Origin of the sequence: Phenylobacterium sp., assembly GCF_022402485.1 — a bacterium.
Taxonomy (GTDB): Bacteria; Pseudomonadota; Alphaproteobacteria; order Caulobacterales; family Caulobacteraceae; genus Phenylobacterium.
In genome coordinates, this window is the sequence record NZ_JAKRSA010000020.1 from 54,997 (window position 1) to 108,918 (window position 53,922).

Consider the following 53,922-nt stretch of genomic DNA (forward strand, 5'->3'; position numbering starts at 1 on the left):
GGACTGTGCCGCAACTACCCCTGACGAACCTGATTTTGCGGCCTAGACTGGACCGAAATTCTGCGGGCTCCGCCTGGGGTGCCCTGCAATCTGAGAGACGGACGCACGAATGAGATACCTGCACACCATGGTTCGCGTACGCGATCTCGAGGCATCCCTGGATTTCTATTGCAGCAAGCTCGGCCTGGTGGAGGCCTCGCGTTTCGAAAACGCAGCGGGCCGGTTCACCCTGGTTTTCCTGTGCGCTCCGGGGGACGAGGCAGACGCCCGCGCGCGGCGGGCCCCCATGGTCGAGCTGACCCATAACTGGGACCCTGAAGACTATCAGGGTGGCCGCAACTTTGGTCATCTGGCCTATGCGGTGGACGACATCTATGCCGCCTGCCAGCGGCTCATGGATGGCGGCGTGGTGATCAATCGCCCCCCCCGGGACGGGCATATGGCCTTTGTACGCTCTCCCGACGGCATTTCGATCGAGTTGCTGCAGGCCGGCGCGGCTCTCCCCCCGGCGGAGCCGTGGGTGTCCATGGCCAATCAAGGCCAATGGTAGAACCAGGGTGAGTTGATTGGGATGGGGCGGCCATCGACACTTGGGTCGGCGGCGAAAGAACGGTGGCTCCCCGAGCAGGACTCGAACCTGCGACAAGTCGGTTAACAGCCGACTGCTCTACCAACTGAGCTATCGGGGATCAGCACCGTAGGGCGGCGGCTATACGCTGGGCTGGCCGGTGGTGCAAGTCTCTGGCGCGCGCCTATCCACAGCGCAGATCAAAAAAAAGCCCGGCCAAAGCCGGGCTTGAGAAGGTTGGTGATGGTGGGGTGTCTTCAAAGAAGACCTGACCAACCTGTCCAATTATGGTTAAGGCGAGATTAACGATGCGGGCGGCGTGAGAGTCGCCACGGGTCTGTCAGGCGGCAGATTGAGGAGCCTCCGGTCGGGCCCCGCGAACAAGAGTGCGCCCCCTTTCGAGAAGCTGAGGACATACAGAACCGCATGCAGATCATTCTGGAGAGTCGAAACCTCGCCTAGGGGCTAGCGTTCCTGAAAGTCAGCCCGATTGCCCTCCGGGACAGGGTGTCCAGGTGCGTCGGGCCTTTCCCACTTTGCGACCGCTCACCCAACAAGTTTGGCGACCATTGGCCCCTCGCCGCAGGCGGGTGTCACTGCGGCTTCACGTGCAGATGCGAAACCTCCGGCTTGGCGTCGGACTTCATGTGGCGCCGCGACATGACAGCGTAGAGGTTCCCCCATGCGGCGGCGATCAGGTGCGATCCTGGCGGCGATCGGCCTTGGACTTGCAGGCTGTAGCGGCGAGACGAAGGTATCCGACGGAACGTGGCAAAGTGAGATGCGCGAAGTCAGGATGGCGGTGCGGGGGTCCGAGGACGATCCCATGATCACCCGGCGTCTGACCGCCTATAAAGACTATCTCAGCCGCGCCACCGGTTTGCCGGTCAAGCTCTACGAGTCCTCGGACTACAACGGGACCATCCAGGCGCTGTCCAGCGGCCAGGTGGACATCGCCACCATCGCAGGCGGCGGCTACGCCAATGTGGACGCTCAGATCGGTGACCTGGCCGAGCCCATCCTCACCATTCGCCAGGCCGAGGGTGACATCGGCTACTATTCCGGCCTGCTGGTGATGGCCAGCAGTCCCTACAAGTCGATCCAGGACCTCAAGGGCAAGACCCTGGGCTACGTCGATTTCAACTCCACCTCCGGCTACCTCTATCCCCGCGCCGTCATGCGAAGCCAAGGCATCGAGCCGGAAACCTTCTTTGGGCGCTCCAGCTTTGCAGGGGGGCACACCCAAGCGGTGATGGCCCTCGACAATGGCCAGTTCGACGCCACCATCATCAATATGGGCGGCGGCGACCCCGTGAACGGGTTCACCACCGGTGCTCACTTCACCATGGCGCGGCGCGGGGTGGTGGATCTGGACGACTTCCGGATCATCTGGACCGCAGGGCCCATGCCCAACAGTGCTGTGGTGGTTCGCACCGACAGACCCCAACCGTTCATCGACGTGGTGCGCGGCGCCATGGCGGCTCTGCCCTATGACGATCCCGAGGTCTGGGGCGATATCGGGCAGCCGGACGGGGCGGCGTTTACGTCGGTGACCCGCAACCATTACGCCGAAATCATCAAACTGCGGGCTGACGACATCGCCGCGCGCCGCAGCGGAGAACGTCAATGAGGCGCTTGCTTCTTGCCTGTGGCGCCGTTCTGCTCAGTGCTGCCCAGGCGCAGACGCCCACCCTGCCCATTCGGATCGCCGATATCAGCGGCCAGGCTGGCCCGTGTGCGCCGCCACCTTCCGACGCGCCGGCGGCCCAAAAGGCCTATCTGCAGCTTCTGGCTGAACGGATGAGGACCGAGGTCCTCAATTGCCCCATGCCAGATGCCGCCGCCGCAGCCAAAGCCCTCGCGGCTGGCGAGATTGATATGGCGCGCCTTGACGGAGCGGCCTTCGCGCCGGTGTCCGATCAGGTGCGCAGCATACTGACCACCCGTGCGGTGGGCGACCTTAGCCGGCTGCCCATCGTGGTCGCCACCCTGGGCAGCTCAAAAGCTCAGAACCTGGCCGACCTTGCGGGCGCGACCCTGGTGTTTGGCGGGCCGATGAAGGCCAGCCTGCAGGTTCCCCGGCAGGCGCTGGGCGACTATGGGGCTGATGAGGCCTTCTTCGGGGCCCAGACTGTGGCCCGCGACTATGAAGAGGCCGCTGCCCTGCTGCGGAGCGGTCAGGTCCAGGCGATGGCGCTCCATGCTGGTGCCTGGCAAAAGCTCTGCAGGAGCGACGAGTCAGACGCAGATGTCTGCAGTGACCTGCGGATTATCTGGCGACAACGCCCTGTCGCCGATCAGGCCTGGGCCATGCGGCTTGATACGACGGACGACCGCCGCTTCCGTATCGTGGGCATCCACGTGGCGCTCCATAACCAAGCCCCGGACATCTTCGCGTGGCTGGCCGGTCCAGGCGCCGAGGAAATCGAGCCCACCGAGCCCAAGGCCTTGCTTCATCAGGGACCGACGGTCGGATCATGAGTTTGACCCACCCCACTGTCGCAGCGTTTGAACAGGAACGTCGGCGGATGTTGATCCGCCAGCGAGCTCAAGCCGCCGTCGGTCTGGCGATTTTCACCGTGCTGCTGGTCGTGTCCTTTCAGCGGAGCCAGTTCTTTGGCTCCGAGATCGGCGGCGACCCGCTGGGGCGGCTCCTCGACTTTCTCCAGCGCATGAACCCGCATCTGAGGCCTGAGGTGCTGCTTGAGGACCGTCAGACCCGGGGCTCGCTGCACTCCTGGTTCTACGCCCTGCCCATCTGGTTGAAGGCGGCCTGGCAAACGGTGCAGATGGCGATCCTGGCGACCGCCCTCGGGACGGTCCTGGCCCTGGGTGCCTCTTTTCTCACCGCCCAGAACATCATGCCGTTCGCCCCGGTCCGCTTTGTGGTGCGACGCATTCTGGAAGCGATCCGCACCCTCCCGGATCTGATCATGGCCTTGATCCTGGTGGCGGCCTTTGGGGTCGGTCCCCTGGCTGGCGTCTTGACCCTGACCATTTCCACCCTCGGGGGCCTGGGCAAGCTGTTTGCCGAGATCAACGAGGAGATCGATCCCCGTCAGCTGGAGGCGCTGCAGGCCAGCGGCGCAGGTCCCCTGAAGAAGATCCGCTATGGGGTCATGCCGCAGGTGCTGCCGAACTATGCCTCCTATGCGCTGATCCGGCTGGAAGGGAACCTGGCGGGGGCTGCGGCCCTGGGCATTGTCGGGGCTGGCGGCATCGGTATCGAGCTGCAGAGGGCCATCACCTACACCGAGTTCGACACCTATCTGGCGATCCTGCTGATCATCATCGCCATGATCTTCCTGATCGACCTGTTCTCCGAGGCGGTGCGCCATCGCCTCATCGGTCTGGAGAAGGCCTGATGTCGAAAGACACCTATGATCAGGCTCTGGCCATTGCGCCGAACGCCCTGCGCGCGCCCTGGACCCGCCGGGTACGGGACGGGGTCCTGTTGCTGCTGGCCCTGGCTGCCCTGGTGGGCATGGCCATTGATCTTGGGCTGGCACCTGGTGCCCTGATGACCGGCTTTGGCAAACTTGGCCGGTTCCTGGGCGAGATGTTCCCGCCGTCCTCCGGCGGTCAGTCGGTGCGGATTATCAGGGCCCTGGGTGAGACCTTCGCCATGGCCTTCGCCGGCACCGTGATCGCCGCTGTGGTGGCGCTGCCGCTCGGGGTCATCGGGGCCAAGACGGTGGTCTCCCATCCGCTGCTTCATTTCGGTTTCCGTCGGTTCCTGGATATCTTCCGCGGAATTCCGGCCCTGGTCTGGGCCCTGATCCTGGTGTCAGTCTTTGGTCTGGGTCCCTTCGCCGGGGTTGTGGCTCTGGCCCTGGCCGACATTCCCAACCTCGCCAAGCTGTTCTCCGAGACCCTGGAGAACACCGATCCCAAGCCGATTGAAGGCGTCCGCTCGGCCGGCGCGCCGCCCCTGGCGGTGATGCGGTATGGCCTGGCCCCGCAGTTCGCGCCTGTGGCCACAAGCCAGACCCTGTTCTTCCTGGAGGGCAATTTCCGCAATGCCGGCGTCCTGGGGATCGTCGGTGCCGGGGGCATCGGCTTTGAGCTGGATGAGCGGATCCGCATCTTCGCCTTTGACGAAGTGGCCTTCATCATCCTGTTGTTCATGATCTGCGTGGCCGCTCTCGACACCCTGTCGAGAGCCCTGCGTAACCGCCTGGCCTAGGCCTGATACGGTCGGTAGAGACCTGGCCCCGCGTCCACAGGGGCAGAACTGCTCAGTCCCACGGTGACAGCGCCCCAGGCGCAGGCCTGGATCAGCGCTGGCTCCATGTCGGCCCCGGCGCTTAGGGCCTCCAACAGGCCAGCCGCAAACACGTCGCCTGCGCCTGTGGCGTCGACCACCTTTGCGGCCGGTGGGCGTACGGTGACCGGCGCGCTGTGGCTATAGGCGCTGGCACCGGCTGCCCCATGGGTCACGACAATCGCCCTCAGGGCCGCGCCAAACACCGCCTGGGCGGCGGCAAAGGGCGCTTCCAGGGTGGCGGGGTCCAGGTCATCGGCGGAACAGACCACCACATCGGCCCGGCCGCGATAATGGGGTGCAGGCCAGTGGACCACCACGGGGCCCCGGCTGACAGCGGCCCAGGCCTCAGCCCCGGGGAAGGCGGCCCGCAGATAGAGCCCGCCAGGCCGCACCTCGGGGTGATCTTCGGGGGCGGGCAGGGGGGGCAGGACCAGGCGGCCTCGATCGAGATCAAGTCCCATCACCACCCGTTCTCCGTCGGGCTCAATCAGGATCAGGGTTGTGCGGCTCTCCCCAGGCCTTCGCCCGACCAGCGCCACGTTCAGGCCGGCGGCTGCAGCCATGGCGATGGCTTCATCCCCGCCGGCGTCCCCGGCCACCAGGCTCGCCAGGCGGACATGGTGTCCCGCCTTATGCAGCGCCACGCCGGCATTGGCCCCGCCGCCCCCCAGGCGGGGTGCCAGCCGCGCCTCAAGGCTTCGCCCGGTGACACGGCCGCCCTTTTCGAGGTGCCCCTCCAGCCAGACCGGCCGGTCCAGGGCCAGCGCGCCGATCACCAGGAAATCTGCCATGCCATCGCCTCCGCAGACTTCCCCCTAGGCCAGCCCGGTGACGGGGGCGAGACACCCCGCATGGGCCAAGCCGACAAATTGTCACTTGGTAGGCGCAAGGCGCCCGAGGGCCGTCACGCCGGGGTCACTGGTGGTGCCTAAGCTGACACCCTTCAAGAGCTTGTCGCCGTACCCTGGAGCCAGGATGCTAGAGCTGCGCAACGTGACCAAGCGGTTCGGGGAGGTCAGCGCCGTCGACGGCGTTTCCTTCACCTGTAATCGTGGGGAGTTCATCGGGATCATCGGGCGCTCAGGCGCTGGAAAGTCCACCCTGTTGCGCATGATCAACCGCCTGGCCGAGCCGACGTCTGGTGAAGTGATCTGGGACGGCGAAGATGTCGGCAAGCTGAAAGGCAAGCCCCTGCGCCGCTGGCGTCGCCGCTGCGCCATGATCTTCCAGCAGTTCAACCTCTGCCCGCGCCTGGATGTGATCACCAATGTCCTGGTGGGTGTCTTGGCCGAGCGCCCCACCGCCACCTCACTCCTGAAGATTTTTCCGGCCGAAGACCGGGCTCGCGCCATCCTGGAGCTGGACCGCCTCGACATGGCCCAGGCCGCCCTGCAACGGGCCGCCACACTCTCGGGCGGGCAGCAGCAGCGTGTGGCCATCGCCCGGGCCATGTTGCAGGAGCCTGACATGCTGCTGGCCGACGAGCCGGTGGCCTCCCTCGACCCCATCAACGCCGAGGTGGTGATGGAAGCGCTGCAGGATGTCTGCCGTGACCGCGGCATTCCTGTGATCGTCAACCTGCACAGCCTCGACATTGCCCGTCGCTACTGCACGCGGGTCATCGGCATGTCCAAGGGCAAGATCATCTTTGATGGCCCACCGTCCGCCCTGACCCCCGAGGTGGTCGACAAGATCTATGGCGTGCGGACCGGCCGGGCGGGATTGGCCTTCGCAGGCCCAGCCGTCGTGGCCGCCTGATGGGACTGAAGCTCGCAGACCGGCCCCTGTCGCCGGGCTATCGCTATTTCGAGCGCTTCGTCCCGCCGCCGGAGACCGCTGAGCGTCCAAAGGGCGCTGAGCCGGCCATCAACGCCCAGGCCCAGGTGCATGACAGCATCCTTGGCCCCTGGTGCCGGGTGGGCGCGCGGACCAGTCTGTCGGAAACTGCGATGGGGGCGTTCAGCTACATCGTCAACGATTCCAGCTCGGCCTATGCCGAGATCGGCAAGTTCTGCTCCATCGCCCGGGACGTGCGGATCAATCCTGGCAATCACCCCACCTGGAAGGCCGCGCAGCATCACTTCAGCTACCGTGCCATCTCCTATGAGCTGGGGGACGAGGACGACCACGACTTCTTCGAGTGGCGGCGGTCTCATACCGTGACGCTCGGCCACGATGTGTGGCTCGGCCATGGCGTAACGATCCTCCCTGGCGTCACTGTGGGCACCGGCGCAGTTGTCGGGGCCGGCGCAGTGGTGTCCAAGGATGTCGCCCCCTTCACCATCGTGGGCGGGGTACCGTCCAAGCCGATCCGTGAGCGCTTCCCCAAGGCGGTGCAGGACGGCCTTCTCGCGATCGCCTGGTGGGACTGGGACCATGAACGCCTCGCCGACGCCCTCGACGACTTCCGCGCCCTCGACGCTGACGCCTTCGTTGAAAAATACGCCTGAGCGCGGTTGGCTGGTTCTGGTGGTCGGCCCCTCGGGGGTCGGCAAGGATACCTTGATCGATGGGGCCCGCGCGGCCCTGGCCGATAACCCCCAGGTGGTTTTTCTCCGCCGGGAGATTACGCGCCCGGCCGAGGCCGGCGGAGAGGACCACCAGCCGATCAGCGAGACGGAATTCCAAAGTCGCCAGGCGGCCGGCGCATATCTGCTGTCCTGGACCGCGCACGGGCTTTGCTACGGCGCGCCAGCCTCAGCCTTGAAGGATCTGACCCAGGGCCGCACGGTGGTGGTCAATGTCTCCCGCGGCGTGATCGATGAAGCGCGGCGGCTCTATCATCCTGTCCGCGTGATTGCGGTGAGCGCAGATCCCGATCAGCTCGCCGAGCGGCTTCGTCAGCGGGGCCGGGAATCGGCGGCGGAAGTCGTTGATCGCATCGCCCAAGCCCAGGCCTACGACGTGACCGGGGATGACGTGGTCGCATTAAAAAACGACGGCTCACGAGAAGCCGGCGTCATGGCTATGATAAGAGCCATAATGATTGAGCCTTGAGTCTGGAGCCGTCCCGCCAGCCTGCTAAGAGGGCGGCCCCTGTGTCCGCGTTAGGAGCCGCCCGTGGTCGACTCACTGCAAATGGCCCTGACCAATCTGCTGACCCCGGCCATTCTGTTTTTCCTGCTGGGGTTTGGGGCGGGCTGGTTCAAGTCCGACCTGTCGATCCCCGAGAGCACGGCCAAGACCCTGGCCCTGGTGCTGATGCTGTCCATTGGGTTCAAGGGCGGGGTTGAGGCGGCCCGGGCGGGGATGAGCCCGGACTTTCTCAAGGCCGCTGGCGTCGGCCTGATCCTCAGCTTCGGCATTCCAGTTATCGCCTTCGCCATACTGAGGGTCATCAGCCGGCTGGACCGCACCACCTCGGCGGCGACTGCGGCGCATTATGGCTCGGTCTCCATCGTCACCTTCGTGGCCGGCACCGAGTTCCTGCGGGTCAGCGGGGTGCCGTTCGGCGGGTACATGGTCGCGGTGGTGGCCCTGATGGAAACCCCGGCCATTCTCTCGGCCTTGATCCTGGCCGGCGGGGGCGCAGCCGGCCGCCAGGGCCTGCGCGGTGAGCTGTTCCGCGAGGTGGCCCTGAACGGCTCGGTCGTCCTGCTGATCGGCGCCTTCCTGGTCGGACTGCTCAGCGGCGACGCCGGCATGTCCAAGTTGGAGGTGTTTGTCGGCCCCGTCTTCCAGGGGGTGCTGGTGCTGTTCCTGCTCGACATGGGGCTGGTAGCGGCCAGGCGTCTCAGCGCGGCCAGGTCCCTGACCTTACCCTTGATCGCCTTTGCGATCTTCATGCCGCTTTTGTCGTCGGTGCTGTCCCTGGCTCTATCCCTGGCCCTAGGCCTGTCGGTAGGTAATGCTGCGGTCCTGGCCATTCTGGCGGCCAGCGCGTCTTACATCGCGGTGCCTGCCGCCATGCGGATCGCCCTGCCGGACGCCGATCCCGGCGTCTATCTGACCTTGTCCCTGGCTGTGACATTCCCCTTCAATCTGGTCTTCGGTATTCCCCTCTATACGGCGGCCACCGCCGCCCTCCTCGGGTGAGATCCATGCAACTGTCGAAGCGCAAGAAGCTGGAAATCATTGTCGAGGCCCCGGTGCTGAGGCGCGTCGAGGGCTTTCTGGCCGAGGCGGGCGTGCGCGGCTGGACCGTGCTGCCGAGCCTGGCGGGCAGCGGTGACAGCGGGGGCTGGCGCAGCGGCGACTTCACGCCGGGCCAGGAAAAGCGGCTGATCTTCGCCCTGGTCACCGCCGAGGTGGCTGAGCGCGTCCTCGAACGCCTGGCGGATTTCTTCGCCGACTATCCCGGCGTCGCCGCCGTTTCCGACGTGGAAGTCATGCGCGGCGACAAGTTCTAGGGTCAGGCCGGCGCGGGTTCCGGGGCGAAACCGAACCGTTCGACCACTTCGAAGGGGGCCTCGCGGTCAGCCTGCCGATAGATGGCCACGCTGTTGAAGCGGTGGGGGCCGCTCACATAGGCAAACAGCTGGCTCAGGGTCTCCAGCACCCGGGTGCGCACGGCGTCATCGGCGATGCCGCTGGTCAGGGTCATATGGAACCTGAAGTCGTCGAAGATATAGGGATAGCCCCATTCCAGCATCCGCGCGTCCTGGGCCGGCGACAGCTGCGCCCTCCGGCGCCGGGCGATGTCGGCCTCCGACAGGGGCGCGCGGAACGGGTCGAAATCCCGCACGCAGGCCTCCGCCAGGGCGTCCATGGCCTCGCAGGGATCGTTCAGCCGAAACGCCAGGAAACGGCCCAGGGCCTGGGGCGAGATCGAAGCCTCAAAGGGCGCGCGTCGTCCCGCAAACCCCTCGGCAAAGTCCAGCAGGTCGCGTTCGCCCGCCCCATGGGCGAGCTCGAACGGTGCCTTCAAGGTGGCGTGAAAGCCGTAGCCCCTTGGGCTCGCGGTCAAGGCGTCCAGGTCGAGGTCGGCCAGGGCCGGGGTGGCCGGCCGGACGCAATCGACCTTGCGGTGCGGATCGCGGCCGAGCCAGGCGCAGGCCAGGTCCCAGAGGTCCCCTTGCGGATCAGGGGCGTAGTAGACGGCGTAGCGGGGGCTCATGCCACCCGTGCGCCCTGACGCCAGACCTCGACCGGAACCGGCCAGCCCTGGCTGCGACGGGAGACCCGCACCAGGTCAGCCCGCTGGCCCACGGCGATCTCGCCGCGATCAGTCAGGCCAAGGCTGCGGGCCGGGGCCGCGCTCACCGTGGCCATGGCGGCCTGCGGCGACCAGCCCATGTCGTCGATCAGCATGAAGGCGGAGCGGAGCATGGAGAGGGGCACATAGTCCGAGGCGAGGATGTCGAGCACGCCAGCCTGGGCGCTCTCACGGGCCGACAGATTGCCCGAATGCGAGCCGCCGCGCACGAAGTTCGGCGCGCCCATGGCCACGAACATGCCCAACTCCCGCGCCTTCTGGGCAGCGGTGAGGGTCACGGGAAACTCGGCGATGATGCAGCCGTCGTCGTGGGCTTCTTCCACGTGCTCCAGGGTCTCGTCATCATGGGCGGCGAGTGGCAGTCCATATTCCCTGGCAAACGCCACCACCTTACGGCGATTGTCGAAGGCGACGCCGGGGTCGCGGCCGGAATGACGGCGCGCCATCATTTCCTCGATCTCGTCGGCGCTGCGGCCAGCCGCCACCATGCGAGCCTGGAGCCGGTCTACATTGGCGGTCTGCCGCTGGCCCGGCGTGTGGTCCATGATCGACAGGAGCTTCAGCCGCAGGCTGTCGGCGTGCGGCTCCAGCAGGTTCAGGAGCTCAGGATTGGTCACTTCGCAGCGCAGGTGCAGCAGGTGATCGGCGCGCAGGGCACCGTCGGCCTGGGCCTGATCCATACCGGCGATCATCGGACCCAGGGCCTCACGCCGCTCCAGACCATCCTTGCGCCCATGCAGGCTCAGTGAGTCCAGCACGGTGGTGATGCCCGCCGTGACGCATTGGCCGTCGTGGGCCAGCGCCGCCCCATAGGCGTCCCAGAGGGCGCCTGGACGGGGCTGATAGTGCTTCTCGAGGTTGTCGGTGTGGATGTCCACCAGACCCGCCACCAGCACATCGCCGGTCCAGTCGATGACGCCTGCGGGGCAGGCGGCCTTGGCCTCCACGGCGGCGATGACGCCGTCGCGGAGCACCAGTTCGGCGGCGACCATGCCGCTTGGCGTGATCACCTGGTCAGAGAAGATGCGTGTCTCGGTCATGGTCAGGCCGCCGCTTTGAACTGCGCCACTTCGAACAGTCGGCTGGCCACGGCGTCGCGCACGTCGAGATCGTGGAAAATGCCGATCATGGCCGCGCCTTCGGCCAGGGCTTCCTGGATCAGCCGCACGACGATGGCCCGGTTCTCCGCGTCCAGGGAGGCTGTGGGTTCGTCGAGCAGCAGGACCGGGTACTTGCGGATGAAGCTGCGGGCGATGTTCACCCGCTGCTGCTCGCCGCCAGAAAAGGTGGCGGGTGGCAGGTCCCAGTGGGCCTGGGGCAGCCGAAGGGCCGACAGCAGCTCGCTGGCCCGTTCCTTGGACTCTTCGAACGACACGCCGTTCTCCAGCAGCGGCTCCATGACCAGCTGCAGGGTCGGCACCCGGGGAATGACCCGCAGGAACTGTGAGACATAGCCCAGCGTCCGGCGGCGGACCTCCAGCACCTCGTGGGGGCTGGCCTGGGTAATGTCCACATAGGTGCCATCGTGCCAGACCTTCACCGAACCCACGGTTGGCAGATAGTTTCCGAAGATGGAGCGCATCAGGGTGGACTTGCCGACGCCGGACTCTCCGGCCAGCACCACGCATTCGCCGGCGGCGACCTGAAGGGTCAGGTCCTGGAAGACCGGGATGGTGGCCTGCTCCGCATTGTGCAGCACGAAGGTTTTGGCCAGGTCTTCGACGATGATCAGGGGTTTGTCGGTCATGGCTCTAGATCTGCAGGACGGAGGAGACGAGGAGCTGGGTGTAGGGATGCTGGGGATCGTCCAGCACCTGGTCGGTCAGGCCGGTTTCCACCACCTCGCCGCCCTTCATGACCATTAGGCGGTCAGCCATCAGCCGGGCCACGGCCATGTCGTGGGTGACGATGATCACCGCCAGGCCCAGGTCCCGGACCAGTTCGCGCAGCAGGTCGAGCAGGCGCGCCTGCACCGATACGTCCAGGCCACCGGTAGGCTCATCCATGAACACCAGGCGCGGGCCATGGATCAGGTTGCGGGCCACCTGGATGCGCTGTTGCATGCCGCCGGAGAAGTTGCGCGGCTTGTCATCGATCCGGCGGGTGTCCAGCTCGACCCGGTCCAGCCAGTCGATGGTCGACTGGCGCATCTGCCCATAGTGGCGCGCCCCCAGGTTCATCAGCGGCTCGGCCACATTGGCCCCACCAGAGACCCGCATGCGCAGGCCATCACGTGGGTTCTGGTGGACGAAGCCCCATTCTTCGCGCTGCATCCGGCGCCGGTCCGGCTCTGACAGGCCGTAGATGTCGGTCAGGCCGAACCGGCGGGTGTCAAAGCGGACCTCGCCAGCGGTCGGCGTCAGCTTGCCGGAGATGCAGTTGAGCAAGGTGGTCTTGCCCGACCCGCTTTCACCAACAATGCCCAAAACCTCGCCGGGCCGCAGGTCAAAGGCCACGTCGCGGCAGCCCAGGACATGGCCGTACCACTTGGTCAGGCCCTCGACGCTGAGCAGCGGGGCGGGCGCAATTCTGCCAGGGATGGCGTTCATTCGGCGGGCTCCTTCAGGGCGGCGTCCTGATCGAGGGCGTGGCCGGCCATGGGGCCCACATGGCCCGCAGCCCGGCGTTCGGCGCAGTGGTGGCTGTCGGAGCAGACGAACATCTTGTCGCCGGCGTCATCGAGGATGACCTCGTCCAGATAGGAGTCCTCGGCCCCGCACAGGGCGCAGGTCTCCTCCCAGGTCTGGGTCTCGAAAGGATAGTCCTCGAAATCCAGGCTGCGGACGCGGGTGAACGGCGGCACCGCATAGATGCGCTTTTCCCGGCCAGCGCCGAACAGCATGACGGCTTCGTTCTGGGCCATCTTCGGATTGTCGAACTTGGGGATCGGCGAGGGCGACATCAGGTAGCGCTCCTCCACCATCACCGGATAGCCGGCGGTGGCGGCGATGCGCCCATAGGCTGAGATGTTTTCGTAGAGCGAGACGTACTGCAGACCGTATTCCTCATAGGCGTGCATGGCGCGGGTCTCGGTCTCCCGAGCCTCCAGACCGCGCAGGGGTTCGGGTTGCGGCACCTGATAGACCAGGACCTGGCCTTGCTTCAGGGGCTTTTCCGGGATCCGGTGACGGGTCTGGATGATGGTCGCCTCGCCCGTATCCTCGGTGGTGGCCACGTCAGCCACATTGGCGAAGAACCGGCGGATGGAGACGGCGTTGGTGGTGTCGTCGGCACCCTGGTCGATGCACTTATAGACATCATCAGGCCCGATGATCGCCGCGGTCAGCTGGATGCCGCCAGTGCCCCAGCCATAGGGCACGGGCATTTCCCGCGAGCCAAAGGGCACCTGGTATCCGGGGATGGCCAGGGCCTTGAGGATCGAACGGCGGATCATCCGCTTGGTCTGCTCATCGAGGTAGGCGTAGTTGTAATAGCGCTCGGGCGCATTGGCGAGAGCCGGGACAGGCGTACTCATTCTGCGGCTTCCTTCAGGGCGGCGCGGCGCTCGAAGTGCTCCTTGCGGAGCCGGCGGATCAGTTGCAGGTCGGCCTGGAAGTCCACGTAGTGGGGCAGCTTCAGGTGCTGCACGAAGCCCGAGGCCTCCACATTGTCCGAGTGATAGAGGACGAACTCCTCGTCCTGCACGGGGGCGTCGGCCTGTTCGCCCACTTCCCGGTGACGCAGGGCGCGGTCGACAATGGCCATGCTCATGGCCTTGCGCTCGCAGTGGCCAAAGGTCAGACCGTAGCCCCGGGTGTACTGCGGCGGACGTTCAGCCGAGCCGGCAAAGCCTGACAGCATGGTGCATTCGGTAAGGGTGACTTCGCCGATCTCGATGGCAAAGCCCAACTCGTCTGGCACATACTCCACGGCCACTTCGCCCATGCGGATCTCGCCGCACAGTGGGTGGGTCGAGCCCCAGCCGCGCTGCGAGGAATAGGCCAGGCTGAGCAGGAAGCCCTCGTCGCCCCGGGCCAGGGCCTGCAGGCGCTGGTCCCGGTCGGCGGGGAACTTCATCGGCTGGCGGGTCAGGTCGTAGGGCTCGGGCGCCTCGTCGGTGCGCACGTCATGCTCCAGCAGGTCCTCATGCCGGAACACCGAGGCGATGTTGGGCATGGGATAGGCCTGGGGCTCTTCGGCCTGGGGCGCGGGCTCGGGCGGCGCGCCGCCTTCAGCGGCCAGGGCGAAGTCCAGCAGACGATGGGTGTAGTCGAAGGTCGGGCCAAGCACCTGACCGCCGGGAATGTCCTTGAAGGCGGCCGAGACGCGGCGGCGGACCGCCATGGCTTCGGTCTCCACCGGCAGGGACGCACCGAAGCGGGGCAGGGTGGTGCGATAGGCCCGCAGCAGGAAGATCGCCTCGGGCAGGTCGCCCCGGGCCTGCTTCACCGCCAGCGCGGCCAGGTCGCGGTCGTAGCAGGAGCCTTCGCTCATCACCCGGTCGACGGCCAGGGACAGCTGCTCACGCACCTGCGCCACTTCCAGCTCGTGGACGCCAGGATCACCCCGGCGATCTTCGGCGAGCCACTGGTGGGCGTGGGTGATCGCCTTCTCGCCGCCTTTGACGGAAACATAGGCCATGTCAGCCTCCCTTGATCTGAGCGGTTGTGGTGCGGGGCAGGGCCAGCAGCCGGTCATCGGCCACCAGCAGAACGTCGACGCCGAACTGGAACTGCGCCTGATTGGTCTCGAGCTGGCTCCAGAAGTCCTGGGGCAGGCCCTGGGGCGCGATGTCGGTAGTGGTCTGGATGCCGGGCCCGCTGAGGGTCACGGTCGGACCGCCCTCCAGGGCCGCGATCTGCAAGATCACCGTGGTGGAGCGGTCGGGGTATTTGGCGTCGCCCTGGTTGAAGGCCGCCAGGGCCGGGGCCTTGGCGATGTCGGTGACCAAGGCGAATGCGGCGTCCTGCGACTTGAGGGTCAGCGGGCAACCGCAGTGGAAGCGAAGCCAGGCCTCGGCTTCTGACTCGGCCAGGGCCGGGTCCAGCCAGACCAGGGTCTCAAAGTCGAACAGGGTCAGGGCCACAGCACCGGCGGCCTTGGCCACACCGGCTGGTGCCTTTGGCGCGCGGTCGAAGCGGGTGATGCGGCCTGGACGGGCCATGCACTCCATCACCTCACGGAACACCGCCTGGCTCTCCCGGACGGGATCAACAAAGGCCGGGGCGATGCGGCTGAGATCGAGGGTTGCGAGGCTCATTGGGGGCCTCGGGTGCGGACCATGGTGAAGAAGTCGACCTTGGTGGCCGCAGCCTTGCGGGCGGCGGTGTCCCGGCGCTCGGCCTGGGCTCGGGCCAGCTTGGCCACCACCGCGCCTTCCACCGCTGGACGCAGGGCCGGCGCCTGCATCATGGCGTCGACCGCGGCGGCCAGTTCGGCATGGCGGCGATCACGGCCGGCGACGTAGCCGATCCCGGTCTCGCCGCTCTCCAGCCGGACCGCAGCCCGGGTGACGGTCATCTCGCCCATGTTGAAGGCGTCGCCCGCCCCACCCATGCGACCGCGCACCAGCACCAGGCCGGTCTCCGGGGCCCGCAGGGCCGAATAGGACGGCCGCTCGGACAGGGCATCCCACGCCGCGCTGACCTCGCCAGGCTGAGCCTTGGCCAGGATCGACAACCACTGGCGGCGCTCATCGCCCGCCGCCTTGTTGACCGGATCGACCGGCATGCGTCACCTCGACAAGTAAGTAAAATGTTGTATTCGTCTTATGCATTGGGTATTCGAAAGCCGAAATGGCGACAACAAACCAAGTATGAAACTTATTTTACAGTAGTAAAACTTGTCTAGGACATCCGACTTAGACTGATCACGAGGTGGTGGAATGTCAGGTGGAATGCCGTTGTGGCGCGAGATCGCCCAGTCCCTGGAACAGCAGATCCGGTCGCGTGAACTGACGCCCGGCGACAAACTTCCCACCGAACACGAGCTGTCGCGGCAGTTCATGGTCAATCGCCACACAGTGCGCCGGGCCCTCTCGGATCTGCAGGAAAAGGGAATCGTGGAGTCGACCCAGGGCCGCGGCAGCTTTGTTCGCCGTCCCTCCCGTCCAGCCCGCCTGCAGCGCCGGCCGCGCTTCACCGAAGCCGTGCTGAAGAATGGCGGGGAGCCCACCACCCAGGTTCTGAAGCTGGAGGTGCGTCCCGCCACCGGCCCCGTCGCCGAGGCCCTGGGCCTGAAGATTGGCGCGCCGGTGATCTTCATGGAGCGGCGACGCTTTGTGGACGGCGAGCCCACCGGCCATGGCCTGCACCACTTCAGCTTCGAGCGCTTCCCGACCTTCATCGAGATGTACAAGGTGCGCGGCACCATCACCCAGACCCTGCTCGACAGCGGGGTGCCCGACTATACCCGCCGCAAAACCTCCATCTCGGCGCGCCTGCCGACTCCGCAGGAGGCTGAGCTGCTGCACGTGCCCCGGCATGTGCCCCTGCTGATCCGCAGGTACGTCAATGTGGATGGCCTGGGCCGGCCGCTGGAATTCGGCGAGTCCCGCTCCACCAGCGAGATCGAAATCATCTTCCAGGACCCCGAGCGGGACTGATTTGTCTTAAGTAATTCCAGGAGAACAGCGTGGAACTGGCGTTTCGAAACGCCCGTGTGGTCACGGGCGACGACGACTTCATCGGATCGGTTCTGGTGCGTGACGGGGTCATTGCCCAGATCGATCGCGGCCCCGGCGGAACCGGTGAGGACTTCGAGGGCGACGTGCTCATGCCCGGCGTCGTCGACCTGCACACCGACAGCCTGGAGAAGCACTATTTCCCCCGGCCCAACATCGATTGGAACCCGATCTCGGCGGCGGTGACCCATGACGGCTGCGGCCTGTCGGTGGGGGTCACCACGGTGCTGAACTCCCTGACTCTGGGCTCCTTCAACGCCTCGGCGGCGCGCAATACCGACAATCTGCGTCGGCTGGTGGACGGGCTGCATGAGGCCCAGAACCAGGGGATGCTGCGGGCCGATCACCGGATTCACTGGCGTTGCGAGACCACCGCCGATGACCTTCGCGCCCGACTGGAGCTCATGGCCGATCATCCCATGACCGTCCTGTTCTCCCTGATGGATCACACCCCGGGCCAGCGGCAGTACCGCAACCTGGAAAAGCACATGGCCAACTGGCAGGCGGGTGGCATGAGCGAGAGCGCCGCCCAGGACCGCCTGGCCCAGGTCCGCGACCGCCAGGCCCGCAACGCCGACGACAATCGTCGCCACGTGGCCCAGATGGCCACCAGCCGCCAGATCCCGCTGGCCAGCCACGATGATGAAAGCCTTGAGCACATCGACGAGGCCTGTGACCTGGGGGCCACCGTGGCCGAATTCCCCGTCACCGCCGAAGCCGCCCAGCGGGCGCGGGAGCGAGGCATGGTGGTGGTCATGGGCGGCCCGAACCTGATCCGCGGCGGCTCCTATTCCGGCAATGTGCCCGCCGCCCAGCTGGCCGAGGCTGACCTGCTCGACGCATTTGCCTCCGACTATGTGCCCCGCAGCCTGGTGGAGTGCGCCTTTGCCATGACCAAGCCGCCCTTTGGCTGGAGCCTTTCGCGGGCTGCCGCCCTGGTCACCTCAGCCCCGGCCCGCGCCGTGGGTCTCGATGATCGTGGCGAGATCGCGCCCGGCCAGCGGGCCGACCTGTTGCGGGTGCGCCTGGCCGGCGACCTGCCCCTGGTGCGTGGGGTCTGGACCAAGGGCGCCCGGGCGGCCTGACGCCCTTGCGGATCGTTACCCTCAACACCTGGAAGAACGAGGGACAGTATGAGCGCCGGCTCGCCCTGATGGCCAAAGGCCTGGGCGCGCTGGCGCCCGACATTGTCTGCCTGCAGGAGTGTTTTGTCGCCAAGGGCCATGACACCGCGGCCTACCTGGCCGCAGCCCTTGGCCTTGGGCTGACGGCGGCCCCGGCCCGGCGAAAGCTGCGCCAACACCTGGGCGAGACCCTGCCCAGCGCCTCGGGCCTGGCCATCCTGCACCGCAATGCCCCCCTGGCCACCGGTCGCCTGGACCTGCACAGCGACCCTGTCGATGGCCAGCGGATCGCCCAGTGGGCCGATGTCGCCCCAGGCCTGCGGGTGCTCAATCTGCATCTGACCCACCTGGGCGGACCAGAGGCCGCCCGGCTGCGAGCGAGCCAGCTCGTCCAGGCCATGACCGAGTGCCACCGCCCCGGCCAAGACCTGCTGTTGGCCGGCGATCTGAACGCCAGTGGTGATGCGCCAGAGCTGGCCCCGATTGCGGCAGACCTCGACCCCACAGCTGCCGCGACCCTGCAGGGGGAGCGGGCTGATCGTGCGCCTTCGCCTTCAAGGACCCTGGATCATCTGGCCTTGGTCCAGCCGAAGGCCTGGACCATCACCGCCCGTTTCCGGGCCCTGGACCAACCTGACGCCGAAGGCTGGTTCCCCAGCGATCATGCCGCCGTGGTCGCCGACCTGGCTCGGCTCTGATCTGAACGTGTTGCGCCCGGCGTGGCGTCTCGGGCCAACCAGGTGCGCGCTATCGCCTCAAAAAAACCAGGCGCCTCGGCCGGGGCCGAGACGCCTGAAGGTCTATCCACGGGCTGACCGCGCTTCGACGCGGTCAGCCTTGGACAGGGGATCTAGAAGGAGGCGCGGACGCCGAGCAGGTACTTCCGGCCAAAGCCCTCGATCTCGTAAGGACGGTCCTCGCGGCCCTGGTAGCGCACACCCTGCTCATTGGTCAGGTTGTTGGCGTCCAGGAACAGCGAGTAGGTGTCGTTGACCTGATAGCGGACCGAGAGATCGAGCCGCTGGCTGTCACCCCAATAGAGGTTGGAGTTGGCCGCCGAACCCGAGGGGAAGACCTCGTCCAGCCAGTCGGTGCGGTGCTGCCAGCTCAGACGCGAGGACAGGCCATACTTCTCGTAGAACAGGGTCGCGCCGGTGATCCGGTCCGAAGTGCCCGGGAACTCCACCGTCTCGCCGGTCGGGGTCTCGAACTCGCCGGTGGTGAAGGACACGCTGCCCTGGAAGCCGAAGCCCGACAGCCAGCCCGGCAGGAAGGTCCAGGGCTGGGTGTAGACGAACTCAAGACCGCTCAGGCTGCCGCTGCGCCCGTTCTGCAGAGCCGACACGGTATAGGCGCTGCGGTTGACGCCGCCGAAGTCGTAGCTGTTGTCGCCGACGATACGGGTGGAGTCGAACAGCACATTGTCGACTTCCCGATGGAAGAAGCTCGCCGCCAGAAGAGCGGCCGGGGCGAAGTACCACTCGGCCGACAGGTCGAGGCCGTAGGCCTTCTCAGGGGTGGCGAAGGGGTTGCCGCCCGAGATGGTGTTGGCCGTGTCATTCACCGTCACCGTGGCGCGCATGTCCTCAAGGCTGGGACGCGCCTGGCCGGTGATGAAGGCGGCCCGAAGCTTCAGGGTGTCGGAATAGTCGAAGCCATAGTGCAGGCTCGGGAAGACTTCAGTCTGTTCCGAGGTGAAGTTGAGGGGGACCAGGGTGCCTGCGACATTGGCCAGACCTTGCGATCCGAGCTCTGTCCGCTCCACCCGGACACCGGCGGTCAGGGTGTGGCGATCCCACTTCCAGCGGTTCATCACATAGGCCGAGGCGATGGTTTCATCCACCGCATTGCTGAGCCGCGGGTCGATGTCATAGACCGCAAAGTTGCCGGTTCCAGCGGCATTGGCGGCCCGGGCGGCGGCCATCAGAGCCAGCACCCCATCGCGCATGCGCGCGGTGTCGGCATGAACACCGGTGAAGCCGCGATCCATATCCTGGTCATAGGCCGTCGTTCCAAAGAACGAGTTCATGTTCCAGGGCAGGCCGAGCAGGGTGCCGTTGGTCTCCAGGGGGAACCCCGTCCGGGTGCCAGCGACAACCGTGCGGTCGCGGCGGACCAGGTTGACGATGTCGTTTTCCTGGGCCCGGTCGTCGTACTGGAAGCCGGCGCTGAAGGTGGCCAGGGCACCAAAGCTGTCCCAGTCCCGGCTGGCGTCGAACTTCAGGGTGACCGCTTCGGTCTCAAGCCGGCCGCTGGATTCGGAGGCCCAGGATTCGTTCAGGATCAGCTGGTTCAGTGAGGTGCGCTGCTGACCCTTGGCCGGCTGACCATTGACGAGGGTCGTATCAAACAGCGTGTGATGCGGAATGCCGTTGCCGGTGGCGTTGACCCTGATCGTCATGGACGGCAGCAGGACGGAATTGGCAGCCGAGGGCCGTGCCGTGCCCGACGGAATGCCCTGGCCCACGACCGGATAGTTGTTGTTGAACTCGGTGGTGGCGTAGGCCAGATCCCAGCTCAGGTCCCAGTTGTTGATGCGGTGCTCACCGTTCAGGACATTGAAGGTCACGCCGTTTGTGTAGGTACCGTTGGCGAAAGAGGCGGTGGTCGGTACGCCGATCAGGTCGGCGGTTTCGAAGTTGCGCGTACCCGAGAACGCATTGGCATAAGAGAAGACGTACCAGTTACGCTCTTCGAAGTCCTCGAACTCAGTGACGAGATGGGTGAGCGAGATATAGTGATCGTCGTTCGGTGCGTACTCGATCTTGGCCGAATAGGATTCAGTAACCCGCTCAATCACATACTTGGTCCAGCGGTTTGACGACAGGCCGATGGCGTCAAAGCGCGGCTCGTCATTATCAGTGTGCTGCTCAAAGGAGTAGTGCGATCCGATCAGGCTGGCACCCCAGGTCCCGTTGGACCAGGACAGGCGGCCTGAATACTGCTTTACCGGACCATCGCCCATGTCGACGAAACCGCCGCCCACGTCAAAGGTGCCGTGGAAGCCAGATAGGCTCAGCGGCGAGAAGGTTTCGATGTTCACCCGGCCAGCCAGGGACTCGGCGGGCATGTTGGGCAGCAGCGTCTTGTTCAGAATGACCTGGCTGATCTGCGCAGCGGGCACGGAGTCAAAGCGGAAGATGCGGTCTTCGGCCCCGATCAGGTTGACGCCGTCCAGGGCCATGGTGGTCCAGCGGGTCGGCGCGCCGCGGATCTGGATGTAGCGCTCCTGGCCCTGGTCGCGCTGCACGCCGACGCCGGGAAGGCGGGCCAGCGCGCCGGCGGCGGTGGCATCGGGGAAGCGGCCGATGGTGTCAGAGGCGATGACGTTGACGATGTTGTCCGAGGCCTTCTGGATTTCCAGCGAAGCTTCGATGGACTCACGGATCGGGCTGGCGGTGACCACCAGTTCGGAGACTTCGGCCTCCTGGGCCGCGGCCGGCATGGCCGCCATTGCCAGGATGGGCAGGGAGGCCGAGACGGCCAACAGAGTGCGGCGCGTGCGCGCGCCTGCGAGATGCGCCGGGTGGCGCTGGTGATTGGATGACATGGTCCGTCCCCCTTGTTGCTGTGATCAGCGGACGGGGGAGTGAATTAGGTCAGATGGGTGTCAGCCATTCGTGGGTTTCGTGATGTCTCCATGTTGATCTCAAGACTTGTTGGCTAGACAGGGGGGCTTGGCGCGCCTGTCGATACCGACAAGCGCGCCAGAGATTAGCCGTGCAGCTTCTTGGCCACCTCGGCGATCCGCCGACCCTGATAGCGGGCGCCGTCCAGTTCAGACGCGCTGGGCTGACGGGACCCGTCGCCGCCGGTGATGGTCGTGGCACCATAGGGGCTGCCGCCCGTCACCTCGTCCAGGCGCATCTGAGCCTGAAAGCCGTAGTCCAGGCCGACAACCATGACGCCAAAGTGCATCAGGTTGGTGATGATCGAGAACAGGGTCGTCTCCTGTCCCCCGTGCTGGGTGGCCGTGGAGGTGAAGGCCCCGCCGACCTTGCCGTTCAGCGCACCGCGCGCCCAAAGTCCGCCCGCCTGGTCGAGGAAGTTGGCCATCTGCGAGGCCATGCGTCCAAACCGTGTGCCGACCCCGATGATGATGGCGTCATAGTCGGCCAGGTCCTCGATGGCGGCGATGGGGGCCGCCTGGTCGAGCTTGTAGTGTGCGGCCTTGGCGACCTCCTCGGGGACAAGGTCGGGGACCCGCTTGATGTCCACCTGGACGCCGGTTTCCCGGGCACCCTCGGCCACGGCCTGAGCCATGGTTTCGATATGTCCATAGGCCGAATAGTAAAGGACCAGAACCTTGGTCATGGGACGCTCCTGTAACGATGTGTGGGGGAGGGCGAGCGGCTTCTAGGCCGCGTCGACCAGGACAAGCTCAGAATCTTCCAGGGCGGTGATGGTCAGGGCGGTTTCGCCGGTGATGGCCGCACCGTCCCGGGTCTCCAGGGTCAGGCCATTGACCTCAATCCGCCCTTTGGCGGGCACCAGATAGGCATGACCGGCAGGCGCGAGGGCGTATTCGGTGGTTTCGCCGGCCTTCAGCGTAGCGCCGAGCACCCGGGCGGGCGTGCGGATCGGCAGGGCCTCAGTGTCCTCGGCATAGCCACTGGCGAGGGTCACGAAGCGGCCCGAGCGGTCGCCCTTGGGAAACGGCTTGGCCCCCCAGGCCGGCGCGCCGCCGGTCTTGGCCGGCTCGATCCAGATCTGGAAGATGCGGGTGGTGTCGCTTTCGAGATTGTACTCGGCATGCCGGATGCCGGAGCCCGCGCTCATCACCTGCACATCACCGGCCTCGGTGCGGCCCGTATTGCCCAGGCTGTCCTGGTGGGTGATGGCCCCATCCCGGACATAGGTGATGATTTCCATGTCCGCATGCGGGTGGGGCGGGAAGCCCGAATTCGGCGCGATCTCATCGTCGTTCCAGACGCGGATTGGCCCCCAGCCCATGCGCTTGGGCTCGTAATAGCTGGCGAAGGAAAAGTGGTGGCGGGCCTTCAGCCAACCGTGGTCAGCGCCACCTAGTCCGTCAAAACCTCTGCGCTCGATCATCTCGGAACCTCTGCGCCCCCCTGGGCGCTCTTGCCTGATCCCAGGATAGCGGTGATGATCAAATTAAAAAATAGAAACTATGGAAAGCTACCGTTTCCAATATGAGTCAATTACCGGACCTCGAGGCCATGGCCATCTTCGCCAAGGTGGTGGAGGCCAAGTCCTTCTCTGCCGCAGCTGATGAGTTGAAGATCGCCAAGGCGACCGTCTCCAAGGCTGTGACCCGGTTGGAGACCCGGCTGGGGGCGCGACTTTTCAATCGAACATCCCGGCGGCTTTCCCTGACAGAAGCAGGCCTGCGACTGGCTGGGCCGGCTGCCCGCCTGCTGGCCGATGGCGAGGCGGCCGAGGACGAGATGCTGGCCCAGTCGGCCAAACCGAGGGGCCTGGTGCGCCTGGCGGCCCCCATGTCGTTTGGCCTGCTGGAGGTGGCCCCCCTGCTGCCAGAATTCCTGGCCGCCTATCCTGAAGTTTCGATCGACCTGCATATGAGCGATGAGGTCATCGATCTGGTGGGGCAGGGGTTTGACATGGCCCTGCGTATCGCCGCCCTGCCGGATTCCTCTCTGGTCGCCCGGCGGATTGGACCGGTTTTGCGACATGTGGTCGCCGCGCCGGCCTATCTCGACGCGCGGGGGCGTCCGACCCACCCTGCCCAGCTGGCGGAGCATGAGTGTCTTGGCTATGCCTATCTGCCGACCCCGGAGACTTGGCGGTTCGTTAATCGGGCCGGCGAAGAGGTGCTGGTGCGCCCCAGCGGTCGGCTGAGAGCCAACAATGCCGAGGCCCTGCTGCCGGCTCTGGAAGCCGCCCAGGGTCTGGCCGTACAGCCTGACTTCATCGTCGGTGACAGCCTGGCGGCCGGTCGTCTGGAGCTGGTCCTGGCCGATTGGAGTCCGCCGCCCGTGGCCCTGCACCTGGTGATGCCCCCAGGGGGGCCGCGTCCGGCCAGACTTGAGGTGCTCGCACAGTTTCTGGTCGAGCGGCTGTCTGAGCGGTGTGCTGCCCGCGGTCGGGTCTCGACAGAGGCTCCAGCTTGAGACACTGGAGGGTCATGTGGATGCGCCCCAGGTCCAATAACCGCGATGGCCAGCTGGTCGCCATTCTGACGGTGGCCCTGACCTTGGCGTTGGCGAGCTGCGGTTCCATCAGCCGGCCAGAGCCCGGACTTGAGGGCCTGCAAGCCTCCCCGGCCAATCCGAGTCTCGACCCGTTCCGTATCGCCGCCAGTGATGATGTGGGCGCTCAGGCCTTTCTCGCCGCCTGGCAGGCTGAGCGTGAAGCCCTCGCTGAAGACCAGATCACCGTCCTGGCCGTGTCTGGCGGCGGGGCCAACGGGGCCTATGGGGCCGGTGTGCTGGTGGGCTGGAGCCAGGCTGGGACCCGGCCGGTCTTCGACCTCGTGACCGGGGTCAGTACGGGCGCCTTGATCTCCCCCTTTGCCTTTCTCGGGTCAGACTGGGACACAGGCCTGACCGCGGCCTACCGGGACGAGGATGTGTCGCGCCTGACCTCAGGCGGATGGGGTGCCCTGGCCCGTCCGAGCCTCTACAGCGACCGATCCCTTCGCGCCCTGGTGGGCAAATTTGTAGACGCCCCTTTGCTGACCGCCATCGCCGTTGAGCACCAGCGCGGGCGGCGTCTGCTGGTGGCCACCACCAATCTCGATGCGCAGTCGACCATCCTCTGGGACATGGGGGCCATCGCCCTGTCGGCGCAGAGACCTGGGCAGGAAGCCGCTGGGCTAGCCCTGTTCCGTAACATCCTGGTGGCTTCGGCCAGTATTCCAGGCGTCTTTCCCCCGGTCATGATGGAGCTTGGCGATGCCGGGCTTGCCGAAATGCATGTGGATGGCGGGGTCAGCACGCCCTTCGTCCTGGCCCCCACCAGCTTCAACCTGTGGACCCCGCAGGGCACTATGCAGCCAGAAAACCTCTATGTGATCATCAATGGCGAGATCGACGCCCGCCGGGCGATCACCAAGGGGGCGACCCTGCCGATCCTGATGCGCAGCTTCGACACCCTGTCCAAGTCTGATCTGCGCGCGCACCTGGTGGCGGCAGTGGCCTTCGCCAGCAGCAATGGGGCGCGCCTGCGTTATGCTGCCATTCCCACAGCGCTTGGAGCCGACAGCCTGGCCTTTGATGGTCCGTCCATGCAGCGTCTGTTCGAAGCCGGTCGCGCGGCGGGCGCTTCAGGAACCGCTTTCGCCGAGATCACCGCCGATCTCGGCCCTCCGGTCGCGCCTGCCCCCTAGAGCATCAAGCCGCGCTGGAGACCGCCGGAGCTGCCGGGGCTGCCGGCGAGCTGGCTGCGGCTTCGCCTTCGGGCTTGGCCAGGCGCACGCTGCGGCCTTCGAAAACCGCGCCGGTTTCCATGGCCAGTTGTTCATGGGCGATGTCGCCTTCCACCCGGGCCGTCCCATAGAGACGAACCTGGCGGGCCTTCATCGAGCCCTTGATGTGGCCGCGGATCTCGGCAACGACGGCCACAACCGAGCCTTCAATCTTGCCCTGAGGGCCGAGGCTGAGCTTGCCGACCCGCACGTCGCCGCGCACCAGACCATCGATCTGCACCTCGGCTTCGCCGGCCACATTGCCCTGAATGCAAAGGCCAGGACCGATCAGCGAAGGCGCCTTGGGCTTGGCTGGAACGGACGCGCCCACAGGGGCGTTACGGGCGGCGAGCAGGTCATCACCCACCTCGCGGACGGGGGTCTTGTTGGCTTTCTCGAACATGGCGGCGTCCCTTCTCGGTACGATTTGGGATGAGCACTGCAAACCTGGGGCCGACATGAGGCCCGGGTCTGAACCTTCACAATCCTAAGTGGGCGGGCAGGTAGGCCTTCACAACTGTCTCATTCTGACCGATCAGGGAGCCGGTAGAAAAGCCCTGTGCATTTCGCGCCATAATGGCCCGGAAAACCCCCATTATGGCCCCGAAAAGGAGCATTTCCGTTGAGCCCTTCTGACCTGGCGCCCAGCGTCCCCGGATCGCAGCTTGAGCGCCTCCTGGCCCTGGCCGATCACCCTGACCCGGTGGCGACGGTGGTGGTCCATCCGGTGGATGACTTGTCACTCCAGGGTGCTGTGGAGGCCGCCGCCCGTCGACTGATTGTCCCCATCCTGGTCGGCCCCAAGGCCAAGATCCTGGGGGCGGCGCAGGCGGCTGGCCTGGACATCAGCGGCTTCGAGATCGTGGACGCGCCCCACAGCCACGCGGCGGCGGCCCTGGCTTGCCAGATGGCGGGTCGCGGCGAGGCCGAGGCGATCATGAAAGGCGCCCTGCACACCGATGAGCTGCTGGAGGCGGTGGTGGCCAAGGACTGCGGCCTGCGCACCGAGCGGCGGATGAGCCATGTGTTCATCCTGGATGTGCCCACCTATCCCAAGCCGCTGCTCGTCACCGACGCCGCCATCAACATCGCCCCGGACCTGGCCACCAAGCGCGACATCGTCCAGAACGCCATCGACTGCGCCCGCGCCATGGGGGTGGCGCGGCCCAAGGTGGCGATCCTGGCGGCGGTGGAAACGGTCAATCCAAAGATGACCGCCACCCTGGACGCTGCGGCCCTGTGCAAGATGGCCGATCGGGGGCAGATCGTCGGCGGCGTACTGGACGGCCCCCTGGCCTTCGACAATGCCATCTCGAAGGAGGCCGCCACCCAGAAGCACATTGTCTCGGAGGTGGCTGGGGACGCCGACATCCTGCTGGTTCCCGACATCGAGTCGGGCAACATGCTGGCCAAGCAGCTGTTCTACCTGGCCCGGGCGCAGTCGGCGGGGATCGTCATGGGGGCCAAGGCGCCGATCATGCTGACCAGCCGTTCGGACGGGGTGCTGTCGCGGCTGGCCTCCTGTGCGGTGGCGCTGCTGGTGGCCCAGGCCAAGCGGCAGACCTCACGACACGATTGAGCCTCAGAGGCGACATGTCACAGATCCTGGTGCTCAACGCCGGCTCCTCCAGCCTCAAGTTCGCGGTCTATGACGCAGGGTCTGGGGATGACCCTGCCCTGGTGATGAGTGGCGCGGTGTCGGGCCTGCCAGACGCTGCGCAGTTCAAGGTCTCCAGCGCCGCGGGTAAGGTACTGGCTGACACCCAATGGCCTGATGGCTCAGGCGAGCTTTCGGCCGCCGTGTTGGGCGTCCTGGACTGGCTGGCCGGGCAGGGTGGGCTGGCGGCCCCTGCCGTCATCGGCCATCGCATCGTTCATGGGGGCCTTGAGTTTGCCGCCCCGGCCAGACTGGACGCCAAGACCCTGAGCCGCCTGGAAGAGCTGATCCCCCTGGCACCCCTGCATCAACCGTTCAATCTGGAAGCCGTGCAGGCCACACGGGCGCGGTACCCAGATGCCCTGCAGGTGGGCTGCTTTGACACGGCCTTTCATGCGAGCCAGCCGAGACTCGCCCGGCTTTATGCCTTGCCGCGTCCGCTGATCGAGGCTGGGGTCATGTCCTATGGCTTCCATGGTCTGTCCTACGAATACATCGCCGGCGCCCTGCGCGCCCGGTTCGGACCGGCCTGCGGTGGAAAGGTGATCGTCGCCCATCTGGGTAGTGGCGTCTCCCTCTGCGCCCTGTCGGAGGGACGCAGTATGGCCACCACCATGGGGTTCTCAGCCCTGGATGGTCCGCCCATGGCCACCCGATCTGGCGCCCTGGACCCAGGGGTTCTGCTCTATCTGATGGAGGCCCGGGGCCTCTCGCCGGCTGAGCTGTCCGACATGCTCTATCGTCGTTCAGGCCTGTTGGGGGTGTCAGGTGAAAGCGGCGACGTACGGGTCCTGCTGGCCAGCCCACGGCCGGAGTCCAGGGAAGCGCTGGACCTCTTTGTCTACCGGCTGGCCCAGGAGATCGGCGGGCTTGCTGCCGTCCTGGGTGGGCTGGACCGCATCGTTTTCACCGCCGGCGTCGGGGAGAACGCCCCGGAGATCCGTGCCCGGGTGCTGGACGCCTGCGCCTGGCTGGGGGTCCAGCGCGATGAGCTGGCCAACGCCATGGGCACCGAACGGATCACCACGCCGTCCAGCCGTATCGAGGCCCTGATCCTGCCCACTGATGAGCAGATCATCATCGCCCGCGCCGCCCAAACCCTGCTTGGCAGGGCGTGACGGGCAGTCATGCAGAAGGCTCTGGCGGTGTTCCGCCAGAGCCCCCCACCAAGACCTGCCTGGTCGAGGTCTAGAACTTGTAGCCAAAGCCCGCCGAGATCACCCAGGGGTCCAGGCTGACCGTGGACTTCACGCCATTGCGGGTGTCGGTGGCGTCGGTTTCGAAGAAGACCTTCTTCACGTCGAGATTGGCGCTCCACGGGCCGCTCATGGCCACGTCGACGCCGGCCTGCAGGGCGAAGCCAAACCCGTCGTCGATATCGAGGGCGAAGTTGTTCTTATCCGAGCCGTTATAGAAGATCATGTAATTGATCCCGGCCCCCACATAGGGGCTGACCTTGCCGGCCGGGGCAAAGTGGTACTGCAGGCTGACGACCGGGGGCAGGACCCAGGTTTCCTTGACCTTCACGTCGGTGGTCGGACCCTTGGCGGTGACCGTGTGCTGGGTGGTCCCGGCGATCACTTCCACCGCGACATTGTCGGTGAAGAAGTAGCTCAGCCCGATGGTCGGCATCACGTCGGCATCGACTTCAGCCCGCAGGCCTGTGGGGGCGCCGGCCAGGGTGGTGATCGGGTTGCCCGCTTCCGGATCAACCGTGGTCAGCCGGACATTGAGCATCTTGGTTCCGGCGGTCTTGGGCTGGAACTCCTGGGCCTGGGCGACACCGGCCAGGGAGAGGGCGAGGCCGGCGGCGAGGAGGGCGGTGGTGGTCTTCATGTTTATCCCCTTATTGTCGGTTTGACCGTGTCTTTGCCGCGTCGGTGTTCTGGCGAACGCGGCCGCGGTGGCGAGGCAAGCTGCCTGCCCGGGATGGTGCCGCCATCCGCCCGTCGGCTTCCCCGCACGACCGCAGCCGATCGGCCTAGGCTGGCCCGCGCCTGCGGTGGTCATTGCGGAAATCAAAGCGTTCATGAGCCTGAACCAGCTCTGTCGCGGCCTAAGGCCGGTGAGTGTGCAGCCCCTCGGGGGGAGGTCCCCGTTGGACCGGCGTCGCAATGAAGACTCACGACGCAGCCGGTTGATGCGCCTGCGCCCGGCAGGACTCCTTGATCTGGCTCAAGCGACATGGCGGCGCAGGGGCGGGACGGGGCGGGGGCGGGCAGGTTTGACTCTGGTCAAGGCGCCGCCTGTCAGGATGGTGCCTTATGGGCTTCGCAACCCCCAGGAGACGCAATCATGTCGAAGTCCATCAGCAAAGACCTCCGCGAAGACGTCAAGGATCTGCGGGAGAACATCGACGAGACCTTGGAGGACGTGGCCCGGGCCCTTCGGTCTGCGGCCGAGAGCCTGTCCGATGAGAGCGAGGAAGCCATTTCCAAGGCCGCCGTTGCCGTCCGTAAGGCCGCTGACGCGCTCTCGGAAAAGGCCAAGCCCGCCAAGGCCCTGGCCGAAAAGGCTGTGGCAGAGGTGAAGGAGCATCCGCTGGTCTCGGCGGGTGCAGCCCTGACGGCAGCGGCCCTGCTGATCAGCCTTCTGGTGGCCGAACGTCGCCGCAAGACCTAGGACGCACGGGCTAGCCGCGCAAAAACGCGCATCGGGTCAGACCAAATCGCCCACTCGCCCGTTGACCCTTGAACCCTGACGAACGGCACCCTGGGCCTGCAGAGCCCTGGTGCCCGACTGACATCGCCCGCCGCCTGGCTGCCCGAGGGGCTCTGGACGGCGGGCACAGCTTGGCTTGGACTGGAGATTCATCATGCCTTACAAAGACATCCTGCTTCATCTTGAGTCCTATCCAGACGCGACCTCTGATCTCGCGCTCGATCAGGGGCTGACCCTGTGCGCGGCCCTGGGCGAGCAAGTGACGGCTCTGGCCCCACAGATTGCCATCCCCCTGAAAACCAACCGGATCGCCGACTTTGCGCTCAATCTGGGGGATATGGCCAAGACCGAGGAAGGCCGCAGCCGGGAAAATGCCGCGCGCCTGCTGGACCGCTTCGAGGAACAGGCCAAGAGCCTTGGCGTCTTCGGGGGGCGTCTGTCACCCGCAGCGGAAGTTTTTGAAACGCCCGATATCACGGCGCGGCTGGCCCGCACCCGCGACCTCTGTGTGATTCCCTATGGCCGGGAAACGGCACCCTATACGGCGGTGGCGGAGGCATTGATCTTTGCCTCAGGTCGGCCGGTTGTGGTGTTCCGGCCCCGGGCGGACCGGCCCCTGTCCGGGGGCCTGGGTACGGTGGTGGTGGCATGGGATGGCAGCCGGACAGCGGCAGCCGCTGTTTCCGCCGCCCTGCCGGCCCTGACCGCCGCCCGTAAGGTCATTGTGCTGACGGTGCTCAACGAAAAGGCCAGCGCAGGCTCTGGAGCCGCCCAGGACCTGATCCGCCACCTTGGTCGCTATGGGATCAATGCGCAGATCCAGGAGTTTGACGCTGCCGGGGCCAAGATTGGCTCGGTTCTGGAACACGTCGCCATTCGTTCGGAGGCCGACCTTCTGGTCATGGGGGCCTTCGGCCACTCCCGGGCCCGGGAGTTTGTTCTTGGCGGCGCCACCCGCAGCATTCTTGAGGCTCCGCCGATCCCCGTACTGCTGGGACACTAAACCCCCGAACGGGAGCGCATTCCGGAAGTCCTTAGCTCTGAACTCTGGACTGCGCGACCCGTGCCAGTTTCGGAGGCGTCTGGGAGTCATTTGTCCCCTGACGCCGCCGTTTCTGGATTCCCGCCAGGCTGTGAGATAAGCGAAGTCAGCCGCCGGCTGTGCGGTGGGTAGTGTCGACGGGGCGCGTAGCGATGACGTTTAAACCTCTCTCCAGGATTCTCGTCGCTGCAGCGATGATCTCGGCCCTCTCAGCAGGCGGTGGGGCAACTCAACAGCCGGGCAGCGCGGTGGCCATCGTCGGTGCGACCGTCTTCGACGCCACGGGTTCTGCCCCGCGCGTGGCCGATGTGCTGATCCAGGATGGACGCATCGCCGCGGTCGGTACCCGGCTTTCAATCCCGGCCGGGGCCACGGTCATCGACGGGACAGGGAAGGCTCTGACGCCAGGCTTCTTTGACGTTCACACCCATTGGACCCCCAATGGGACCCCCTTCCAGACCCCGGCCATCGCCACCGCCTATGTCCAGGCCGGCGTGACCACGGTGAACGACTTTCACCAGCCGCCGGAGTCTTATGCGCCCCGGCGCGAGTGGCTAGCCCAACTGGCCTCGCCGCATGTGAACCTGACGGCGCGGATGAGCACGCCAGGTGGACACGGCGCAGACTGGGGGGACACCAATACCACCAAATGGGTCAACACGCCGGCCGCAGCCCGCCTGGAGGTCAGCCGCCTGGTTCCCTATGCCCCTGACCTGATCAAGGCCTTCGCCGATGGCTGGCGCTACGGCCTGTCGCCCGACAATACCTCGATGAACCTGGACACCCTCAGCGCCCTGGTCGACGAGGCCCATAAGAACAATCTGAAAGTGGTGACCCATACGGTCACCGTGGCCCGGGGCAAGATTGCCGCCCAGGCCAAGGTCGACATCATCGTCCACAGCCTGCAGGACACCCATGTTGACCAGGAGGTGATTGATCTTCTGAAGGCCGCCGGGACGGCCTATGCCCCGACCCTGGCCGTCTATGAGCCGGTCAAACCTGGGCAGTCGCCCCCGGAAGACCTGAACAATCCCCGGTTTCTGCAATCCAACGCCAAGTTCCAGTACGCCCTGAGGAACGTGAAGGCCCTGTATGATGGCGGCGTCCTGGTGGCCCTGGGGACTGATGCGGGCATGCCCGGCACGCCCCACGGGGTAGCGACGTGGCGGGAGATGGAACTGCTGGTTCAGGCCGGCCTGACACCCGTGGAGACCCTGATGGTGGCCACCGCCAACAGCGCCCGGGCCATGGGCGTGCTGGAAGACCGAGGGACCATCGAGGTCGGCAAGCGCGCCGACCTGGTGCTCATCGACGGAACGCCCTGGGCCAATATCTCTGATGTCCGCAAAACCGAGCGCGTGTTCATCGATGGCCGCCAGGTGGTGGGACCCGGCGTCGCTCTGCCGGAGGCCAACAGCCTGATGACCATGGCTCCAGCCAAGGCCCAGGTGCTGATCGACGATTTTGAGGGCGCGCCCGGTCGGACAGCGTCGGGTGCCCTGCGGGTGCAGGATACTGACGGCGGCATGGACCGCAGTGTGCTGATCAGCCTGGTGGCCCCCGAGGCTGGTGGGGACAATGCCTTGCGACTGGCGGCCCGCATGTCGGTCAAGGACGATCCCCACACCGGTGTCATCCTGCCCCTGAGCCGTGGTTCGATTCAGCCGGTGGACGCCTCGGCTTTCCAGGGCCTGTCCTTCGCCTTGCGGGGCGATGGCGGTGCCTACCGGGTGATGATTCGCACCGTGGGCGGCTGGTGGCAGGCCGAGGTGAAGGCCGGGGCCAAGTGGACCAACTTTACGGTGCCATTTAAAGACCTGGCCCCGTCGCCGGGCTGGCGGCGGGCTCAGACGCCCTGGACCGGGGCTGACCTGCTGGAAGTGCAGTTTGGCGGCGGTCGCCCGGCCGGTGACAACCTCTGGCTCGAGGTGGATGACGTTCGGTTTTACTGATCGTCGATCTCCGGCTCCAGATCGCTGAAAAACACCTTGAATACCGACATCCGGTGAGAAAGCGGGCGCCGTTTGCCTGAATTTTTGCCAATGTGGCGATTTGGTGTCGGCCAACCACCTATAACGGCGCTACATCAGTCCTGCCGGCTATTCGGCGGGGGAGCGACCGGAGGTCTGGGGTAACGTCAACCTCCGGTGAAGGATCAGATTGAGGACTATGATGAATATCACGACTTGGGGGCGGCGTGGTCTGCTCGGAACAACCATGCTGTGCGCGCTCGGGGTCAGCAGCGCCGTTGCCCAGACTGCCGACACCACCTTGCAGGAAATTATCGTTGTCGGTTCTCAGGTCCAGGGCTCGCGGATCACTGACGCGGTCCCGGTCACTGTGCTCGGCCAGGATGAGCTTCAGGCCGTCGCGGCGGCTTCGGGTGATGAGCTGTTCCGCTCCATCCCGCAGATGGGCGATGTGAGCTTCAATTCGAGCTACCTGCCCAATTCCAGCAACAGCGCCCGGGGCGATGTGGGCTCGGTCAATCTGCGCAATCTCGGGGTCGGCAACACGCTGGTTCTGCTGAACGGCCGCCGGGTGGTGACCCACCCCTCCAGCCGCGCTGACGAGAACCTGGTGCCGGTGCTGACCTACAATACCAACGCTATCCCGGTGAACGGCCTGCAGCGCCTGGAGGTCCTGCGGGACGGCGCCGCGGCCCTGTATGGCTCGGACGCGGTGGCCGGGGTGGTGAACACCGTGCTGCGGACCGACTATGAGGGCCTGACCCTGGACGCCCAGTACGGCGGCGCTGAGGGCACCGGCCTGCGCCAGACCGACCTGTCAGCCCTGCTTGGCAAGAACTTCGAGCGCGGCAATCTGACGGTATTTGCCAGCTATACCGATCGCACCGCCCTGGACGCCCAGGACCAGGACTACACCAGCTCTCTGGACCGCCGGCCCCTGTTCGTCGGTACGCGGTTTGAGGGCGCAACGGGCCTCGACGCCCGCAGCACAGTCATCCCCTGGGGCTCGTTCCAGTCTGCCGGTGCGGTGCGTCGTAACGGCGCCCTGGTGACCTCGGCGGCGGGCCTGTTCCATATTCAGCCGACAAGCTTCCCCGGCTGCGCCACACCCATCAACGGTACCATCTGCATCGACGATGGTGCCCCTGCCACGGCAGGCGATGACCGCAATCTGCGTTTTGATGCGCCGGCGGCCTACAACACCACGGTCATCCCCGAGGTGGAGCGGATCAATCTGTTCCTGACCGGCAACTATGAGCTGACTGACGAGGTCACCGCGTTCGGCGAGCTTGGCTATTACACTGCCACCACCAAGAGCCTGCAGTCCTCCACCGGCACCCTGGCCTCGCTGCCGGTGACCATGCCCGCGGCGAGCTATTATAATCCCTTTGGTCCGACGACCTTTGCCGGCGGTGCGGTCAATCCCAACCGCCTGTCGGGCATCGACGCCCCGGCGGCTGGCCGCAATGTGACCATCCGCACCTACAACTTCTCCGACGCCGGCCCCACGAAGGTCGATGTGGAGAACTTCCAGTGGCGGACCCTGGCGGGCCTGCGCGGCAAGAGCCTTGGTTTCAACTGGGAAGGTGCGGTCCTCTATTCGAAGGCCGAGGTGGAGGACATCTCCGACGGCATCAGCGCCACCTTGCTACAGCGCCAGCTCTCCTTGTCGACGCCTGACGCCTACAACCCCTTCAACGGGTCCAACCTTACGAACCCGAGCCTGGCCGACACGGCCCGCAGCAGCCAGGCGGCCCTGGACGCCATCAAGATCAAGACCGTCCGCCGCAATACCAGCTCCCTGGCGCTGGTGGACTTCAAGGTTTCGCGGCCGGACCTTTTTACCCTGCCGGGCGGCGATGTCGGCATGGCCATGGGCCTGGAGTACCGCCGGGAAACCCAGAAGGACGACCGCGACGGTCGGGTGGACGGGACGATCAACTTTACGGATGCCGTCACCGGGACCGCCTATACCGGCGACCTGATCGGCACCAGCCCGTCCCCGGACACCAAGGGGGCGCGCACGGTCTCCTCGGCCTTCCTTGAATTTGCCGTGCCGGTCATCTCGCCGGACATGAACATCCCCCTGGTGCGCAGCGTCGAGATGCAGCTCGCCGGGCGCTTCGAGGACTTCAGCGACGCCGGCTCCATCGCCCGGCCGAAGGTCGCGGTGGCCTGGGACGTGTTCGACGGCCTGCGGTTCCGGGGCTCCTGGGCGCAGGGCTTCAAGGCTCCGAACCTGGAGCAGGTGAACGCCACCCTGGTGACCCGCTCCAACACCCGTACGGACTTCATCCGCTGCGAGGCCGATCTCCGGGCGCGGCGGATCGCCAGCTTCGCGGCCTGCTCGCGGGCCGGGGCCACCACCGCCCGGCGGGCGGGCAACCAGAACCTGCAGCCTGAAGAGTCGGAAACCTGGGGCGCTGGCGTGGTGTTCGAACCCCAGTTCCTGCCGTCCGAGGTCGGGAACTTCATCTTCACCCTCGACTACTGGCGGGTGAAGCAGGAGGGGATTGTCGGCCTGTTTGGCGAGGGCAATGGCCTGATCCTCGACTACCTGATGCGCACCCAGGGTTCGAGCAACCCCAACGTGGTCCGCGCCGCCCCGACGTCCGATGATGTGGCGGCCTTTGCCGGCACGGGTCTGACGCCGGTGGGTCAGGTGCTGTTCGTCAATGACCAGTACCAGAACCTGCTGCCGCAGGAGGCCCGGGGCCTCGATTTCGGCGTGGCCTGGAGCCTGAACGGCACCCGGTTCGGCGACTTCTCGGCCAATGTGAACGCCGCCCATCTGCTGCGCTTCTATCGCCAGCCGTCACCGGCGATCCAGGCCTTGCTCGACGCCCGGACGGCTGGACAGATCAACCCCGGCGTCGCGATCACCGGTGGTGGAAATCTGGTGCGTGATGGGGGCCGTCCGGACTGGAAGTGGTCGGCCTCGGCCACCTGGCGCTACGAGCAGTTCACCTTGGGCGCCTTCACCCAGTATGTGGGCGATGTGGAGGACTCCGGCATCATCGATACGGCGGGCAATCCCTGGATCGTCGACAGCCAGGTGACCGCCAACCTCTATGGTCAGTATGAATTCACCGAGGGGATGGCCGCCGACACCCGCCTTCGCCTGGGCGTCCGCAACCTGACCGACGAGAAGCCCCCGGTGGCCACCACCGGCTATCTGGGCGAGCTCTACACGCCCTACAGCCGCTACTGGTACGTGAGCGTCCGCAAGACGTTCTAGTCCCTCGGCGGTCCTGACATGCTGGCGCGGGCGTCCCCAAGGCGGGGCGTCCGCGTCGACATGCAACCTGTCTGTCCCTGTTCCTCGGAGTTCCCCCATGCGCCGCGCCGCCTTCAAGATTGCCCTGATGGGTGCCGCCAGCCTGACCCTGGCCTTTTCGGCCTCCCAGGCCAGCGCCCAGGTCACTGCTCAGGACAAGGACATGCTGGTCGCCAGCGTGGCCAAGGGCGCCCCGCGCATGGCCCAGGTGGCGCACCAGATCTGGGGCTATGCCGAGGTTGGCTATCAGGAAACCAAGAGCTCGGGCCTGCTGCAGGCGGAGCTGAAAAAGGCCGGTTTCACCGTCGAGGCCGGGGTGGCCGGTATGCCGACGGCCTTTGTCGCCAGTTTCAAGAATGGCCCGGGTCCGGTCATCGCCATCCTGGCGGAGTTCGACGCCCTGCCGGGCCTGGCCCAGGCCGCTGTGCCTGAGCCCTCGCCCATTCCCGGCCAGATCGCCGGTCATGCCTGTGGCCACCATCTGTTTGGTGCGGCCTCCGTGTCCGCCGCCCAGAGCCTGGCGGCCTGGATGAAGGCCAACAATGTGGGCGGGGAAATCAGGGTCTTTGGTACGCCGGCCGAGGAAGGCGGGTCAGGCAAGGTCTATATGGTCCGCGGCGGCCTGTTCTCCGACGTGGACGCCACCCTTCACTGGCACCCCAGCGACGGAAATGGTGCTGCCCAGACCGTCTCCCTGGCCAATATCTCCGGCAAGTTCCGCTTTGTTGGTGCCTCGTCGCACGCCGCGGCCGCGCCGGCCCGCGGCCGCTCTGCCCTGGACGGGGTGGAGATCATGAACGTGTCGATAAACTACATGCGCGAGCACGTGCCGGACGGGACCCGGATCCACTATGTGGTCACCGATGGCGGCGCAGCCCCCAACGTCGTGCCGGATAAGGCCGAGGTCTATTACTATGTCCGTCATGCCGATCCGCAGATCGTGCGCGACGTGTTTGCCCGCATGCAGAAGGCCGCTGAAGGCGCAGCCATGGCCACCGAAACCCAGGTCAGTTTCGAGCAGACCGGCGGGGTCTACAACATGCTGGTCAATGACACCCTGGGCCGGGTGATGGACCAGGCCTTGCGCGAGGTGGGCGGGCCGGTCTGGAATGCCCAGGAGACCGCCTTCGCGGAATCCATGCGCGCGCATCTGCCCCCCGGGCGCAGCCTGGCCTCGGCCAGTGAGATCCGGCCCTATTCGGTGGGCGGCGGCGGCGGTGGATCCACGGACGTGGCCGATGTCAGCTGGGTGACGCCGACCGCAGGCATGGGTTCGGCCACCTGGGTGCCGGGCACCTCGGCCCACAGCTGGCAGGCGGTGGCCGCCGGCGGCATGAGCATCGGGCACAAGGGTGCCGAGGTGGCGGCCAAGACCCTGGCCCTGGCCGGCGCGCGACTGCTGCGGGAACCGGCCCTGATCGAGACCGCCAAGGCTGAGCTCCTGGAGCGGCGGGGTGCTGACTTCACCTATACCGCCATGGTCGGCGACCGGGCCCCGCCGCTGGACTACCGCAAGTCGCCCAAGGGCGACTGAGGCCAGCCCAGCCAGAGGCCTAAATCTAGGGCGCGATGAAGACCCTGCTGATCGTCTATCACTCCCGCACCGGCGGCACGCGGCAGATGGCTGAGGCCGCGGCAGAGGCGGCGCAGGAGAGCGGCGAGGTGATCGTGCGACTGGTGGAGGCCGGCGCGGCAGAGGCCAGCGATCTGCTCGCTTCTGAGGGCTACATTTTCGCCTGCCCGGAAAACCTGGCGGCCATCTCCGGCGAGATGAAGGCTTTTTTCGATAGGGCCTATTATCCAGCGCTAGGGCAGATCGAGGGCCGCCCCTACGCCCTGCTGGTCTGTGCCGGCAGTGACGGGGAAAACGCCGTGCGACAGATGGCCCGGATCGCCACCGGCTGGCGGCTGAAGGCCGTGGCCGATCCGATCATCGTCTGCACCCGGGCCCAGACCCCTGAGGCGATCCTGGCCCCCAAACAGCTGAGCCCTGCGGACCTGTCGCCCTGCGCAGACCTGGGCGCGGCCCTGGCGGCGGGGCTGGCGCTGGGGGTGTTCTGAGCCCCCGGCGCGTCTTTGATCTCGCCCTCAGATCTCAGTGACTGGCAGGCGTAGATAGACCCGACCGTCCCGCTCCGGCGGGGGCATTTCGCCAGCCCGGATGTTCACCTGCAAGGAGGGCAGGAGCAGGTTCGGCGGGGCCAGGGTAGCGTCTCGGGCCTCCCGGCGCGCGACGAAGTCAGCCTCGCTCACCCCCCCGCTCAGATGTACGTTCTCCGCCCGCTGAGCCGCCACAGTGGTTTCCCAGACATGGGTCGTGCGGCTCTCGGTCAGGTAGTCGTGGCCAACGAAGATCCTGGTTTCTGGGGGCAGGGCCAGGATTTTCTGAATGGACCGATAGAGGGTGGCGGCGTCCCCGCCGGGGAAGTCGGCTCGGGCAGTGCCATAGTCCGGCATGAAAAGGGTGTCGCCCACATAGGCCGCGTCCTCGATCAGATAGGTGACGCAGGCTGGGGTGTGACCTGGGGTGTGCAGGACTTCGATCGGAGTCTCCCCCAGCATCAGGATGTCGCCCTCCCGCACCAGACGGTCGAAGACGGCACCATCGGGTCGGACATCATCGGCCCCAAAAACCTTGGCGAAATAGCCCTGAACTTCGGTGATGTGCGCCCCGATCACCACCTGAGCACCCGTGACCTGGCGCAGGTGCGCGGCCGCCGAAAGATGGTCGGCATGGGCATGGGTCTCAAGGATGTAGCTCAGGGTCAGACCCCGGGCTTCCAGGGCACCCAGCACCTCCGACATCTGCTCACGGGAGACCTTGGCACCCTTGGGCTCATAGTCGAGGACCGGGTCGATCACTGCGGCCTGACCGGTTGCCTCGTCCCAGATCAGATAGGTGACCGTCGAGGTCGCCTCATGGAAGAAGCTCAGCTGCTGAACGGACATGGGGTCCTCCTTTCCAGCCCCTTATATATGCATAGTTGCTAATATAGCAATCGCTGCTATGAACAGGATAAGGAGCAAGCCTGATGGACCTGACCACCACCGCCATGATCGCCGCTGTCCTGAGCGGCGCTGTCGTCGGCCTGTTGCTGGCGGTGTTCGGGGGCGGGGGCTCGGTGCTGGCGACGCCGGCCCTGCTCTATGTGGTGGGGATCACCGACACGCACATGGCCATCGGCACCTCGGCCGCTGCCGTAGCGGTAAGCGCGGCCTTCAACCTGGTCGGCCACGCCCGTCGGGGGCGCGTGAAGTGGCCCTGCGCCAGTGTGTTCGCCGTGGCCGGCCTGGCTGGCGCGCTCGGGGGCTCGACCCTAGCCAAGCAGGTGGATGGCCAGCAGTTGCTGGTGTTTTTTGCCCTGGCCATGGCCGCCATTGCCCTGTCCATGATGCGTAGGCCCCGGGACGCCGGTGACCCCCTGGCGCATATTTCCTGGCCGATGACCCTGCGACTGGCCCCCATTGGTCTGGGGGCCGGCTTTGCCGCGGGCTTCTTTGGGATCGGCGGCGGGTTCCTGATCGTGCCGGGTCTGATGGCGGCGACCGGCATGACCCTGGCCAATGCCGCCGCTTCCTCCCTATTGTCGGTGAGCCTGTTCGGGGCGGCGACCTCGGCCAACTACGCCCTGTCAGGCCTGGTGGTCTGGCCGGTGGCGGGGCTGTTCATCGCCGGAGGATTGGCCGGCGGCGGGCTTGGCCTGCGGCTCGCGGGCCTGCTGGCCACCCGCGCGCTCCTGGCGCGGCGGTTGTTTGCGGGTTTGGTTTTGATGGTGGCGGCCTATGTGGCCTGGCAAGGACTTGGCGGATGAGTTTCTGGGATGAGCGTTATCAGGGCGAAGCCTATCTGTTCGGGGAAGCGCCCAACGCCTTTCTGGCCCGTCAGGCACCTCGGCTGACCCCGTGCCAAAGTGCATTGGCTGTGGCCGATGGGGAAGGCCGCAACGGCGTCTGGTTGGCTGAACAGGGCCTGTCGGTGCTGTCGGTGGACGCCTCATCGGTCGCTCAGGCCAAGGCGGCCAGGTTGGCCCAGACCCGGGGCGTGAGCCTTGAACTTCAACAGGTGGATCTCTCCACCTGGGACTGGCCAAAAGAACAGTTCGACCTGGTGGTGGGGATCTTCATCCAGTTCGCCGGTCCGGAACTGCGAACACAGCTGTTTGCGGGACTAAAGGGTGCTCTGAAGCCCGGCGGCCTGCTGCTGCTGGAAGGCTATCGTCCTGAACAGATCGCCTATGGCACCGGTGGGCCACGGACACCGGAAAATCTCTACACCGAAGACCTGCTGCGCACAGCCTTCGCCGACTTCGAGATCCTGGACCTGTCAGCCTATGACGCGCCCATCGAGGAGGGCGCGGGACACTCGGGAATGTCGGCCCTGATCGATCTTGTGGCCCGCAAGCCGGGCTAAGGACAAACAGCCCCCCTTAAGGGGCTGGCTTGCCGCGATAGATGTCGCACAGGGTGTCGATAACCCGGGCGGCGGCGGGGTCGGTCAGACGATAATAGATGGTCTGGCCTACTCGCCGCGTGCCGACCACGCCCTCGGCCCGGAGCTTGGCCAGGTGCTGCGACGCCGCAGACTGGGCGAGCCCCACATGCTGGGCCAGGTCCCCCACCGAACATTCCCCGTCGCCGAGCCGGCACAGGATGATCAGCCGCTGCTCGCTGGACATCAGCTTCATCAGCCGGGCCGCAGCCGCAGCACTGGCTTCCAGAGCGGCCAGTTCTGCCGGATCGGGCATCTGGGTGGCGACAGCGGTGAGGGTGGCCTTGCTCATGCTCACTTATCCAGGCTCGTTAGCGGGACGCTAGGGTGTCGGGACGCGTGGCCGGACGACCATCATCCCTCAGAACCACATAGATGGCCGGTATGACCAGCACCGTCAGCAGGGTGGATGAGGCCAGGCCAAACAGCAGGGAAATCGCCAGACCCTGGAATATGGGGTCGAAGAGGATGACCGCCGCTCCGATCATGGCCGCTGCAGCCGTGAGCACAATGGGTTTGAAGCGGATCGCGCCGGCCTCCAGCAGGACATCGCGCAGGGCTCGATCGCCCGTCTGGGCATGGCGTATGAAGTCCACCAGCAGGATCGAGTTCCGCACGATGATGCCGGCCAGCGCAATGAAGCCGATCATCGACGTGGCTGAGAACGGCGCACCGAAGATGATGTGGCCGATGACAATGCCCACCAGGGTGAGTGGGATCGGCGTCAGGATCACGAGCGGCAGGCGGAAACTCTTGAACTGCGCCACCACCAGGACATAGATCCCGAGAATGGCCACCGCAAAGGCCGCGCCCATGTCGCGGAAGGTCACCCAGGTGATCTCCCATTCCCCGTCCCAGAGCAGAGTCGGGGTGCTTTCATCGCTGGGCTGGCCATTGAGCCGGACGGTCGGCTTGGGCAGGTCGCCCCAATCATGGGCTTCGATAGCATCGCCCACGGCCAGCATGCCGTAGATCGGCGCCTCATACTGGCCGGCCAGTTCGGCGGTGACCATTTCGGCGTCCAGCCCATCCCGGCGATAGATCATGTGCGAACCCGGTTCGGAGGTCGCCTCAATCACCTCGCCCAGCTCCACCAGGCGACGGCCCTCAGAGGTCTGAGACATTGCCACGGGGGTGGCCGCCAGACGCTCGCTCCAGGCCCGGTCGGACTGGGGCAGTCGGACCGCGATCTCAAGGGGCATCCGACCTTCGCCACGGTGGGCATAGCCGACGGGACCACCCCCAAAGACGGCACCGATGGAATCCAGCACCTCCCCCTCAGACACCCCCAAATGTTCCAGGGTGTCACGGGCCGGCGTCAGTCGCAGGCGCGGCCGGGGTTCGCCATAGGAGTCGTCCACATCGACGATGTAGGGGATCGACTGGAACAGGGTCTTGACCTCGGCGGCCACCGCCCGGCGGGTCTCGGCGTCCGGCCCATAGATTTCGGCCAGCAGAGTGGCGAGGACCGGCGGTCCCGGCGGGGCCTCAACCACCTTGATTGAGCCCCCGGTCGGCAGGGGCAGGTCGCTGAGCCGCTCGCGCAGGTCCAGGGCGATGGCATGGCTGGCGCGGTTGCGCTCGCCCTTGTGCGACAGGGTGATGGACAGATCGCCCATCTCCGGCCGGTTGCGCAGGAAGTAGTGCCGCACCAGACCGTTGAAATTGAAGGGCGAGGCCGTACCGGCATAGGCCTCAATGGCCATGACCTCTGGCACCGTGCGGGCGATTTCCGCCGCTCCGGCCAGGGTGCGCTCTGTGGTCTCCAGACTGGCGCCCTCAGGCAGGTCCAGAACCACCTGCAGTTCGGATTTATTGTCGAAGGGCAGCAGCTTCACCGTCACGGTCTTGGTGGCGAACATGCTCATGGACAGAAGGGTGGCGACACCCACGGCCCCCAGGAAGATCCAGGCGCTGCGCCGGCTGGCGATCACCCGGCTGGCCATGGCTCGATAGGCGCGGCCCAGGCGACCGCCGTCGTCCTCATGTCCGTGGGCGTGGCCTTCAGCCAGGGTCTGGCGGGCAAAGCGGACCATCAGCCAAGGGGCGATGACCACGGCCACGAAGAACGAAAACACCATGGCGGCCGAGGCGTTGACCGGGATCGGCGCCATGTAAGGGCCCATCAGGCCGGAGACGAACAGCATGGGCAGCAAGGCCGCCACCACGGTCAGGGTCGCCACCACCGTGGGATTGCCCACCTCGGCCACGGCCTCGATGGCCGCCTGGGTGGGGGTGCGACCATCCTTCATCGCCCAATGCCGGGCGATGTTCTCGATCATGACGATGGCGTCGTCGACCAGGATGCCAATGGAGAAGATCAGGGCGAACAGACTGACCCGGTTGATGGTGTAGCCCATCAGGTTCGAGGCGAAGAGGGTCAGGAGAATGGTGGTGGGGATGACCACGGCGGTGACGCCGGCTTCCCGCCAGCCGATGGCCAGGCCGATCAGGATGACGATGGAGACCGTGGCCAGCCCCAGGTGAAACAGCAGCTCGTTGGCCTTTTCGTTGGCGCTTTCGCCATAGTCGCGGCTGACGGCGACCTCCAGGCCCTCAGGGATCAGGGTGCCTTTGAGGGTCTCGACCCGCTCAAGGATATGGTCTGAGACCACCACGGCATTGGCACCCTGGCGCTTGGCGATGGCTAGGCTGACTGCCGGGGCCTGGCTCCAGCCCGCCTCGGTGCGCACATGGCGCCAGACCCTGGCCTGGTCTTCCCGGGGCGCCTGGATAACGTTGGCCACATCGCGGATATAGACCGGCTCGCCCTTCACCGAGGGCAGGGCGAGCAGGCCGATCTCCTGGGCTGTGGTCAGGGTCTGGCCCGCCACCACATCCACCGCCTGACCATCCTGGCGGATGGCACCGGCTGGGAAGCTGCGGTTGGCCTGGCGAACGGCCTCGATCACCCCGCCTAGGGGGACGCCGCGCAGGGCCAGGCGGTCGGGGTCGGGCTCGATACGAATCTCGTCGGGACGGCCACCGACGATGAAGGTCAGGCCGACATCCTCAACCTTGGCCACTTCGGTGCGCAGCTTGAGCGCGATGTCATGGAGCGCTTGGTCCGACCAGCGATCGGCCATGTCCGGCGCCGGCGTCAGGGTCAAGACCACGGCGGGGACATCATTGATGCCCCGGGTGACGATCATCGGTTCGGGAATGCCGACGGGAATCTGGTCGTAGTTGGCGCGGACCTTCTCATGGACCCGCACGGCGGCGTCCTCGGGGTCCTCGCCCACATCAAAGCGGGCGGTGACCAGCACCTGGTCGTCCTGGACCTGGGTATAGACGTGGTCCACCGCGTCGATGGACTTGACGATGGTCTCCAGGGGCTTGGCCACCAGCTCAGCAGCGTCGGGTGCCCTGAGGCCTGGGGTGGCCACCATGATATCGACCATGGGGACACTGATCTGAGGCTCCTCCTCCCGGGGGATGGAGACAAGCGCCATCAGGCCCATGGCGATGGCTGCCAGCAGGGCCAGGGGAGTCAGCGGCGAGTGGATGCTGGCCTGGGTGAGGCGACCGGAAATGCCCAGGTTCATTGGGCGGCCCCCGCCACACTGGCCAGCAGGACGTCCCCGGCGCGGACGCCGGACAGGATTTCCATCTGGCCAGGGTTCGGGGCTGGCGTGGTCTGCACGGCCACCTCACGGACCTGACCGTCAGGGCCGAGAAGGCGGACAAAATCGAGACCGAACCGCGTCGCCACATAGGCCTGGGGGACAACCAGCGCCTGGCGCTGGCCGACCTTGACCTGGACCCGGACCCGCTGACCGATGAGGTCGGCCCGCAGACCACTGACCCGCAGGTCAGCCGTCACCTGGCCGCCGGTGACAGAGGGATAGACCTGGACCACCGTGCCTTGGCCCGACACCCCCGGCAGGTCAGATGTGGAGACCTGAGCCTGGTCATCAACCTTCAGGGCGCGAGCCTGGGCCTCCGGCAATTCCAGCCGCAGAAGGGCCTCGCCGGAGGTGATGGTCGCCACCGACTGACCGGGCGCGACCACCGAGCCGGCCGGCGTGTCGGCCCGAAGGACGCGGCCTGAGGAGGGGGCCAGGATCACCCCTTGCGCGCCCATCTCAGCGCTGGCGGCCCGTTGGGCGCGGGCGGCGGCAGCCATGCCCTCGGCGGCGCGGGCGGCCGACTGGGCCTGTTCCAGGCGCGCCTTGGCAAAGAAGCCCTTGTCATAGAGCACCTGCACCCGGGCCAGCTCAGCTGAGGCCCGGGCGGCTTCAGCGGCGGCCGCCGCGGCCTGGGCGTCGAAGGCGGTGGTCTCAAGGTTGAGCCGCTGGTCTGTGACCCTGCCGATCACCTGACCCTTCTGGACCTGGTCTCCCTCTCGAACCCTGAGTTCCATGAGCGTGCCGCCAATACGAGCGCGGGCCTCGGCCATGTCCCGGGTGACGACGCTGGCGGCCACGGGTTTCAGGTCATCCACTGGCGCAAGCTGAAGGGTCAGCCTCGTCCCCTGGGCCGCTTTCACGGTCGGCGGTGCCGAGGGTGCGGGCTCCGAACAGGCGGTGACGCCCAGGGTCAGGGCCAGCAGGCTCGCGGTCAGCAGGGGGCGCATGGGCGTCTCTTCTTGATTTACTAGCGGGCGTCGCGGACGGCGCCTGTGGCGGGATCGAAGGCGATCACCGGCAGGGACGCAGTCTTCCAGGCTCCGATGCCCCCTTCCAGATGGCCGGCGACCTCAACCCCGGCCGTGCGGCATTGGTCCAAGGCCATGCCTGAGCGTTTGCCCGAGCCGCACTGCAGAATGATGGCCCGGGGTCCGCCAGCCGGCAGGGCCTGGGGATCAAAGGTCGAGAGGGGAAAGTTGAGCGCCCCGTGGATGCGTTCGGCGGCGAACTCGGCGGGCTCGCGGACATCGATCAGCACGATCTGCCGGGCGAGCAGGCGGCTGTGTACGTCGGTGGGGTGAAGGTCGGGGGAAGGGCTCATCTGGCGTCTCTCCGGCGGCGCGTTAAAACCATTGTATATTCGCAGATACGCATATAATGATTTCGACGCCCCATACAAGCAGCTTCGAAACTGGGGCCTCGGGAAGGCTGTTGCCTTGATGCCGATCAATGTCAGGGCTGGCCAGAGGGTCAGGATGCGAACATGAAAAAGCCACTCATAGTTGTGCTCGGTGCCGGTCTCGGCGGATCGGTGGCCGCCTTCGAGATCAAGGACGCCGTGGGCTCACAGGCCGAGGTCATGGTGGTCTCTCAGGGAGACACCTTCCACTTCGTCCCCTCAAATCCCTGGGTGGCGGTGGGCTGGCGAAAACGGGCCGCGATCGAAGTCCACCTGCCGCCGATCATGGCCAAGAAGAAGATCGGCTATACCGGCGTCGGTGCCGCGCGGGTGCATCCCCAGGAGAACCGACTGGAGCTGCAGGACGGCGAGAGCCTCGCCTACGACTATCTGGTCATCGCCACCGGCCCAGAGCTGGCCTTCGACGAAATTGAGGGCCTTGGGCCTGAGGGGTTCACCCAGTCGGTCTGTCATGTGTCCCACGCCGAGCAGGCGGCAGAGGCCTTCGAGGCGTTTGCGCGCAATCCTGGGCCTATCGTGGTGGGCGCGGTGCAGGGGGCCTCCTGCTATGGCCCGGCCTACGAATTTGCCATGATCCTCGACACCGAACTGCGGCGTCGGAAGATCCGCGATCAGGTGCCCATGACCTTTGTCACCGCAGAGCCCTATGTGGGCCATCTGGGGCTGGACGGGGTGGGCGACACCAAGGGCCTGCTGGAGAGCGAGATGCGCCAGCGGCACATCAAGTTCATCACCAACGCCAAGGTGGCCAAGGTGAGCCAGGGCCTCATGGCGGTGGAGGAGATCGCCGACGACGGCTCGGTCAAGGCGACCCATGACCTGCCGTTTGCCTATTCCATGATGTTGCCGGCGTTCCGTGGCGTGCCGGCGGTGATGGGGATCGAGGGGCTGAGCGATCCCCGCGGCTTCATCCTGGCCGACAAGCACCAGCGCAATCCCACCTATCCCAATGTGTTCTCCCTGGGGGTCTGTGTGGCGATCCCGCCCATGGGCAAGACGCCGGTATCGGTGGGCGTGCCCAAGACTGGCTTCATGATCGAGAGCATGGTCACCGCCATCGCTGAGAACCTCAAGGAACTGCTGGCAGGGCAAGCGCCGACCCATGAGGCGACCTGGAACGCGATCTGCCTGGCAGATTTCGGCGACAGCGGCGTGGCCTTCATCGCCCAGCCGCAGCTCCCGCCGCGCAATCTGAACTGGGCTGCAGAGGGCCGCTGGGTGCATCTGGCGAAGATCGGCTTCGAGAAATACTTCCTCAGCAAGATCCGGCGGGGGGAGGTCACCCCGTTCTATGAGAAGCTCGCCCTCGACGTGATCGGCGCGCGCAAGCTGAAGACCTGAGCATGACGCAGATTGTCTGTCCCGCCTGTGCGGCGGCCAACCGTATTCCCGCCGCGCGGGACCCAGGCGGCGCCAAGTGTGGGCGATGTGGCCTAGCCCTGTTCCAGGGTGTGCCCACCGAGGTGGACGCCGCAGGTCTGCAGGTCCATCGCCGGGCCAATCAGGGGCTGCCGATCCTGTTGGATGTATGGGCACCCTGGTGTGGCCCCTGTCGGTCCATGGCCCCCCATTTTGCTGCGGCTGCCGCGCGGCTGGAGCCCAGGGTTCGCCTGCTCAAGCTCAATGCCGATGAGGCACCCGACGCCAGCGCCGCCCTGCGGGTGTCAGGGATTCCCGCCCTGATCCTGATGAAGGACGGCCAGGAGCTGGCCCGGCAAGCCGGTGCCATGACCACTGATCAGATCACTGCCTGGGTGAACCAGGCCCTGGCTGCGGCCTAGCGCCTCGGTCCCTAGAAGGAGCTCCAACATGACCCTCGATCGCGTGGTCTTTGTCTTCGCCGGCATTGTCGTCCTGGCCGGCGTCGCCCTGGCTCATTTTGTCAGCCCCTGGTGGATGCTGCTCAGCGCCTTTGCTGGGGCCAACATGATCCAGTCGGCCTTCACCGGCTTCTGCCCGGCGGCCATGGTGTTCAAGAAGCTCGGCGTCCGCCCGGGCGAGGCCTTCCGCTAAGGCCTGTTCTGAGATCGGGCACCCAGGTCTGCAAGCCGTGCCAAGGCATCACGTGCGAGTTGTCGGGTCAGGTCTTCTGCGTCGATGGCGCGCCCTAGCCCTGCGGCCTGTCCGGCCCAAAGGGGCGTAAAGTCCTCAGGCGTCGAACTGGCTGACCTCAACGGACCCAGTGCGCCGGCGGCGGTGGGGAAGGCAGGCGCATCGGGCGATAGGGGGCCTATTTCGCGCATCAGGCGGTTGATAATCCCCCGGGCGGGCCGACCGGTGAAGACGTTGGTGAGCGCGGTCGACTCATCGGTGGCGGTCGCCAGGGCTGTTCGGTGAAAGGCCCCAATCAGGGACTGCGGGCAAGGCAGATAGGCTGTGCCCACCTGCACCCCCGCCGCGCCGAGGGCGAAGGCCGCCGCAATCGCGCGCCCATCGGCCATGGCACCAGCCGCAATCACAGGGATGGACACCGCGTCGACCACCTGGGGCAACAGGGCCATCAGGCCAGGTTGCGTGCCCATGTCGTCAGTCAGAAAACTGCCCCGATGGCCCCCGGCTTCGTAGCCCATGGCGATGACGGCATCACAGCCTTGGGCCTCAAGCCAGATGGCTTCGGCCACGGTGGTCGCTGAACTTATCACCTTGGCACCGGTCGCCTTGACCCGGGCCAGAAGGGGGAGCTCGGGCAGGCCGAAGTGGAAGCTCACCACCTCGGGCGAAACCGCTTCCACAACGGCACAATAGGCCTCGTCGAAGGGGGCCCGGGACGCCCCGGATACCGGTGTCTCAAGGGCCAGGCCAAGCTCGCGGTAATAGGGCGCAAGGCTTTGGCGCCAGGCCGCCTCAGCGGCTTCGTCTGGGGCCGGCATTAGATGACAGAAGAAGTTGAGGTTCAGAGGCCCCTCGGTCCCCTGGCGGTACTGCGCCACCTGCTGGGTGATCTGGGCAGGGGTGAGCAGGGCGCAGGGAAGGCCGCCAAGTCCCCCGGCCCGACTGACCGCAACGGCCAGATCAACGCCCGAGGCCCCAGCCATGGGGGCCTGGAAAATAGGGTGCTCCAGCCCGACCAGCTTGAGGATCCGCAGGTCGGGCCAGGGGGAGTTGGTTCGCCTCATGAGGCTGGGTCTAGCGCTCGAGGCTTGGGGGGCGCGAGCTCAAATCTAGAGCGCCCGGCCCCGGTTGATCTTGTAGAACACGCCGCCCTCGTCCTCGCCGGAGAGTTCGAGAAAGCCCTCGATGGTTTTCACGCCGTAATCGAAGACCACGCCCTTTTCCGTCCTGACCTCGATGAACTGCATCGGGCTCGGATTGAGGTGGAACGGGCAGTCTGGCGGATAGGCCAAGAGGACGAAGTGGGTCTGGGTCTTGCCGTTCTGCAGGGGCATCATGTAGCCCGAGACCTTGATCCGCTTGCCCTTGAGCGCCAGCACCCCGGGGGGGAAGTCCGGCTTGGACATCAGATAGCCCCGGGAATCGGTGCGGGTGATTTCCTTTGTGGACTCCAAAAGGGCCCAGGATACGCCGCCGCGGGGCGTCGGGGCCGGTTGCCAGACGCTCTCGGTGGGCGCGGCAGGACGGGCCTGTAGCGCAGCCCCAGCCGACGTAGGCTGGAGGGCCAGGGCCAGGGTCAGGGCCAGCAACAGCCGGACAAACATCAGAAACAGCTCCTTATCGGGTGTCGGCGAGGGTCTTGGCGATATCGACCCGGAAGACCTTGAGGGCCGGGATCAGGGCTGCCAGAGCGCCCATGCTGATAGCGGCCAGCACAATGAGCAGTTCAGCGGGCTCAAACCGGGCGGCGGTCAGCCCCATGTCCTGAAGTTGCGGGAAGGTCGCTGCCGAGACCGCCACCACGCCGTGACCCACCGCCACTCCAAGCAGGGCACCGGCGGCGGCCAAGAGCACGCCTTCTAAGACAATATGGCCAAAGATGGCGGGGGGGCGAGCGCCCATGACCCGCAGCATGGCCATGTCGCCTTCCCGCTGCCGCAGGGCGGAATAGAGGGCGACAAAGATCGACAGACCGCTGGTGGCCATCAGCAGGACGGCGAAGGCGCGGATCGCATCGATCCCTACGCCCAGCAGGGAGAGCAGCCGGGTCATCTCCACGGCCGGTGCCGCCGCCTGGAGCTGGGTCTGCTTGTTGATGAAGCTGGGCAGGCGGACCGCGGCCATCGAAGAGCGGTACTTGATCAGCAGGGCGGTGACCTCAAGCTCACCACTGCCATGCGCGGCATGCTCGCCCTCAGCCCCGTGATCATGATCCTCGGCGGCATGATCCTGCTGGCCGTCGCCATCGTGATCATGGTCGTCATGGGCATGGGTGTCATGATCATGGCCTGCATGATCATGATCCTCAGCAGCTCCCTCAGCGGCGGGCGGGGTAAAGCCATGGGCGGCCCAGATGCTGCCGACCGGGGTGATGATCAGGCGGTCGAGCACCGTGCCTGTCGGCGCCAGGATGCCCACCACTTCGTAGGGGGTCTCCTCGTGCGCATGGCCATCCCCCGACAGGCCATGGGAGCCAATGAACTTCTGGCCAAGGCCAGCCCCGGTCTGCCGTGCCACCTGGGCACCCAGGACGGCCTGGTAGTTTCCGGTGAAAACCTGGCCTTGGGCGATGGTTCCGCCAAAGTGGTCGATATAGGCCGCCTCGGTTCCGACAATCCGGTAGCCTCTGAAGGAGTCCCCCAGGGCCAGGGGAATGACCTCGGCCACCGTCGGGTCCGACCGCAGCATCTCGACGGTGGCCAGGGGAATATTCCCGGTGGGCACGTCGACCTGGTAGATGCTCGACAAGATCAGCTGCAGGGGGGAACCCTTGGCGCCCACCACCAGGTCGATGCCTCGGGCGTCGCGCTCGAACCGCTCACTGAGCTGGCTGGAGAACAGCACCAGGATCACCAGGGTGGCGACACTGAGGGTAAGCAGAAGAATGTTCAGCGCCGTATTCAGCGCCCGGTCGCGGAGATAGGCGAGGGAAAGGCCAGCCAGGGTCATGCGCTTACGCCCGGGGCCGCGAGGGTGAAGGTGCGGGAAAACCTTTCCCGCAGGCGATTGTCGTGGGTGGCGATCAGCAGGGTGGCACCGGTGGCCTCAGCGGTCTCCAGAAGCAGGTCCGCCATGGCGACGGCGTTGGCGTCATCCAGGGCCGAGGTCGGCTCGTCAGCGACCACAAGCGCAGGCTGGGCGCACAGGGCGCGGGCGATGGCGGCCCGCTGGCCTTCCCCCTGGCTCAGCTCCCGGGGCCTTGCGTCGGCGCGGTGGGTCAGCCCGACCTGGGCGATCAGCCGGTCGATGAGGGCTGAGTCATTGCGCCCCAGGGCCAGGGTCTGGGCCAGGGCAAGGTTCTGGCGCACGCTGAGCGCGCCGATCAGACGCAGGGTCTGGAACACCACTCCGATGGTCCGGCGTCGCAGCTGGTCGCGCTGGGCGGCGGGCAGGGCGGACATGACCGTACCGTCAATCTTCACCTCCCCCGATGAGGGGGTGATGAGGCCGGTGATGACATTGATCAGGGTGGTCTTGCCGCTGCCTGACGGCCCCAGCAACAGGGTGTGCTCACCCCGAAGGGCGGTGAAGGCCGGGGCGGCCATCACACAGCGCCCTGCAATGTCATGGCGGAGGTCGCGGACCTCAATCAGCGGTTCGGCGGTCGTCGTCATGCGATCGGCGCGTCGATGTCCAATTGTGGAAGGGGTGGTCCGTTAGCGCGAGGCGACCGTCTGGCGGCCGTTGGCGCGGGCCAGCTCGGTGTCGTCGGGACCCGGGTCGACCTTGATGGCAAAGCGGGAGATCAGCGCTGCCCGACCGGCCATGATATCCTTTTCGCGCATGGCTTCGCGGGCGGCAGCGTCGGCGTTGCGACGTTCTTCCGGGCTCATGTCCCGATAGCTGAAATAGGCCGACATGGGGCTGTAGTCGAAGCCATGCATGTCGCACGCCTGAGCCGCGCTGGCACCCAGCGCCGTGCAAAGTCCGAGCAGAAGGGCGGCGCGCATCAAAATTCTCCCAACAACCTGGCAGAATGTTACAAAGAAACACGGCCCCTGACGACAGCTGATTGCGCTGTGCACGGGAATTTTACGCAATTGGTCAGCCCCTTAGCGGAAACCGCACGCCCATTGGGCATTTCCGGCGGATTTCCCCGCCCTTCCTTCGTTCGGCAGCGCCAAGCGAACCCCAGCCGAACAGAATCGAACGCCATGCGTCAGTTCACCGAACTCGCCTACCATGAGACGCCCCTGGGGGCGCTCAGCCTGCGACGGCGACGGATGTTGGGGCTGGATATTGAGGTGCTGGAGGTCAAACTCGGGGAAGACTTCCTGATGTCCAGCCTGTTCACCGCCGGTGAGAGAGCCCTTGCGAACCTGGCGATCGCTGCAGCCCCGGAGGGGCGTTTGGATGGCCTAGTCGGCGGACTGGGCCTGGGCTACACGGCCGCCGCAGCCCTCGATCATGTGCGGGTGAACAGCGTGTTGGTCATCGACGTGCTGCCTGAAGTGATCGGCTGGCATGAGGCTGGCCTGGCCGATCTTGGCCCCAGGCTGGTGGCCGATCCCCGCTGCCGGCTGCAGGAGGGCGACTTCTTTGCCATGGCTCGAAGCGGCGCGGCGCCTGCGCCAGGGCGGTTTCATGTGGTGGCGGTAGACATCGATCACTCTACCGAGGCCTGGCTGAATGCGGCCAATGGGGATCTCTACACCGAGGCTGGACTGCGCAGCCTGAAGGCATGGCTGCATCCTCACGGCGTGTTCGCGCTCTGGTCGGACGCCGCTCCGGATGCTGAATTTCTGGCGCGGATGGGGCAGGTGTTTCCCAGGGTCGAGGCCGAGGTGGTGGCCTTTGACAATCCCCTTCGGCACGCCGAGGAAACCTGCACCATCTACCGGGGGTGGGCCGAATGATCGCGCCGGACGCCTCTGAGGTCAGCGACCTGCACCGCGAGCGACTGGAAACAGTGGCCGGTCTGCTCCTGTCCCATGAGGCGCGCAGCGTCTGTGACCTGGGCTGCGGCACGGGTGCCCTGCTGGAACGTTTGATCCTCGAGCCGCAGTTCGAGCGCCTGATCGGGGTCGAGCAGTCCCTGCCGGCCCTGGAGCGACTGCAGGCGCGGTTGGGTGCCCAGGCCTCGCCGCCGCGCCTGTGCCTCTGGCATGGATCGTTCACCGTGCCCGACAGGCGGCTGACCGGCCTCGACGCGGCCGTGATGATGGAGACCCTCGAGCATGTGGACCCTGAACACCTGTCGCTGGTGGAGCGGGCCGTGTTTGCGACCGCCCGGCCAAGGCTGGTGGTGATCACCACGCCGAATGTGGAATGCAATGGGCTGTTGGGGGTGCCAGCGCACCGGTTTCGCCATCCCGACCATCGCTTTGAATGGCCCCGGGCGCGTTTTGCCGCCTGGGCTCAGGGGGTTGCGGCGCGTCAGGGTTACACGGTCAGCCTGGGAGGCATCGGCTGGCATCATCCCCGGTTTGGTGCGCCAACCCAGACCGCCTGCTTCACGCGTCCCTAGTCTCGTAGGCCGCAAGATCGATGCAGCCCCGCTCGCAGCCCTGATTCCATCGCCAAGGCTGGCCTGCGGGGCCCAGCGTTCAAGCGGGAATCGGTTTCCAGGCCGCTCCTGGGCCGTTATGACCAATCCATCTGGGACATGGTCCGTTCCGCCAGGTGGCGGCGGGGGGGGCGTCCCAAGCAGCCTGGGCCCTTGGCTGAGATGCGGGGCTTCGAACAACCGAGGAGGGGGCGTGGAGCACCCAGTCGCGCCGGACACCGCAGAGCTTGGCCGTGGTGATCTGCGGTCTGGCCCGACGCCAGGTCTGTCCCTGGTGATCGCCGTCCTGAACGAGGTTGAGAATGTCGCCGCCGTCACCGCTGATTGCTTGAGCCAGCTGGCTGGCATCGGTCCCTTTGAGATTGTCTATGTGGACGATGGCTCCACCGACGGCACGGCCCAGGCCATCCTGGACCTGGCCGCCCAGCATCCCGAGGTGCGCCTGGTCTCCCATGACCGTTGTTGCGGCAAGTCGCAGGCAGTGCGCACCGGGGTGATGGCGGCCCGTGCCCCCTGGGTCGGCACCCTGGACGGGGACGGTCAGAATACGCCCGGAGACCTGGGCGACATGCTGGCCCTGGCCCTGGCCGCAGAGGGACCCCGCCCCCTGGTGGCTGGGGTAAGGGTGCGCCGGGACGACCCTTGGCCGCGTCTGGTGGCCACCCGCCTGGCCAACGGATTTCGCGCTCGGGTGCTCAATGACCACTGCCCGGACACCGGTTGCGGGGTGAAGCTGTTTTCCCGAGAGGACTTTCTGAAGCTGCCCTGTTTCGAAGGCATGCACCGCTTCCTGCCGGCCCTGTTCCAGGCCTATGGCCACCCGCTCATCAACCATCCCGTCACCCACCATGCACGTCTGCATGGGGTGTCGAAATACACCAATCTCGGCCGGGCCCTGGTGGGGGTCGGCGATCTGCTGGGGGTGATCTGGCTGAAGAGCCGTATCCGCGCCCCTTTCATCACGGAAACCCGTCCATGAGCCTGTTGGGTGACGGCCGGCTGAGCCTGAAAGGGGCGCTGCTCCTGCTGGCGGCAGCCCTGGTGATCCTGGCACCGGGCATCACAGGACTGCCCCCGGTGGACCGCGACGAGT

56 protein-coding genes and 1 tRNA gene (1 of these 57 only partly in view) are annotated in these 53,922 nt (G+C 66.2%); 32 read left to right on the plus strand and 25 right to left on the minus strand.

Going from position 1 to position 53,922, the window contains the following annotated elements:
* Positions 1-109 precede the first annotated feature (109 nt).
* A complete protein-coding gene (locus MH112_RS07370; protein WP_296565916.1) occupies positions 110-550 on the plus strand; it encodes a VOC family protein in 441 nt (146 codons plus the stop codon).
* Positions 551-613: 63 nt separating this feature from the next.
* Here the strand turns inward: MH112_RS07370 and MH112_RS07375 are convergent.
* Positions 614-689, minus strand: a tRNA-Asn gene (locus MH112_RS07375).
* Positions 690-1,250: 561 nt separating this feature from the next.
* Here MH112_RS07375 and phnD point away from each other — a divergent pair.
* The 4 genes from phnD to phnE (MH112_RS07395) are packed head-to-tail and all read left to right on the plus strand — an operon-like array spanning position 1,251 to position 4,754.
* Positions 1,251-2,198 carry a phosphate/phosphite/phosphonate ABC transporter substrate-binding protein gene (phnD, locus tag MH112_RS07380; protein WP_296565919.1) on the plus strand — a complete coding sequence of 316 codons (948 nt, stop codon included), beginning with the start codon at positions 1,251-1,253 and terminating at the stop codon, positions 2,196-2,198.
* Complete coding sequence (locus MH112_RS07385) at positions 2,195-3,049, plus strand: PhnD/SsuA/transferrin family substrate-binding protein (RefSeq protein ID WP_296565922.1); 855 nt, start codon at positions 2,195-2,197, stop codon at positions 3,047-3,049. The genes phnD and MH112_RS07385 overlap by 4 nt, the downstream gene beginning before the upstream one ends.
* A complete protein-coding gene (gene phnE / locus MH112_RS07390; RefSeq protein WP_296565924.1) occupies positions 3,046-3,933 on the plus strand; it encodes a phosphonate ABC transporter, permease protein PhnE in 888 nt (295 codons plus the stop codon). Before MH112_RS07385 ends, phnE (MH112_RS07390) begins: the two co-directional genes overlap by 4 nt.
* The gene (phnE, locus tag MH112_RS07395) at positions 3,933-4,754 is read left to right on the plus strand and encodes a phosphonate ABC transporter, permease protein PhnE (protein ID WP_296565926.1); all 822 of its coding nucleotides are present in this window, start codon (positions 3,933-3,935) and stop codon (positions 4,752-4,754) included. The genes phnE (MH112_RS07390) and phnE (MH112_RS07395) overlap by 1 nt, the downstream gene beginning before the upstream one ends.
* Here phnE (MH112_RS07395) and MH112_RS07400 read toward each other — a convergent pair.
* Complete coding sequence (locus MH112_RS07400; RefSeq protein ID WP_296565929.1) at positions 4,751-5,626, minus strand: PfkB family carbohydrate kinase; 876 nt, start codon at positions 5,624-5,626, stop codon at positions 4,751-4,753. The two genes, phnE (MH112_RS07395) and MH112_RS07400, sit on opposite strands and share 4 nt — an antisense overlap.
* 184 nt (positions 5,627-5,810) lie before the next feature.
* On the opposite strand from MH112_RS07400, the gene phnC reads away from it, so the two are divergent.
* From phnC to MH112_RS07425, 5 genes are all read left to right on the plus strand, one after another.
* Complete coding sequence (gene phnC / locus MH112_RS07405; RefSeq protein ID WP_296565932.1) at positions 5,811-6,593, plus strand: phosphonate ABC transporter ATP-binding protein; 783 nt, start codon at positions 5,811-5,813, stop codon at positions 6,591-6,593.
* On the plus strand, positions 6,593-7,285 hold the full coding sequence (locus MH112_RS07410) for a hypothetical protein (protein ID WP_296565935.1): 693 nt from the start codon (positions 6,593-6,595) through the stop codon (positions 7,283-7,285). Before phnC ends, MH112_RS07410 begins: the two co-directional genes overlap by 1 nt.
* Entirely contained in the window at positions 7,269-7,832 is a 564-nt protein-coding gene (phnN, locus tag MH112_RS07415; protein WP_296565937.1) for a phosphonate metabolism protein/1,5-bisphosphokinase (PRPP-forming) PhnN, read from the plus strand. Before MH112_RS07410 ends, phnN begins: the two co-directional genes overlap by 17 nt.
* Before the next feature lie 63 nt (positions 7,833-7,895).
* Positions 7,896-8,870: a sodium-dependent bicarbonate transport family permease gene (locus tag MH112_RS07420; RefSeq protein WP_296565940.1), complete on the plus strand. Its 975-nt coding sequence runs from the start codon at positions 7,896-7,898 to the stop codon at positions 8,868-8,870.
* A gap of 5 nt (positions 8,871-8,875) precedes the next feature.
* On the plus strand, positions 8,876-9,184 hold the full coding sequence (locus tag MH112_RS07425; RefSeq protein ID WP_296565943.1) for a hypothetical protein: 309 nt from the start codon (positions 8,876-8,878) through the stop codon (positions 9,182-9,184).
* Between the two features lie 2 nt (positions 9,185-9,186).
* Here the strand turns inward: MH112_RS07425 and MH112_RS07430 are convergent, their stop codons facing one another.
* Genes MH112_RS07430 through phnG form a run of 8 tightly spaced genes read right to left on the minus strand, consistent with a single transcriptional unit; the run spans position 9,187 to position 15,660 of the window.
* Positions 9,187-9,891 carry a DUF1045 domain-containing protein gene (locus MH112_RS07430; RefSeq protein ID WP_296565945.1) on the minus strand — a complete coding sequence of 235 codons (705 nt, stop codon included), beginning with the start codon at positions 9,889-9,891 and terminating at the stop codon, positions 9,187-9,189.
* Positions 9,888-11,030 carry an alpha-D-ribose 1-methylphosphonate 5-triphosphate diphosphatase gene (locus MH112_RS07435; protein ID WP_296565948.1) on the minus strand — a complete coding sequence of 381 codons (1,143 nt, stop codon included), beginning with the start codon at positions 11,028-11,030 and terminating at the stop codon, positions 9,888-9,890. The genes MH112_RS07430 and MH112_RS07435 overlap by 4 nt, the downstream gene beginning before the upstream one ends.
* A 2-nt stretch (positions 11,031-11,032) precedes the next feature.
* Positions 11,033-11,737: a phosphonate C-P lyase system protein PhnL gene (gene phnL, locus MH112_RS07440; RefSeq protein WP_296565950.1), complete on the minus strand. Its 705-nt coding sequence runs from the start codon at positions 11,735-11,737 to the stop codon at positions 11,033-11,035.
* Positions 11,738-11,741: 4 nt separating this feature from the next.
* Entirely contained in the window at positions 11,742-12,539 is a 798-nt protein-coding gene (gene phnK / locus MH112_RS07445; RefSeq protein ID WP_296565954.1) for a phosphonate C-P lyase system protein PhnK, read from the minus strand.
* Positions 12,536-13,465 carry an alpha-D-ribose 1-methylphosphonate 5-phosphate C-P-lyase PhnJ gene (locus MH112_RS07450; protein WP_296565955.1) on the minus strand — a complete coding sequence of 310 codons (930 nt, stop codon included), beginning with the start codon at positions 13,463-13,465 and terminating at the stop codon, positions 12,536-12,538. The genes phnK and MH112_RS07450 overlap by 4 nt, the downstream gene beginning before the upstream one ends.
* Positions 13,462-14,571 carry a carbon-phosphorus lyase complex subunit PhnI gene (locus tag MH112_RS07455; protein WP_296565958.1) on the minus strand — a complete coding sequence of 370 codons (1,110 nt, stop codon included), beginning with the start codon at positions 14,569-14,571 and terminating at the stop codon, positions 13,462-13,464. Before MH112_RS07455 ends, MH112_RS07450 begins: the two co-directional genes overlap by 4 nt.
* Position 14,572: 1 nt before the next feature.
* Positions 14,573-15,190, minus strand: coding sequence for a phosphonate C-P lyase system protein PhnH (phnH, locus tag MH112_RS07460; protein ID WP_296565960.1), 618 nt, complete (start codon positions 15,188-15,190; stop codon positions 14,573-14,575).
* Complete coding sequence (gene phnG / locus MH112_RS07465; RefSeq protein WP_296565961.1) at positions 15,187-15,660, minus strand: phosphonate C-P lyase system protein PhnG; 474 nt, start codon at positions 15,658-15,660, stop codon at positions 15,187-15,189. The genes phnH and phnG overlap by 4 nt, the downstream gene beginning before the upstream one ends.
* A 166-nt stretch (positions 15,661-15,826) precedes the next feature.
* Here phnG and phnF point away from each other — a divergent pair, with 166 nt between their 5' ends.
* The 3 genes from phnF to MH112_RS07480 are packed head-to-tail and all read left to right on the plus strand — an operon-like array spanning position 15,827 to position 18,434.
* Positions 15,827-16,534, plus strand: coding sequence for a phosphonate metabolism transcriptional regulator PhnF (phnF, locus tag MH112_RS07470; protein ID WP_296565963.1), 708 nt, complete (start codon positions 15,827-15,829; stop codon positions 16,532-16,534).
* Positions 16,535-16,563: 29 nt separating this feature from the next.
* Entirely contained in the window at positions 16,564-17,697 is a 1,134-nt protein-coding gene (locus MH112_RS07475) for an alpha-D-ribose 1-methylphosphonate 5-triphosphate diphosphatase (RefSeq protein WP_296565965.1), read from the plus strand.
* Positions 17,698-17,702: 5 nt separating this feature from the next.
* Positions 17,703-18,434 carry an endonuclease/exonuclease/phosphatase family protein gene (locus MH112_RS07480; protein WP_296565968.1) on the plus strand — a complete coding sequence of 244 codons (732 nt, stop codon included), beginning with the start codon at positions 17,703-17,705 and terminating at the stop codon, positions 18,432-18,434.
* 152 nt (positions 18,435-18,586) lie between these two features.
* On the opposite strand, the gene MH112_RS07485 is transcribed toward MH112_RS07480, so the two are convergent.
* The 3 genes from MH112_RS07485 to MH112_RS07495 form a co-directional block, all read right to left on the minus strand.
* Positions 18,587-21,286, minus strand: coding sequence for a TonB-dependent receptor (locus MH112_RS07485; protein ID WP_296565971.1), 2,700 nt, complete (start codon positions 21,284-21,286; stop codon positions 18,587-18,589).
* 164 nt (positions 21,287-21,450) lie between these two features.
* Positions 21,451-22,050: an NAD(P)H:quinone oxidoreductase gene (wrbA, locus tag MH112_RS07490; protein WP_296565972.1), complete on the minus strand. Its 600-nt coding sequence runs from the start codon at positions 22,048-22,050 to the stop codon at positions 21,451-21,453.
* A 42-nt stretch (positions 22,051-22,092) separates the two neighbouring features.
* Positions 22,093-22,791: a pirin family protein gene (locus tag MH112_RS07495; RefSeq protein ID WP_296565975.1), complete on the minus strand. Its 699-nt coding sequence runs from the start codon at positions 22,789-22,791 to the stop codon at positions 22,093-22,095.
* Between the two features lie 101 nt (positions 22,792-22,892).
* On the opposite strand from MH112_RS07495, the gene MH112_RS07500 reads away from it, so the two are divergent.
* Entirely contained in the window at positions 22,893-23,831 is a 939-nt protein-coding gene (locus MH112_RS07500) for a LysR family transcriptional regulator (protein WP_296565977.1), read from the plus strand.
* Positions 23,832-23,851: 20 nt separating this feature from the next.
* Positions 23,852-25,048: a patatin-like phospholipase family protein gene (locus MH112_RS07505; RefSeq protein ID WP_296565980.1), complete on the plus strand. Its 1,197-nt coding sequence runs from the start codon at positions 23,852-23,854 to the stop codon at positions 25,046-25,048.
* A gap of 4 nt (positions 25,049-25,052) precedes the next feature.
* On the opposite strand, the gene MH112_RS07510 is transcribed toward MH112_RS07505, so the two are convergent.
* Positions 25,053-25,529: a polymer-forming cytoskeletal protein gene (locus MH112_RS07510; RefSeq protein ID WP_296565982.1), complete on the minus strand. Its 477-nt coding sequence runs from the start codon at positions 25,527-25,529 to the stop codon at positions 25,053-25,055.
* A 219-nt stretch (positions 25,530-25,748) separates the two neighbouring features.
* Here MH112_RS07510 and MH112_RS07515 point away from each other — a divergent pair, with 219 nt between their 5' ends.
* Together MH112_RS07515 and MH112_RS07520 are read left to right on the plus strand one after the other, a co-directional pair.
* Positions 25,749-26,705 carry a bifunctional enoyl-CoA hydratase/phosphate acetyltransferase gene (locus MH112_RS07515; protein WP_296565985.1) on the plus strand — a complete coding sequence of 319 codons (957 nt, stop codon included), beginning with the start codon at positions 25,749-25,751 and terminating at the stop codon, positions 26,703-26,705.
* A 14-nt stretch (positions 26,706-26,719) separates the two neighbouring features.
* The gene (locus tag MH112_RS07520) at positions 26,720-27,901 is read left to right on the plus strand and encodes an acetate/propionate family kinase (protein ID WP_296565987.1); all 1,182 of its coding nucleotides are present in this window, start codon (positions 26,720-26,722) and stop codon (positions 27,899-27,901) included.
* Between the two features lie 70 nt (positions 27,902-27,971).
* On the opposite strand, the gene MH112_RS07525 is transcribed toward MH112_RS07520, so the two are convergent.
* On the minus strand, positions 27,972-28,619 hold the full coding sequence (locus MH112_RS07525; protein ID WP_296565989.1) for an OmpW family outer membrane protein: 648 nt from the start codon (positions 28,617-28,619) through the stop codon (positions 27,972-27,974).
* Positions 28,620-29,078: 459 nt separating this feature from the next.
* Here MH112_RS07525 and MH112_RS07530 point away from each other — a divergent pair, with 459 nt between their 5' ends.
* The 6 genes from MH112_RS07530 (at position 29,079) to MH112_RS07555 (ending at position 37,794) form a co-directional block, all read left to right on the plus strand.
* The gene (locus MH112_RS07530; RefSeq protein WP_296565991.1) at positions 29,079-29,405 is read left to right on the plus strand and encodes a hypothetical protein; all 327 of its coding nucleotides are present in this window, start codon (positions 29,079-29,081) and stop codon (positions 29,403-29,405) included.
* 193 nt (positions 29,406-29,598) lie between these two features.
* The gene (locus MH112_RS07535; protein WP_296565994.1) at positions 29,599-30,447 is read left to right on the plus strand and encodes a universal stress protein; all 849 of its coding nucleotides are present in this window, start codon (positions 29,599-29,601) and stop codon (positions 30,445-30,447) included.
* 191 nt (positions 30,448-30,638) lie between these two features.
* Entirely contained in the window at positions 30,639-32,438 is a 1,800-nt protein-coding gene (locus MH112_RS07540; protein WP_296565996.1) for an amidohydrolase family protein, read from the plus strand.
* 265 nt (positions 32,439-32,703) lie between these two features.
* On the plus strand, positions 32,704-35,694 hold the full coding sequence (locus MH112_RS07545; protein ID WP_296565999.1) for a TonB-dependent receptor: 2,991 nt from the start codon (positions 32,704-32,706) through the stop codon (positions 35,692-35,694).
* Positions 35,695-35,791: 97 nt separating this feature from the next.
* Positions 35,792-37,267, plus strand: coding sequence for an amidohydrolase (locus tag MH112_RS07550; RefSeq protein ID WP_296566000.1), 1,476 nt, complete (start codon positions 35,792-35,794; stop codon positions 37,265-37,267).
* A gap of 35 nt (positions 37,268-37,302) precedes the next feature.
* Entirely contained in the window at positions 37,303-37,794 is a 492-nt protein-coding gene (locus MH112_RS07555) for an NAD(P)H-dependent oxidoreductase (protein WP_296566001.1), read from the plus strand.
* Positions 37,795-37,821: 27 nt separating this feature from the next.
* On the opposite strand, the gene MH112_RS07560 is transcribed toward MH112_RS07555, so the two are convergent.
* Positions 37,822-38,682 carry an MBL fold metallo-hydrolase gene (locus MH112_RS07560; protein WP_296566004.1) on the minus strand — a complete coding sequence of 287 codons (861 nt, stop codon included), beginning with the start codon at positions 38,680-38,682 and terminating at the stop codon, positions 37,822-37,824.
* Between the two features lie 83 nt (positions 38,683-38,765).
* On the opposite strand from MH112_RS07560, the gene MH112_RS07565 reads away from it, so the two are divergent.
* The gene (locus MH112_RS07565; protein ID WP_296566006.1) at positions 38,766-39,545 is read left to right on the plus strand and encodes a sulfite exporter TauE/SafE family protein; all 780 of its coding nucleotides are present in this window, start codon (positions 38,766-38,768) and stop codon (positions 39,543-39,545) included.
* Positions 39,542-40,144: a class I SAM-dependent methyltransferase gene (locus tag MH112_RS07570; protein ID WP_296566009.1), complete on the plus strand. Its 603-nt coding sequence runs from the start codon at positions 39,542-39,544 to the stop codon at positions 40,142-40,144. Before MH112_RS07565 ends, MH112_RS07570 begins: the two co-directional genes overlap by 4 nt.
* Before the next feature lie 16 nt (positions 40,145-40,160).
* Here the strand turns inward: MH112_RS07570 and MH112_RS07575 are convergent, their stop codons facing one another.
* From MH112_RS07575 to MH112_RS07590, 4 genes are read right to left on the minus strand one after another with little or no spacing between them, the layout of a single operon-like run.
* Complete coding sequence (locus tag MH112_RS07575; protein ID WP_296566012.1) at positions 40,161-40,514, minus strand: metalloregulator ArsR/SmtB family transcription factor; 354 nt, start codon at positions 40,512-40,514, stop codon at positions 40,161-40,163.
* Between the two features lie 19 nt (positions 40,515-40,533).
* A complete protein-coding gene (locus tag MH112_RS07580) occupies positions 40,534-43,767 on the minus strand; it encodes an efflux RND transporter permease subunit (protein ID WP_296566015.1) in 3,234 nt (1,077 codons plus the stop codon).
* A complete protein-coding gene (locus tag MH112_RS07585) occupies positions 43,764-44,798 on the minus strand; it encodes an efflux RND transporter periplasmic adaptor subunit (protein ID WP_296566018.1) in 1,035 nt (344 codons plus the stop codon). Before MH112_RS07585 ends, MH112_RS07580 begins: the two co-directional genes overlap by 4 nt.
* A 20-nt stretch (positions 44,799-44,818) precedes the next feature.
* On the minus strand, positions 44,819-45,172 hold the full coding sequence (locus tag MH112_RS07590) for a rhodanese-like domain-containing protein (protein ID WP_296566020.1): 354 nt from the start codon (positions 45,170-45,172) through the stop codon (positions 44,819-44,821).
* 162 nt (positions 45,173-45,334) lie between these two features.
* Between MH112_RS07590 and MH112_RS07595 the strand changes: the two genes are divergently transcribed.
* The 3 genes from MH112_RS07595 to MH112_RS07605 are packed head-to-tail and all read left to right on the plus strand — an operon-like array spanning position 45,335 to position 47,284.
* Positions 45,335-46,612 (plus strand): FAD/NAD(P)-binding oxidoreductase, encoded by a 1,278-nt coding sequence (locus MH112_RS07595; RefSeq protein WP_296566022.1) that lies wholly within the window; start codon positions 45,335-45,337, stop codon positions 46,610-46,612.
* Positions 46,613-46,614: 2 nt separating this feature from the next.
* Positions 46,615-47,052 (plus strand): thioredoxin domain-containing protein, encoded by a 438-nt coding sequence (locus MH112_RS07600; protein WP_296566026.1) that lies wholly within the window; start codon positions 46,615-46,617, stop codon positions 47,050-47,052.
* 28 nt (positions 47,053-47,080) lie between these two features.
* On the plus strand, positions 47,081-47,284 hold the full coding sequence (locus tag MH112_RS07605; protein ID WP_296566029.1) for a DUF2892 domain-containing protein: 204 nt from the start codon (positions 47,081-47,083) through the stop codon (positions 47,282-47,284).
* Here MH112_RS07605 and MH112_RS07610 read toward each other — a convergent pair.
* From MH112_RS07610 to MH112_RS07630, 5 genes are read right to left on the minus strand one after another with little or no spacing between them, the layout of a single operon-like run.
* The gene (locus MH112_RS07610) at positions 47,281-48,387 is read right to left on the minus strand and encodes a nitronate monooxygenase (protein ID WP_296566033.1); all 1,107 of its coding nucleotides are present in this window, start codon (positions 48,385-48,387) and stop codon (positions 47,281-47,283) included. The two genes, MH112_RS07605 and MH112_RS07610, sit on opposite strands and share 4 nt — an antisense overlap.
* A 45-nt stretch (positions 48,388-48,432) precedes the next feature.
* A complete protein-coding gene (locus MH112_RS07615; protein ID WP_296566035.1) occupies positions 48,433-48,927 on the minus strand; it encodes a DUF3299 domain-containing protein in 495 nt (164 codons plus the stop codon).
* A 13-nt stretch (positions 48,928-48,940) separates the two neighbouring features.
* On the minus strand, positions 48,941-50,272 hold the full coding sequence (locus tag MH112_RS07620; protein ID WP_296566039.1) for an ABC transporter permease: 1,332 nt from the start codon (positions 50,270-50,272) through the stop codon (positions 48,941-48,943).
* Complete coding sequence (locus MH112_RS07625; protein ID WP_296566040.1) at positions 50,269-50,937, minus strand: ATP-binding cassette domain-containing protein; 669 nt, start codon at positions 50,935-50,937, stop codon at positions 50,269-50,271. The genes MH112_RS07620 and MH112_RS07625 overlap by 4 nt, the downstream gene beginning before the upstream one ends.
* Before the next feature lie 42 nt (positions 50,938-50,979).
* Positions 50,980-51,273 carry a hypothetical protein gene (locus MH112_RS07630; RefSeq protein ID WP_296566043.1) on the minus strand — a complete coding sequence of 98 codons (294 nt, stop codon included), beginning with the start codon at positions 51,271-51,273 and terminating at the stop codon, positions 50,980-50,982.
* 204 nt (positions 51,274-51,477) lie between these two features.
* Between MH112_RS07630 and MH112_RS07635 the strand changes: the two genes are divergently transcribed.
* The 4 genes from MH112_RS07635 to MH112_RS07650 all read left to right on the plus strand — a co-directional run.
* On the plus strand, positions 51,478-52,179 hold the full coding sequence (locus tag MH112_RS07635; protein ID WP_296566047.1) for a hypothetical protein: 702 nt from the start codon (positions 51,478-51,480) through the stop codon (positions 52,177-52,179).
* On the plus strand, positions 52,176-52,790 hold the full coding sequence (locus MH112_RS07640) for a methyltransferase domain-containing protein (RefSeq protein WP_296566050.1): 615 nt from the start codon (positions 52,176-52,178) through the stop codon (positions 52,788-52,790). Before MH112_RS07635 ends, MH112_RS07640 begins: the two co-directional genes overlap by 4 nt.
* A gap of 232 nt (positions 52,791-53,022) precedes the next feature.
* Positions 53,023-53,808, plus strand: a complete 786-nt coding sequence (locus MH112_RS07645; protein ID WP_296566052.1) for a glycosyltransferase family 2 protein — start codon at positions 53,023-53,025, stop codon at positions 53,806-53,808.
* A protein-coding gene (locus MH112_RS07650; protein WP_296566056.1) for a glycosyltransferase family 39 protein crosses the window boundary here: on the plus strand, positions 53,805-53,922 show its start. Its footprint extends 1,568 nt past the window's final position; only the first 118 of its 1,686 coding nucleotides appear in the window; the start codon lies at positions 53,805-53,807; the stop codon falls past the right edge of the window. The genes MH112_RS07645 and MH112_RS07650 overlap by 4 nt, the downstream gene beginning before the upstream one ends.

What these genes read in the sequence shown, in the direction of transcription:
- MH112_RS07370 (WP_296565916.1), top strand. Translation starts at nt 110, where the DNA reads ATGAGATACCTGCACACCATGGTTCGCGTACGCGATCTCGAGGCATCC.
- phnD (WP_296565919.1), top strand. Translation starts at nt 1,251, where the DNA reads ATGCGGCGGCGATCAGGTGCGATCCTGGCGGCGATCGGCCTTGGACTT.
- MH112_RS07385 (WP_296565922.1), top strand. Translation starts at nt 2,195, where the DNA reads ATGAGGCGCTTGCTTCTTGCCTGTGGCGCCGTTCTGCTCAGTGCTGCC.
- phnE (WP_296565924.1), top strand. Translation starts at nt 3,046, where the DNA reads ATGAGTTTGACCCACCCCACTGTCGCAGCGTTTGAACAGGAACGTCGG.
- phnE (WP_296565926.1), top strand. Translation starts at nt 3,933, where the DNA reads ATGTCGAAAGACACCTATGATCAGGCTCTGGCCATTGCGCCGAACGCC.
- MH112_RS07400 (WP_296565929.1), bottom strand. Translation starts at nt 5,626, where the DNA reads ATGGCAGATTTCCTGGTGATCGGCGCGCTGGCCCTGGACCGGCCGGTC.
- phnC (WP_296565932.1), top strand. Translation starts at nt 5,811, where the DNA reads ATGCTAGAGCTGCGCAACGTGACCAAGCGGTTCGGGGAGGTCAGCGCC.
- MH112_RS07410 (WP_296565935.1), top strand. Translation starts at nt 6,593, where the DNA reads ATGGGACTGAAGCTCGCAGACCGGCCCCTGTCGCCGGGCTATCGCTAT.
- MH112_RS07425 (WP_296565943.1), top strand. Translation starts at nt 8,876, where the DNA reads ATGCAACTGTCGAAGCGCAAGAAGCTGGAAATCATTGTCGAGGCCCCG.
- MH112_RS07430 (WP_296565945.1), bottom strand. Translation starts at nt 9,891, where the DNA reads ATGAGCCCCCGCTACGCCGTCTACTACGCCCCTGATCCGCAAGGGGAC.
- MH112_RS07435 (WP_296565948.1), bottom strand. Translation starts at nt 11,030, where the DNA reads ATGACCGAGACACGCATCTTCTCTGACCAGGTGATCACGCCAAGCGGC.
- phnL (WP_296565950.1), bottom strand. Translation starts at nt 11,737, where the DNA reads ATGACCGACAAACCCCTGATCATCGTCGAAGACCTGGCCAAAACCTTC.
- phnK (WP_296565954.1), bottom strand. Translation starts at nt 12,539, where the DNA reads ATGAACGCCATCCCTGGCAGAATTGCGCCCGCCCCGCTGCTCAGCGTC.
- MH112_RS07450 (WP_296565955.1), bottom strand. Translation starts at nt 13,465, where the DNA reads ATGAGTACGCCTGTCCCGGCTCTCGCCAATGCGCCCGAGCGCTATTAC.
- MH112_RS07455 (WP_296565958.1), bottom strand. Translation starts at nt 14,571, where the DNA reads ATGGCCTATGTTTCCGTCAAAGGCGGCGAGAAGGCGATCACCCACGCC.
- phnH (WP_296565960.1), bottom strand. Translation starts at nt 15,190, where the DNA reads ATGAGCCTCGCAACCCTCGATCTCAGCCGCATCGCCCCGGCCTTTGTT.
- phnG (WP_296565961.1), bottom strand. Translation starts at nt 15,660, where the DNA reads ATGCCGGTCGATCCGGTCAACAAGGCGGCGGGCGATGAGCGCCGCCAG.
- phnF (WP_296565963.1), top strand. Translation starts at nt 15,827, where the DNA reads ATGCCGTTGTGGCGCGAGATCGCCCAGTCCCTGGAACAGCAGATCCGG.
- MH112_RS07485 (WP_296565971.1), bottom strand. Translation starts at nt 21,286, where the DNA reads ATGTCATCCAATCACCAGCGCCACCCGGCGCATCTCGCAGGCGCGCGC.
- wrbA (WP_296565972.1), bottom strand. Translation starts at nt 22,050, where the DNA reads ATGACCAAGGTTCTGGTCCTTTACTATTCGGCCTATGGACATATCGAA.
- MH112_RS07495 (WP_296565975.1), bottom strand. Translation starts at nt 22,791, where the DNA reads ATGATCGAGCGCAGAGGTTTTGACGGACTAGGTGGCGCTGACCACGGT.
- MH112_RS07500 (WP_296565977.1), top strand. Translation starts at nt 22,893, where the DNA reads ATGAGTCAATTACCGGACCTCGAGGCCATGGCCATCTTCGCCAAGGTG.
- MH112_RS07505 (WP_296565980.1), top strand. Translation starts at nt 23,852, where the DNA reads ATGCGCCCCAGGTCCAATAACCGCGATGGCCAGCTGGTCGCCATTCTG.
- MH112_RS07510 (WP_296565982.1), bottom strand. Translation starts at nt 25,529, where the DNA reads ATGTTCGAGAAAGCCAACAAGACCCCCGTCCGCGAGGTGGGTGATGAC.
- MH112_RS07520 (WP_296565987.1), top strand. Translation starts at nt 26,720, where the DNA reads ATGTCACAGATCCTGGTGCTCAACGCCGGCTCCTCCAGCCTCAAGTTC.
- MH112_RS07525 (WP_296565989.1), bottom strand. Translation starts at nt 28,619, where the DNA reads ATGAAGACCACCACCGCCCTCCTCGCCGCCGGCCTCGCCCTCTCCCTG.
- MH112_RS07530 (WP_296565991.1), top strand. Translation starts at nt 29,079, where the DNA reads ATGTCGAAGTCCATCAGCAAAGACCTCCGCGAAGACGTCAAGGATCTG.
- MH112_RS07535 (WP_296565994.1), top strand. Translation starts at nt 29,599, where the DNA reads ATGCCTTACAAAGACATCCTGCTTCATCTTGAGTCCTATCCAGACGCG.
- MH112_RS07540 (WP_296565996.1), top strand. Translation starts at nt 30,639, where the DNA reads ATGACGTTTAAACCTCTCTCCAGGATTCTCGTCGCTGCAGCGATGATC.
- MH112_RS07545 (WP_296565999.1), top strand. Translation starts at nt 32,704, where the DNA reads ATGCTGTGCGCGCTCGGGGTCAGCAGCGCCGTTGCCCAGACTGCCGAC.
- MH112_RS07550 (WP_296566000.1), top strand. Translation starts at nt 35,792, where the DNA reads ATGCGCCGCGCCGCCTTCAAGATTGCCCTGATGGGTGCCGCCAGCCTG.
- MH112_RS07555 (WP_296566001.1), top strand. Translation starts at nt 37,303, where the DNA reads ATGAAGACCCTGCTGATCGTCTATCACTCCCGCACCGGCGGCACGCGG.
- MH112_RS07560 (WP_296566004.1), bottom strand. Translation starts at nt 38,682, where the DNA reads ATGTCCGTTCAGCAGCTGAGCTTCTTCCATGAGGCGACCTCGACGGTC.
- MH112_RS07565 (WP_296566006.1), top strand. Translation starts at nt 38,766, where the DNA reads ATGGACCTGACCACCACCGCCATGATCGCCGCTGTCCTGAGCGGCGCT.
- MH112_RS07570 (WP_296566009.1), top strand. Translation starts at nt 39,542, where the DNA reads ATGAGTTTCTGGGATGAGCGTTATCAGGGCGAAGCCTATCTGTTCGGG.
- MH112_RS07575 (WP_296566012.1), bottom strand. Translation starts at nt 40,514, where the DNA reads ATGAGCAAGGCCACCCTCACCGCTGTCGCCACCCAGATGCCCGATCCG.
- MH112_RS07580 (WP_296566015.1), bottom strand. Translation starts at nt 43,767, where the DNA reads ATGAACCTGGGCATTTCCGGTCGCCTCACCCAGGCCAGCATCCACTCG.
- MH112_RS07585 (WP_296566018.1), bottom strand. Translation starts at nt 44,798, where the DNA reads ATGCGCCCCCTGCTGACCGCGAGCCTGCTGGCCCTGACCCTGGGCGTC.
- MH112_RS07590 (WP_296566020.1), bottom strand. Translation starts at nt 45,172, where the DNA reads ATGAGCCCTTCCCCCGACCTTCACCCCACCGACGTACACAGCCGCCTG.
- MH112_RS07595 (WP_296566022.1), top strand. Translation starts at nt 45,335, where the DNA reads ATGAAAAAGCCACTCATAGTTGTGCTCGGTGCCGGTCTCGGCGGATCG.
- MH112_RS07600 (WP_296566026.1), top strand. Translation starts at nt 46,615, where the DNA reads ATGACGCAGATTGTCTGTCCCGCCTGTGCGGCGGCCAACCGTATTCCC.
- MH112_RS07605 (WP_296566029.1), top strand. Translation starts at nt 47,081, where the DNA reads ATGACCCTCGATCGCGTGGTCTTTGTCTTCGCCGGCATTGTCGTCCTG.
- MH112_RS07610 (WP_296566033.1), bottom strand. Translation starts at nt 48,387, where the DNA reads ATGAGGCGAACCAACTCCCCCTGGCCCGACCTGCGGATCCTCAAGCTG.
- MH112_RS07615 (WP_296566035.1), bottom strand. Translation starts at nt 48,927, where the DNA reads ATGTTTGTCCGGCTGTTGCTGGCCCTGACCCTGGCCCTGGCCCTCCAG.
- MH112_RS07620 (WP_296566039.1), bottom strand. Translation starts at nt 50,272, where the DNA reads ATGACCCTGGCTGGCCTTTCCCTCGCCTATCTCCGCGACCGGGCGCTG.
- MH112_RS07625 (WP_296566040.1), bottom strand. Translation starts at nt 50,937, where the DNA reads ATGACGACGACCGCCGAACCGCTGATTGAGGTCCGCGACCTCCGCCAT.
- MH112_RS07630 (WP_296566043.1), bottom strand. Translation starts at nt 51,273, where the DNA reads ATGCGCGCCGCCCTTCTGCTCGGACTTTGCACGGCGCTGGGTGCCAGC.
- MH112_RS07635 (WP_296566047.1), top strand. Translation starts at nt 51,478, where the DNA reads ATGCGTCAGTTCACCGAACTCGCCTACCATGAGACGCCCCTGGGGGCG.
- MH112_RS07640 (WP_296566050.1), top strand. Translation starts at nt 52,176, where the DNA reads ATGATCGCGCCGGACGCCTCTGAGGTCAGCGACCTGCACCGCGAGCGA.